Source organism: Pacificimonas flava (assembly GCF_000342165.1).
Lineage (GTDB): Bacteria > Pseudomonadota > Alphaproteobacteria > Sphingomonadales > Sphingomonadaceae > Pacificimonas > Pacificimonas flava.
This window is the reverse complement of record NZ_AMRV01000005.1, coordinates 115,175-171,435: the sequence shown is the minus strand read 5'-3', so window position 1 is coordinate 171,435 and position 56,261 is coordinate 115,175. Positions and strand designations below refer to the sequence as shown.

The window sequence follows — 56,261 nt, the reverse complement described above, 5'->3', positions numbered from 1 at the left end:
GCATCGCGGCGCTACGCTTCGATTTCACCGGCCTTGGCGGTAGCGACGGCGATTTCGGCAATTCGGGTTTCCCGAGCGATGTCGAGGACGTCGTTGCCGCCGCCAGGTGGATGGCGGAGCGTTTCGACCTGCCGCTGCTCCTGATCGGGCACAGCCTGGGCGGGGCGGCGGTCCTTGCCGCCGCCGGACGGGTTCCGGGCTGCCGCGCCGTCGCCACCATCGGCGCGCCGAGCGACGTTCCGCACGTCACCGGCCAGTTGCATGGCGATCTTGCCGCCATTCAGCGCGATGGTCAGGGACCGGTCGAGATCGGCGGACGCCCGTTCCGCATCAGCGCGACCTTCATCGCCGAAACCAAAGCCAGCGACCTGCTGCCCGCCGTAGAGGCACTGCGAATGCCGCTCCTGTTCCTGCATGCGCCGCGCGATGAGATCGTCGCAATCGATCATGCGCGAAAGCTGTTCGTGGCGGCAAAGCATCCGAAAAGCTTCGTCAGCCTGGACGATGCCGATCATCTGATGACGCGCGAGACCGACGCCCACTATGCCGCCGACATTATTTCGGCCTGGGCGCGCCGCTACCTGCCGCCTCGCCTGTCGGAGGCACCGAAGGACGGCGTGCTCGTCACATCCGGTCACGGCAAGTTCGGGACACAAGTGGCGACACCCAGCCACGCGTTCGTCGCCGACGAACCGAAACGCGTCGGCGGCGACGATCTGGGTCCGACGCCTTACGACCTGCTACTCGCCGGGCTCGGCGCCTGCACGTCTATGACGCTGAAGCTTTATGCCGAACGGGAGAACATTCCGCTTGGCGATATCGAGGTGCTGCTGCGTCACGAACGCGACCATGCGGAGGATGCCGGTCACCCGGTAGAGCCGGACGCGCAGATACAGGCGATTTATCGAAGCATACGCCTCAGCGGCGAGGCGCTGACGGGAGAGGACCGCGCGCGGCTTCTGAAAATCGCCGACCGCTGCCCCGTTCACAAAACCCTGACCGGGCATCTTCACATCCATACGACGGTTGCGGAGGAAAAGGCGGGATCGTCCGGTTGAGGTGCGCCTAGCTGCCGAGCGCAAAGGTCACCGGCACCAGTACCCAGGCCGCAACCGGTTTTCCGGCCTGGCGCGCCGGCAGGAAGTTCCATTTGCGCACGGTCTTGCGCGCAGCCTCGTCCAGCCGTTCGAAGCCGGAACTCTCCTCGATCTCGAGCGCACCTGCCCGGCCGTCCTCGGACACCAGAACGCGCAGGATCACGATGCCCTGTTCGCGGTTCCGGCGGGACATGTACGGATACTTCGGACCGGGATTGCCAAGCTGATCGGCCGAGAAGTCCGGCGGCGTCACCGGAACGGGCGCTGCCTTCGGACCGGGTGGCGCAGGCGCCGGCTCCGCTGCGACGGAGGCCAGAACGGGCGTCGCGACCGCGCGCAAGGGCGCCGCGATCGGTGCCGTTCGGGGCAGATCTATCTTCACATCGGGCGGCGGCGCCAGCAAGAGATCGGGGGGCGGCATGTCGAGCACGAGTTCTTCCGGCTGCGGCACCGTCTCCGGCGCGGGGGCGGCGGAGGGATCGGGCTCAACGATAAATGTTTCCAACGTCACCGTCGGCGGCGGCGCGACGGGAATGGCACCGAGGACGATTCCAGCCGCCACACCCGCAATGTGCACACCTGCAAGCAGCCCGATCAGCGGCCAATTCAGCCCGCGTCGTTCGCCGAGGAAACCGGTTGGGATCATTGCCTTTCTCTCTCCGGCGACGCTCATCGAAATATTGTTACTGCAAGTCAAGTGCAGGACCTGCCGGCAGCGCGGCGCCAAGCGCGGCTGATCACCGCCGCACCGCTGCATGAAATGAGGCGCGCGGCGAGATTGTGACGATCGGCGAAGGCCAGCCCGGCCTCCTGCCCCAGCACAAGGAGCGTGGTGGCAAGAGCGTCGGCCTGCATGCACGACCCGTGCAGAACCGCCGCGCCGGCCAGCTCGTCATCCAGCGGCGCTCCTGTCAGGGGCGACAGGCTGTGGTGCCAGCTGCGGCCGGCGGCGCTGCGCCGCCGCTCCCAATGTCCCGAGCTTGCCACGGCCCCTTCGCACAGGCCGATGCGAACGGACGCGCCCGTTTCTCGCGGCGCGCGTGCAAGGTCCACCCACCAGGGCTGGCCACCCGGCTTCACACCGCGTGCGGCGACCTCCCCGCCGATCTCGATCATCGCGCTGCGTATGCCGAGATCTTGCAGACGGCGCATCGCCGCGTCGACCGCGTAGCCCTTGGCGATCCCGGAAAGGTCGAGGCGCAGCCCGCCGGGCTGCCGCAGCAGGCAGCCGGCCGCGTCGAAGCGCAAGGCCCGCCAGTCGAATGTTCGAAGGACCGGCTGCGGCAGCGTACGCGGAGCCGGCGATGCCCCGAACCCCCAGCTGTCGCTGACGGCGCCGAGCGCTGGATCGAACGCGCCCCCGCTCGCGCGCGCCACGGCAAGCGCGCATCCGATCACCGCTGCGAAGTGCGCGGAGAGAGGCACCCACGTCCCCGCCGCGGCCGCGTTGAAGCGACTGAGTTCGGAGACCGGATTCCACTGGCTCATGGCCATGTCGATATCTGCGCAGACCGAAACGATCGCAGCGCGAAGCGCGGCCGCGCCCGGGCCGTCCGCATCCTCGACGACAGCGGCAAGGCGCCACTCGGTGGCGAACGCCTGACCCGCCAGGCGGATTATGCCGCCCGCCGGCCGCCGCAGCACGGAGGCCTGAAAGGGTGGGATCACCACCTCCGGGGCGGCCGCAAGGCTCAAAGCGGCAGGACCTCAAGCACCGCGGAGTAACTCGCGCGGCGCACATCGATCCGGGGGTCGACCGGGGTGCCAGCATCCGCTGCCGCCTCAAAATACCAGAAGCCCGGCGCATCCGCGGTAAAGGAGACGATGCCGTCCTGATCCGCCGTCAGCATCTGCACCCTCGCATCGTCGCGGTAGCGGGTGCCGCCCGGCACGATCTCCACCTCCAGACCGGCTGCCGGCTCGCCGTTCAGCAGAAAGCGGAACTGCGCTTCCTCGCCGACGACGAGGTCATTCGGATGGCTGACCGGAACCATTTCCAGCCCCTCACCGATCGGCTGCAGCGCAGTGTCGTTCGGCGCGCCAAGCGTTGCAAAGGTTTCGATTCGCGCATCGGTGCGGGATACGCGCACATCCTGCGCCTCTGCCGGAATCGCGCCGTCGAGATCGGCGGTGGTCCCGCGCCAGCGCTTCTCCTCACCGTTCAGCGTGTACCGTGCCATGATCTGATCGCGGCGCAGCGCGATGCGATAGGTGCCCGCCATCTGGAGGGATACGTCGAAGACGCTGCGATATTCGCCGGACCCGATGACGTTCGGCGCAACCGCCCGACCGTCCGGCCCCGTAATCTCCAGTCCGCTGAGTGGCAGGGCATTGTGTTCGAACAGGAACAGGCCGTTCGAGGATGCGGCATCGACGGTCACGGTTTCGCTGTCGCCGGACAGGACCGTGGCGGACGGCAGCAGCCAGCGGCGGTGCGCATCGGCCGGAACAGCCATGAGCAGCGTAATCGCGGGCGCGGCGGCGCCAAGGGTCATGAGGAAGGTCTTCAGTCGCATAGGGTGGTTCCTTGTGCTTTGGCGGACGGGATCAGGGTTTCAGGGTCAGGCGAACGCCGCCCAATTCGGACTTGCCGTCCGCAGACAGGGTCTCGCCGCGCCGTGGCGGCCAGACGAACGGGATGGTCACCGTCTCGCGTCCACCGACCTCTCTGGCGGCCTCCACCACGAGCCTGTACGTTCCGGGTTTCAGCGTGCGGAGCGGTTGGCGGTCGCCGCGATGTTCTGCGCTATGCGTGCCCGGAGCTTTCGTCGGACCGCTGACCCCGTCGACGGGCATGTCCAGCGAACGTCCGGACCGGCGCCACCAGGTACGAAGGTCGGCCAGCCACTTCTCGCCCTCCTCTCGCGCCATGCCGGTATCGTACCAGACGCTGAGGTTCGCGGCGGTCCTTCGCGCATCGTCCTCGATCCACATGGCAACATAGGGCCTGTGATATTCCGCGACCGAAAGGCGCGGAATTTCGACCGAGACCTCCAGACCGGCCGCCGCCGCGGGCACAGCGGCGAGACTGCCGATGGCGGTGAAAAAGACGGATTTCATGACGGACGCTCCCTCCCTTTTAGGAATGCACGAAAACGAGAAGAAGGACGGTGGGGGCAATCACGCCCAGGCCGACGATCGGCCATGTCGACGGCCGATTCTTCGCGTGCAGCTGCAATAGGAAGAAGCCGGTGATGCAGAAGATCAGACACGCCGCCGAGAAGATGTCGAGGAACCAGCGCCATGCCGCTCCCGTGTCGCGCCCCTTGTGAAGATCGTTCAGCCAAGCGACCGTGCCGCGATCGGTGCGCTCGTAAAAGACCGCACCATCGGCAAGATCGACCGCCAGCCAGCCGTCGCCGCCGGGTTGCGGCAAGGGCACGTACAGCTCCTCCTCACTCCATTCAGGCGCCCGGCCCGCCAGAGTCACCGACAACTCGCTCTGCGCCCAGCCGCGAAACGGAGCCGGCAGCACGGCCGCGCCGTTTGCGGCCGCAAGCCGGCGCAGAAGCATCGGGGGCAAGACGGATTCCTGTGTCGTGACGACCGGTTCGGCTTCGATCTCGCCCGCGTGGTTCAAGGTGATCCCCGTCGCCGCGAACAGCAGCATCCCGACAAGGCACACCGCACTCGACATCCAGTGCCAGCTATGAAGCTGCTTCACCCAGAACGGGGAGAGGCGCCGTCGCCGCGTGCGTGCGGTTTGGGGCCGGTTAGGGGTCCGCGCATCCATGATCAGACACGCCCCGGCAAAACGACGAGCAGCGCCAGGATCAGAAGCAGGACCGAAACGGCTGCGGCTGCAAGCGGCAAGGCGCGCGGCCTGTAGGTCAGCATCAAGAGTACGCCGGTCGCAGCAACGGTCAGGACGCCGAACCATTCCGTCAGCGCTATCCCTTCATTCGGGAGGAGGGCGAAGGGCAGCGGCGACAGAAGAAGAAGTCCCCAACCCGCTGGAGCGCTGAAGCGGCCGAACGCGCCGAGGCGGCGAACCGTCATCTGCTGCCGGTGCCGGCCCATCGAGAAGGCGAGCGCAAAGAAGGCGAGGAACGACAGGCAAAGTGAAATCGGCACCGCGCTACTCCGCCGCCTGCGCCGTATAGGCGGACGCCGCAGGCATGAGCGGCGGCTGTGAGGCAATGGCGCGAGGCCGGTGGAGGGCCACCCTTCTGGCAGCCTGTAGCAGACAGATGCCGGTGACCAGCGCGACGATATCGAACCCGGCATAGATCCAGTTGCCGGATACCAGCGTATTCCCGAGATGCGCGCGGGTCGTAATCGCATTCAAGACCGGGATGCCGGCGAACAACAGTCCGCCCAGCGACAGCTGCTCGATCCAGGCGCGCTTCAGGGGGCGGATCAGCGGGTGCAGCAGACACAGGCACCAGACGGCGAAGAAGGCGCGAATCTCCCATTCGCCGCGCCCTGCAAGCCCGGTCGGAAGCAGGCGATTGGCCCAGAAATAGGCAGCCACCGCGATGAACAGGCCGGCGACGCCGGCGACGTTCATGTGATCGACGAACCGATGCCCGCGGCCCGGCGGGGCACCGCGCAGACGCTGCGCCCGTTTTACCGACCACAGGATGAGGCCGCTGCCGACCATGATCGTACCGCCGACACCGGTCAGGAAGAACAGCCAGCGGAGGGTCGGTGCGGCGAACCGCGCGCGGTGCAGACTGCCGAGCGCGGTATCGACACGCGCGGTCAGCGTCTCCGGCAGGTCTTCCTCGCTCTCCAGGCGTTCACCGGTCCGTCCGCCGAACCGCATCTTGACGGCACCCAGCCCGCCGCTGCCGCTGTGCTGGATCAGCTTGTCGTTCCAGGTCGGCAGCAGCTCGACCATCGCCCCGGGTCGGCCCGGATCGGTTATGGTGATCCGGCTGACCGGCTGGCCCCACAGCTTTTCGGCCTCCGCAAGCATCGGCACGAGCGGCGCGAGCGCAGCCCCGCCGGCGACATCGCTGGCAGCGCGGTTCTGAAGCGATTCGATGTGCGCCGCTTCGAGCGCGCGTGCCGCCCCCCGCTCGCCGCGCCGGTCCTCGCCGCCGGCGAACCGCTCCGTTAGCGGCAGCAGGGTGGAGGCGAACAGCAGCAGGCCGGAAAAGGTGATCATGATGTGGAAGGGCAGCGACAGGACGGCCGTGGCGTTGTGCGCATCGAGCCAGCTGCGCTGCCCCTTCGCCGGCCGGAACGTGAAGAAGTCCTTGAAGATCTTCTTGTGGGTGATGATGCCGCTGATGATCGCGACGAACATCGCCATCGTCGCAAGGCCGACGATCCAGCGCGCCCATTCGCGGGGCAATGCGTAGAGTTCGAAATGGAAGCGATAGAGAAAGTTGCCGCCGGCCGTTTTTCGCGGCGTCAGCACGGCGCCCGTCGAAGCATCGAGGATCAGGCTTTCGCCGCCGCCCCGCCGGCCACCGCCGCGGCCGCCCCTGCCACCCCGCTCTTCGCCCCTTTTTACGTCGAGGCTCTGGCGGTCCTGCCATGATATCGAAACCGTATTGCTGCGCGGCGTCGGCAGACCGATGCGCCAGCTCCCGGCGTCGGGCGCGCGCTGCTGCAGCGCCGCGACAGCCAGCTCTGCGGCCTGGGGAGACGGCACAGAGCCTGCGAGTTCAGGCTGCATCCACGCCGTCACCTCCTGCCGAAAATAGGCGATCGTGCCGGTCAGGAAGACGGCGAAAAGCAGCCAGCCGAGCACAAGGCCGGCCCATCCATGTAGCCACGACATGCTCTGGCGCAGGCTGCCCTCCCCGGTCACGAGCGTAGCGCGAGAAGGATTGCGAGAAGCGCGGCGGAGACAATGACCGGAATTCCGATGCCGGCCCATGCCCGGGCGGCGCTTTGCGCGGAAAAGGCCCAGATGATCGCGGCGGTGAAGATCAGGAAGCCGGTCATCTGCGCCAGCGTGACGGCGTCCCGCCCAGGAAGCGGCAGCGCAAAGGCCAGCGCGGCCGCCCCGAGAGAGGCGGCCGCGTAGCTGCCGAGCACTCCCGCGGCGATCCGGGACAGAAGAGCGGTACGCGTTGGCCGCATCAGAACGTCATTTCCGCCTGCAGGAACGCGCGCCGCTCATTGCCCCAGACGATCGTGCCGCTGTTGAAGTAGCGCCGGCGGTCATAATAGACCTCGTCAAAGACGTTCTTCAGCTGCGCACTCAGCTTGAACTGTCCGCCAGCCAGCGGCCGCGTGTAGTAGAGGCCGGTGTCGACGAGAACGTAGGACGGGTTCCAGTCGGTTTCGCCCGCATCGTTGAAGCCGTTGTTCACACGGTCGTAGAGTTTCGCGCCGGCCCCGAAGCCAAGCGTCCCGCCATCGTCCCAGCGGAAAATATCGAACCGGTTCCACAGCGTCAGGCTGTGCTCGGGAACGTAGGGAAGCTGCTTTCCGACGTTCGCTTCGTCATTCGAGCGCACGATGGTGGCATCGAGGTACGAATAACCGAGCGACGCGGACCACCAGGGCGCCAGCACGCCGCTGACGGAAATTTCGAAGCCGTCAGATCGCTGAAGCCCATCGAGAAGATTGTAGCAATAGAGCGGATCGCCCGGCGTGATCACGTTGGTATCGCACGTATCGGGATTGGCCGCCCGCGCGACATTCTCTCGCTCCAGCCGGAACAGTGCAATCTGCACGATGCCCTGCTCGTCGAAGATATCCCGCTTGAAGCCGATTTCGTATTGCCTGCCGCGTTCCGGATCGAGGAGCAGCTCGCCATTTTCGTCGTTCAGGGTCAGGCTGCCTTGCGGCTGGAAGCTCTCGCCATAGCTTGCATAGATTGTCGAACTGGCGCCGATGTCCTGCATGATGGCGAAGCGGGGCGACCAGGCCTCCACATCGCTGCGCGTATCCTCGCCGCGCTCCATCGTGCGCCAGTCGTCTATCGTGCCGCGACCGAGATTTTCGTACCGCGACCAGCCGATCGCCGCCATCAGGCGGGTGGTGCCGTTCGGCAGCGTAATCAGGTCCTGAACGTAGAGATTATAATCCCGCCGCTTGTCCCAGGGTACGGCGAACACCGCCTCGTCCAGCAGGAACGCACCCTCCCAGTCGCTGTAAACCGGATCGACGATATTGAGGTCGGGCGGCGTCAGGGAGCGCGGCTCGCCCTCACAGTCGTCCGAGGTCGTGCTCTGCCCGAACAGGCAGGACAAATAGCTGGGAATGTAGGAGGAGCGCGACCGGGTCTGCCCGTAGCCGCCACCGACCAGCCATTCGTGCGTCAGGCCGAACGTGTCGAATTCGCCTGATATGTCGAGGCCGACGGAAAGGTTCTCGATCTCTGTTTCCGGCGAACTGTTGCGGCCCATGCTGACATAGCGCGGCACGTTTCCGTTCTCGTCGGCCGTGGTCGGCGTGCCGCCGCGCCCGCCGCCGACGATCCGCGTATTCTGATACCATTGATCGGACCGCTGGAAGTTGGCGTAGGCGTTCACCTTCAGCGTCTCCGAAGGCTTCCATTCCGCATCCCAGATAAAGGTGTGCGTGGTCCGCACGGCACGGTCATCGAGGTTGCCCCAATAGAAATCGCGCGGAATGGGGAAAAATTCGCCCGTTTCACTATCGAGCTTGTTGTTCTCCTGCTCCGGGACGGATTCGAAATCGTAATATTCGTAGGTGAACGTCGTCGAAAATGCCTCCGACGGCTTCCAGGTCAGAGCGGCGAGCGCGCTGACGGGGTTCGAGAAGATGTGGTTCTGGTCGTCTTCGTACCGCGAGTAATTGCCCACGGCGCGGTAGAGGAGCGTGCCGTCCTCGGTAATCGGCCCGGTGAGGTCGATGGAGCCGCCATAACTGCCCTGGCTGTCCGTGTTCGCCTGCACCTGATAGCGCGCGAAATCCTTTGGCCGCTTGTAAACGTAGTTCACCACGCCGCCCGGCTGCGCCGCACCGTAATAGAGCGCGGCCGGCCCGCGCAGCAGCTCCACGCGCTCCAGATTGTCGGCAGCCCGGTTCTGCGAACCGAGACCATAGGCGCGCTGGCCGTTGATGAGCGTCTGGCCCGCGCCGCCGAGCTCGAAACCGCGCACGTTGATCGAGCGCGAGATGCCCTGGCCGATGTCCGCATTGGTGCTGGTCGTCGTCACGCCGGCGAAGTTCTCCAGCGTTTCAAAAATGTTGATGTCCGCCCGCTCGTCGATCAATTCCTCGGTCGCCTGATTGATCGTAAAGGGGGTGCGCCGAAGCGGAAGGTTCAGCTTCGTCGCGATGGACGAGGGCGCCGGCGCATAGGTTTCTTCCGGCTCGATCGCCGTTTCCGTGACGGTCACACCCTGCAACCGGACGGCATTGGCCCGGTTCGCCTGCGGTCCCGAGGCGGCGGATGCGGGCGGCCCTGCCGCGCGGCGCAGCACAATCCGTCCGCCCGCCGTAATTGCGTAATAGAGGCTCGTGCCTGCCAGAAGCCGATCGAGTCCGTCCCGCGCCGTCATGGCTCCGGAAAGTGCGGGCGCCGTTTCTCCGTCCACCAGCGCCGGATTCAGCACCATGTCCAGGCCCGCCGCCTCACTGAGTTGCAGCAGCGAACTTGCAAGGTCGCCCGCCGGAATCGCGAATTGCACCGTCCGATCAGCAACCTCGGCCTGCGCTGCGGCGGGTCCGGCCAAAGCCATGCCGGATATCGCTGCCGGCATGGCAGCCGACCGCAAGAACACACAGATGAGCCCGGCGTGCCGGGCCTTCCTCGATCCAATCACCGAAATCCCCCGAAACCTTAATAATGCGAATGCTTCGCAGTCTTGTTTCAAAGGGTATGACGCTGCCGCCCCGGAATCCGGTAAGCCGACCGAAAATTTTTTAGAAAATTATGGTTCCGGCGATCGGCAGGGTGCGCACGCGCAGGCCGTATTCCGCCGCCACGGCATCGACGGCCTGCTCCGACCGGCGCGCGTCGAAAACGGCACTGACTTGCCGCCCCCCGCCAGCGCCCGGCATCAGCGTGACCGGCTGGTAGGAATACCGCGCAAGGAGTTCCGCAGCCTGCTCCAGCGTCAGCCGATCGACGATGATCCGGCTTTGCTGCCAGGCGGAGGCGAGCGCTGACGAGGATCCATGCTCCTCAAGCGTCCCGTCCCGCACGCGCACGGCCTCTCCTGGGTTCAATATACGCGGCGTGCCCTTCGCGGAATCCACCTTGATGGCGATTTGATGCTCGATGGCCGTAATGTCGGTCATGCCGCCGAGTGTATTAACATTGAAACGGGTCCCGAGGGCCTGCACACTCGTATCGCCCACCTGTACCAGAAACGGGCGCGCCTCATTCGGCCCGACAGCGGTCGGCGCGAAATGCGCCTGCCCCCTCAACAGGACGAGACGCCGTTCGGAGCCGGAATAGGCGACCTTGATGGCGGTCCGGTGATCCAGAAGAACCTCGCTGCCGTCGGCCAGACGGACGGCTTCGGTCTCTCCCGCCGTGCGGTAGTCCGCCGTCATGCGAAGCGAGACAGCCGGATAGATCAGGATGGCGAGACAAGTCGCAATGGCAGCCGCCGCCACCACACCGGGATGCAGCCGCCAATAGGGGGCGCGTTCGTCCAGGTCATCTTCCCGAGAGGGTGCCGCGAACGCCCCCTCGTCAAGCAGGGCCCACGCCTCCCGCGCGCGTTCGAATGCGCTGCGGTGGTCTGCCCCCCGGCGAAGCCAATCGGCGAGAGCGGCATGGGCATCGAAGTCCTCCGCCTGACTACGAACCACCCAGTCGGCTGCCTGCTCCTCGATTTCCGTGTCGGACTGCAAACGGTCCTCGCCTAATTTTCTTTCCTCAGGGGTAAGACGTTTGGCGCATTCGGTCCGGTAATGGAATCCTCACCATACCTGAGGGCCGCCGCCGCGGCCTTCACGGCGCGGGCAAGGTGTTTCTGGACGGAACTTTCGGAAATCCCCAGGATGTCTGCCGCTCGGCGATAGGATTTCCCCTCCAGCCGGACCATGCGGACGATCTCCTGCGTCAAGGGCGGCTGCGCGGCGATCGCGCGCTGGACGCAGCGCAAACGCTCGCGGGCCAGAAGCGCGTCTTCCGCGTTCGGAGTGTCATCGCACAGCCCGAAATGCGCCGCCTCGACCGGCTCGAACCGGCCCCGACGCGCCAATTGGCGTTCCCGGTCGGTCGCCAGATTGGCTGCCATTCGGTAAAGATAGGCCCGCCGGTTGGCCACACCGGGCGCACCGCCGCGTTCGGCGAGCCGCACGAACAGTTCCTGCACAAGGTCGGCCGCCGCTCCGCGATCCCGCAAGCGACGCAGCAGGAACGTGAACAGTTCCTCATGGTGCAGTTCGTATATATCTGCGACCGAGTCCAATGCGCGCCCCCGATGTCTCCTCCACACCGGGTAGCTCTAATGCGAACCACTCGCAACATATATATGGCAGGTGCAGTCCCCAGTCGGCCCGCAGCTTTGAAGATTGAGTCACGATCGTCTGGGAACGAGGGCGCGTGTGGGTCGCCTCACCCATACTCGTCCTGGTCGTTCCCGTGCCGCCGCTCTCCTGCAGTTCAAGGCGGATGCCGCAGGAGAGCGAATGGGATCTCCGGATCAGGCGCTCCGCTTCTGTCCGGCGTGGCGCCCCTCGGCGAATTCCTCGACGATCTTGCTGCAGAAGGCCGGAAGGTCGTCAGGATTGCGGCTGGTGACGAGGCCCTTGTCCACGATCACTTCGCTATCCGTCCAACTTCCGCCGGCATTGCGGATATCTGTCTTCAGCGTCGGAAAGGAGGTCAGGGTTCGTCCGTTGAGAACATCCGCCTCCACGAGCGTCCAGGGTCCGTGACAGATGGCGCCGACGGGTTTTCCCTGCTCGAAGAAATCGCGAACGAAGGCGACCGTCTTCTCGTTTCCCCGCAACTTGTCGGCACCGACAGTGCCGCCAGGGATCACAAGCCCGTCGAAATCGCTGGCGGACACTGCATCGACGGTCTTGTCGATCGTGTAAGTCGATCCTGCATCGAGATCGTTGTTCACGGTCTGCGCCTCACCCGATTCGAAGCTGACGACCGTCACCGTGCCGCCCGCCTTTTCCACCGCTTCGCGCGGCTTCACGAATTCCGGTTCTTCCGTACCGCGCGGCGCCACGAGGATCGCGATTGTCTTGCCGTCCAGGGTCATACGTCCATACTCCTTGCAGGGATTGAGAAGCCGAGGCCGAGGGCACCGGCACGCAAGGTCATGAACGGATGAGGCGCGCGGCAGTTGCGAGCGATCCGCCGCCAAAATCAGATCGTGCCGGCAGCCTGCAATGCTTCGCCGAACGCGTCCGCGCGGCTGCGAACATCGGATGCCGACATACCGGGCTTGTAAAGTGCAGATCCGAGCCCGAATCCGGAGGCGCCCGCACGCAGCCAGGGTTCGCAATTGTCCGGGCCGATGCCGCCGACCGGCAGTACACGCAGATCCTTGGGCAGCACGGCGCGCATCGCCTTCAGAACGGCCGGAGAGGCGCCCTCCGCCGGGAACAGCTTCAATGCGCTCGCCCCTGCTTTAACCGCAGCGAAGGCCTCGCTGGGGGTGGCAATGCCGGGAATGGACACCAAGCTGCGCCGTGCGGTCTCCGCAACGACGTCCGCATCGTAATTGGGGGAGATAATCAGCTGTCCGCCGACATCCTCGATCCCGGCGACCTGCGATGCATCGAGGACCGTACCGGCGCCGACGAGAACGGGACTGCCCGAAAAGCGCTTCGCCAGCCGCTCGATGGAAACGAAAGGCTGCGGCGAATTCAGGGGCACCTCGATCAGGCGAAAGCCGCCGTCGACGAGAGCGTCGCCAATCGCCTCGACCTCGTCGGGGCGAACACCGCGAAGGATCGCTACCAGCGGAAACGCGTCCATGGCGGCGTAGAAATCGTCGATCATGCTCATACCCATAGCTTTCTAATGGCTGTGATACCGGCCACGAAGGCTTCGTGACTGTCGATCAGGACCGCACTGCCGCCAAGCGCCTCGATAGCAGCGCGGTAAAGGCCGCCCAGTGCCGGGTCGGACAGGATAAAGACGGTTTCACCGGGGCTTTCCTCCAGCCGGACGGACACGTCGCTGCCGAGAAGAATGCCGCTGCAAAAGGACGCCGCATCGGCCTCCGGCAGATCACCGAGCACACTCGCGGCGCGCACGGAAAACAGCGAGGCGGCGACATCACGGCGTGCGCCTTCGTGCACACCCCGTACGAAGGCCGCATCGGGCGTGACCTCCGACCCCAGGAACGCCGATAGCACGCTGCCGCCGCGAAGAAGCGCGAACAGTTCGCCCGTAATTGCCGTCGTGAAGCTCGCTATCTTGCCGCCGCGCATCATCGCCCATTTGCAGTGCGTGCCGGGCTGGCAGAGGAGACTGTCGGGCAGGACCATGCCGCTCACCGCCGCGCCGAGAAGCTGCACCTCCTCTCCGCGCATCACATCGGCGCGCGCACCGGACGCGCCCTCACCGCGTATGGATACCCCCGGAACAATGGCGATGCGGCCCTCCATCCGGCGAATATTCGCCACCAGGTCGGGAAGGCCGGCGGGCGCCGCCGCATAGGGAACGTCGCACCAGCCGATCGTCGACCCGGCCATGCCGGCAATCAGCACCGGCAGGTCGCCAAAGCGCCTGCGATCGGCCGCGATGATCGCGGCATAATCGGTTGGGGCGAGAACCTTCACTCCGCGATCGTCACGTTCGGTGGCGACGACCTTGCCGCCCTCGATGCGGTAGACGCGCCGGTTGGTGGTTCCCCAATCGATCGCAAGAAAGGCATCTTCGCCTGTCCCGCCCGTGCCGGAATTTTCAGCCATAAGGTTTCTTTCCGTCACCCCGTTACCACCATGTCGCATAAAGTGCGATGAGGACCAGGATGACGCCAAGGCTCGCCAGGTTGAAGCTGCGGGACGTGGCGTAGGTGACGCCCGCCGTCTCGATACGGTTCGCCTCCGCCCCGGCCGGCCGCATCAGCGACGCCATGACGGCGAGGCCGAGACTGATGAAGAACACGATCAGCATGCGGTCCATGAACGGCACGGCGTTCAGCGGCACCAGCGCCGGCAGCGTTCCCGACCAGTCGAACCACATCAGGAACGACAGGACGACGGAGGCGATCGCCGCCGTGATCGCCCCGGCTTCGCTGGCACGCTTCCAGAACAGGCCCAGCATGAAGATGACCGTGATGCCCGGCGTGAAGAAGCCGGAGAACTCCTGGATGAACTGGAACGCCTGGTCGGCGCCGCCCAGAAGCGGTTTTGCCGCGATGATGCCGATCAGGATGGAAACGCAGGCCGTGATCCGGCCGACGAAGACCAGATGGCGTTCATCGGATTTCTTGCCGGTATCGTCTTCCGCCTCCGTCTGCTTGCCGCGATATTTGGCGTACAGATCGAGAGTGAAGATCGTTGCGATGGAATTGATCTTGGATGCCATGGACGCAATGATCGCAGCGATCAACGCCGCGAAAACGAGGCCGAGAAGTCCGGGCGGAAGCAGCCGCATCATCGTCGGGAACGCCGCATCGGGTCTGTCGAGATCGGGCGCCAGCAGCACCGCGGCAATCCCCGGCAGAACAATGACGAGCGGCATCAGCAGCTTCAGAAAGGACGCGAAGACGATACCCTTCTGCGCTTCCGGAAGATCCTTCGCGGCCAGGGCGCGCTGGATGATGTACTGGTTGAAGCCCCAGTATGACAGGTTGGCGATCCACATGCCGCCGACAAGGACGGAGATGCCGGGCAGATCGCTGTAGAACGGATTGTCCGGCGAAAGGATCATGTCGAACTTTTCCGGCGCGCGCCGTGTCAGTTCCGCGAACCCGCCGACGATCCCCGCATCGCCGCCAATCTCCGACAAGGTCAGCGCGGACACCGTCAGACCGCCCAGAACCAGCAGCGTGACCTGCACGATGTCGGTCAGCGCGACGGCCTTGAGGCCACCGCGAAGCTGATAGAGCAGCGCGAACAGCCCGAGGACGATCAGCGCCAGGGTCTGATCGATGCCGGCGATCTGCGTCACGGCGATGGAACCGAGCCACAGGATCGAGGTCAGATTGACGAAGATGTAGAGCGCCAGCCAGAATATGGCCATCAGGGTGCGAATGCCGTCGCCATAACGCTGTTCCAGGAACTGCGGCATGGTGTAGATTTCGTTCCTGAGGAAGATGGGAAGGAAGAACTTGCCCACGATCAACAGGGTAAGAGCGCCCATCCACTCGTAGGACGCGATGGCGAGGCCCACGGCGTAACCCGACCCCGCCATGCCGACGATCTGCTCGGCGGAAATGTTCGCAGCGATCAGGGATGCACCGATGGCCCACCAGGGCAGCGACTTCGACGCCAGGAAATAGTCGGACGTATCCTTTTCGTGGCCCGACTTATCTCGCGAAACCCATTGCGCCAGGCCGAAGATTCCAACGGCGTAGACAAGGATGACGACGATATCGATCGTCGATAACTGCATTTACGGCTCCTCCCCGGGATGAGCATGGTGGAGCCGATCCACGCGCTCCGGTCTTGGTGATTGTCCTATTTATAATATCTAACTGACATGTCTAGCATTGTGCGGACGCGGCGGTTACAGCTTCCAGGCATGCCGGTCGCGGACCGGTGGAGGAACCGACAGGGAGGGGACGGCTTCTGGCGCTCGCTCAACAATTTGGCCGCAATCTGACATACGGCCTGCTCGACCTTTTGGGCCGGGAAATCGTAACCGGCCGTTTTCGCGACACACCGTTTCCGACGGAAGCGGAGCTTGCGAAACAGCATGGCGTCAGCCGCTCCGTCACGCGCGAGGCCGTAAAGATGCTGACCGCGAAGGGCCTTCTCAGCGCGCGTCCGCGGCAGGGAACCACGGTGCAGCCCGCCAGCTCATGGAATTTGTTCGATCCCGACGTGCTGCGCTGGCTGCTGGAACGGCAATTCTCGCTCGACCTGCTGCGCCACTTCAACGAACTTCGCGTCGCCATCGAACCGGAGGCGGCTGCGCTGGCCGCGCGATTCGGAGATAAGGAGGACCTCGCCGCCATTGCGGCCGGCCTGGAACGCATGCGCGCGGCGGAACGGGGAGAGGACGACACGCTCGATGCCGACATCGCCTTTCACGATGCCGTCTTGCTGGCTTCGAAGAACCCTTTCTACCTTCAGTTTCGGGGCATCGTCGAAACCGCGCTGAAGACGTCGATCCGCTTTACCAACCGGATCAAGGGACGGACGGCCAGCATTTCCGATCACGCCGCCGTGGAGCGCGCCATCGCCGCGCACGACGTGGAGGGTGCGCGCAGCGCCATGCGGCATGTCATCGGCGAGGTTCTGGTCCTCATCCACTCCGCCGAAAAGGAAGAGGGACATCTGAGCTGATTGCGCCGCCCGGTGGGCGGCGGAAACCAAAGACCGGCCCCGGCGCGCGTCAATGGCTGTCGCGCGGCAAACCTCGCTGCTGTGCGATCCGCTGGAAGGAGACGGCATCCTCCAGCACTGCGCCCGTGTCGAACTGGCCGGTCAGGCCGCGCTGGATTTCCTGCCAGGGTGTCTGCGAGCGGGGCGTGAAGCCGGCCATGGCCTTTTCGACCTCCTCACCGCGCCGGCCCCATTCGTCCGCCTCGACCAGCGCATCGACCCGGTGTTGCCGCAAATCGATGCGAATCCGGTCCCCGGTGCGCAGCCGGGCGAGGCCACCCTGCGCCGCGGCTTCGGGCGCTGCGTTCAAGATGCTGGGTGAGCCGCTGGTACCGGACTGCCGGCCGTCACCGATACAGGGAAGCGCGGTGATGCCCTTCTCGATCAGATAGGACGGCGGACGCATGTTCACGACCTCCGCGCCGCCCGGATAGCCGATCGGCCCCGCGCCGCGCATGACGAGGATGGTATCGATATCGATCCCGAGCGCCGGATCGTCGATGCGGCCGTGATAATCCTCCGGCCCATCAAAGACGACGGCCCGCCCCTCGAACGCGTCCGGATCGTCCGGATTGCTGAGATAGGCCCTGCGAAACGCATCGGAAATGACGCTGCGCTTCATGACCGCGCTGTCGAACAGATTGCCGCTGAGGACCGTAAGTCCCGCAGCCTCGAGAAGCGGGCGCGAGAACGGCCGGATGACATCCTCATTCTCGATCGGCGCCTCTGCGACATTCTCTGCGGCAGTCCGTCCGTTGACGGTCAGCGCGCCCTCTTCCAGCAATCCTGCGCGCAGGAGTTCGCCCATGACGGCCGGGACGCCGCCGGCGCGGTAATAATCCTCACCGAGATACTCGCCGGCCGGCTGCAGGTTGACGAGCAGCGGCACATCCGCACCGTACTCCTCCCAATCCGACAAGGACAGTTCGACGCCCATGTGCCGGGCAATGGCATTCAGATGAATGGGCGCGTTCGTCGAGCCGCCAATGGCCGAATTGACGCGTATCGCATTCAGGAAGGCCGCGCGCGTCATGACGTCGGACGGTTTGCGATCAGCCTTCACCATCTCGACGATCTGCCGCCCGGTCTCCCATGCACATTGCTGACGGTCGCGGTACGGCGCAGGGATGGCGGCCGAACCGGGCAGCGACATGCCGAGCGCCTCCGTCAGGGAATTCATCGTCGTCGCCGTGCCCATGGTGTTGCAATAGCCGGTGGACGGCGCCGAGGAGGCTACGAGCTCGACAAACCCCTTATAGTCGATTTCGCCCGCGGCCAGCATTTCCCGCGCGCGCCAGACGATCGTGCCGGAACCGGTCCGCCGCCCCTTGTACCAGCCATTCAGCATCGGCCCCACGGAAAGCGCGATGGCGGGAATGTTCACTGTCGCGGCGGCCATCAGGGCGGAGGGGGTGGTCTTGTCGCAGCCGATGGTCAGCACCGCCCCGTCGAGCGGATAGCCGTAGAGGGTCTCGACCAGGCTGAGATAGGCGAGATTCCGGTCCAGACCCGCCGTGGGGCGCTTGCCCGTTTCCTGGATCGGATGGACGGGAAATTCGATCGGAATGCCCCCCGCCTCGCGAATGCCGTCCTTCACGCGCTCGGCAAGAACGATGTGATGGCGGTTGCAGGGCACCAGATCGCTGCCGGTCTGGGCTATGCCGATGATCGGCCGGCCGGACTGAAGCTCCTCTAGGCTGAGGCCGTAGTTCAGATAGCGTTCGACGTAGAGCGCGGTCATGTCAGGGTTCTCGGGATTGTCGAACCAGGCCCGCGATCGCAGTCCACCCTGCTTGCTATCCTGGCGATTACCCATGATTCGGCCCTTTGCGCTCTTCCAACTCACATTTTCGGCCCATAGACCGCCAATCCTTGATAACGATACTGGCCGCAGCTAGAAACATATAAATATTATAAAAGAACCTTTGTGAAATGGGAGGTATGATGAGCGAGGCATCCGCGCGGCCGATCCGGCTGGGCCTGGTGGGCATAGGAAAGATCGCCCGCGATCAGCATATACCGGCGATCAACGCCTCCCCGGATTTCGAACTCGCCGCGACGGCCAGCCGTTCCGCTTCGGTGGACGGCGTTCCCGGCTACCGAACGATCGAGGAGATGCTGGCCGCAGGACACGACCTCGATGCGGTGTCGTTCTGCACGCCGCCGGTCGGCCGGCACGATCTTGTGTCCCCTGCCATCGCCGCGGGCTTGGCGGTGATGATCGAGAAGCCGCCCGCCGCCACCCTGTCGGAGGCACGGGCGATGACCCGCGCCGCAGAAATTGCGGGGATCCCCTTCTACACCAGTTGGCATTCGCGTGCGGCACGGCATGTCGAGGATGCCCGCTCATGGTGTGCCGAACGGCAGGTTTCACGCATTCATGTCGAGTGGCGCGAAGACATTCGCCAATGGCACCCCGGACAGGAATGGATTCTGGAGGCCGGGGGTTTCGGTGTCTTCGATCCGGGCATCAACGCGCTCTCGATCTTGACCGCCATCCTGCCGAAGAGCGTAGTTCTGTCTGCTGCGACGCTGGACGTGCCAAGGGGACGCGGCGCGCCCATAGCGGCGACATTGCAGGGAACGAGCGGCGACGCGGCTTTCTCCGCCGATTTCGATTTCCTGCAAACGGGCGAACAGACCTGGTCCATCCATCTGGAAGATGCCGCCGGCGAAACCCTGTCACTCATCGAGGGGGCCGGAGCCATGACGCTGGGCGGAGAGAGACAGCCGGCTTCGGAAGATTCAGGAGAATATCCGCATCTCTACGCGCATTTCGCGACCTTGGTGCGCGAAGGTCGTTCCGACGTCGACCTGTCGCCGCTGGAACTGGTCGCCGATGCGTTTCTGCTTGGTGAGCACCGCGCGACCGAACCCTTCTCCTTTTGAGGAGAGGGCGCCGGGCCGGACGCTCATGTATCTTGCGCGCCCGGCGCCTTCCTGTCTTGAAGATCGGGTGCCCTCTGTCCCGCCCCCATCTGCATCGAGCCTGTCGCCCTGCATCGGTGTCTGCGCTCTCGACAAGGAGCGGCACATTTGTACCGGGTGCGGCAGAACGCTGGCGGAGATTGCCGGTTGGTCCACGATGGACGATGCCGAGCGGCAGGTCATCATGCGCCGACTGAACGAAACGCGTGCGGAGTGGGACACGTGATCCGCCTCTATCTTGGCGGCGCACGCTCCGGAAAGAGTCGGCACGCGCTCGAAGCCGCCACGGCAGGCGAGGCCCCTCATATCTTCGTCGCGACCGCCCAGCCGTTCGATGCGGAAATGGAAGAGCGCATCGTCCGTCACCGGCAGGAACGCGGCGCGGAGTGGCAGACGATAGAAGCGCCGCTCGGCCTTGCCCCCGTTCTGACGCAGGCGCAGTCCGGTACGATCCTTGTCGACTGCTGCACCTTGTGGCTGTCCAACCTGATGTTGGCGGAACACAAGGTTGAGGCCGAGGTCGATACGCTGGTCGCGGCGCTGACCTGCTGCCCGGCGAATGTCCATCTCGTCTCCAACGAGGTGGGCAGCGGCATCGTACCCAACCATCCGCTCGGCCGGCGGTTTCGCGACGAACAGGGGCGGTTGAACCAACGTCTCGCCGGGCTGGCGGATCGCGTGGACCTGATCATTGCCGGCTTGCCGCTCAAACTGAAGGGCTGAGCGCGGCCTGCAAGCGCGCCAGCGCGTTGGCATCTCCCGGCAGACCGATACGCAAATGATAGGGATCGTTGTCAAAGCGGCGCACCGCGATCCCTTTTTCCGCAAGCTGGGTCCACACCGCCAGAGCATCGTCCGCGCGGACGTAGCGGAAGAGCAGCGTTCCGCCCCTGTCGACAAGGCCGGCTCGGTTCAGGACCAGCCGCAGTTCATCGCTTTCGCGCCGAACCTGCGCGGCTGTGCGGCGCAGCCACCCGGTATCGCCATAGGCTTGCTGCCCGGTTCGCAGCGCGGCGCCGGACACGGCCCAATGCCCGAGAAGCGCATCGAGCCGGCGCAGCACCTTCGCCTCGGCAAGAACGCTGCCTAGACGAAGACCCGGCAGGCCATAGGTCTTCCCGAAGGACCGCAGGATGATCAGCCCCGGTGCCCCTGCCCGCCCCGCGACGCTGATGTCCGGGGACAGATCGGCATAGGCCTCATCGACGATCAGCGTGCCGCCACGCTCCATCAGCGCAGCGTGCGCCGCCGCGACCTCCGCACGTGTGCAGACCCGCCCGTCCGGATTGTTCGGATTGACGATGACCACGATCGACGCGTCATCCGCTTTTGCCATCTCAAGCGGATCATCGTGCAGCGACAGCCGTGCGCCCGCGCTGCGCCAAGCGTGCTCGTGATCGGCATAGCTTGGCCGCCGCACCGCGACACGCCGCTCGCGCAGGATGTACGGCAGAAGGCGGATGACGAGTTCGGTTCCCGGCACGGCACGGCACGCGTCCGCCGCGCAGCCAAAGCGTGCAGCCATCGCCGCCTCACAGGACGTACGCAGCATCTGTTCCGGCAAAACGCGATCATATGCATGGGTGGAAGGGCCATGGGGATACGCATGCGGGTTGATGCCCGTCGACAGGTCGATCCACGGCTGCGGCGCATGGGGGAAAGCCTGCCGCATCAGATCGATCCGGCCGCCATGGGCGGTATGCGGGTCCTCGCTCATCGAACCGCCAGACCCGCCACCAGCAGCCCTGCCGCCGCAAGACCCACGGCCCGGCGATAGATGCCGAGCGCCCTGTCGATATCGGCCATCGATGCCGGTTGCCCCGCCGCGTTGAGCCAGGGATCGTCACTCGGCCCCTCCGGATAATGACGGGGACCCGACAACACGATTCCGAGCGCATGAGCCATCGCCGCTTCGGGCCAACCGGCATTCGGCGAACGGTGCGCCGCCGCCTCCCGGCGCAGCCGCCCCACGGGAGGCATCTGTCCGGCGGCGGCTGCGATCAGTAGCGCCGTCAGACGCGCCGGAATCCAGTTCGCGGCGTCGTCGAGGCGTGCAGCGACCTTCCCATACGCCTCGTAGCGCGCACTGCGATGTCCGATCATCGAGTCGAGCGTATTCACAGCCTTGTACGCGGCGAGCCCCGGCAGGCCGAAAAGCGCGCCCCAGAACAGCGGCGCCAAGACCCCGTCGGAGGCATTCTCCGCCAAGCTCTCGATTGCCGCGCGCGCAGCGGCGGCCTCGTCCATATGGTCGGTATGCCGCCCGACGATGCGGCCGACACGGTGGCGCGCGGCGGAAAGGCCGTCGTTCCTATAGGCGGATGCGACCGCCGCAACGTGTCCGTGCAGCGATCGCGCCGCAAGCAGGCTCGCGGCAAGGATTGCCCCCGCTGCGGTGCCGCGCCAACCGCATGGCAGCGCGCCCTGAACGACAAAACCTGCGGCCGCCGCGAGGAATACGAGCGCAGCCGTACAAGCATCGCCCAGAAGAATGCGCGTGAGGCGCGAGGAAGCCGCGCGGTTCGTGCTGCGCTCGACACGCCCGGCCAAAGCACCGAACGCGCGCACGGGGTGCAGCGGCGTTCGTCCGAGCCGGTCGGAAAGGCCGGTGGCGACTTCCAGCGCCAGACCCCCCAGCATCAGAAGCGGCAAATTCATCGCACCGATGCCGCAAGCGCCAAAAGGGCATCGATGTCCAGCGCCGCTTCCATGCCGTCCGCCAGATCGTCGAGCGCCTGCTCCACCGACTGTTCATAGTCGGCAGCCGACGCGGTGCCGCTTCGGATACTTTCCAGCCACTGCCGGCGAAAGGCATCGCTTGCGAACAGGCCATGCATATAGGTGCCGAGTATACGGCCGCCGGCCGCCACCGACCCGTCGAGCCGGCCATCGTCGAATCGCAGAAGCGGCGCGGACAATGCCGGACCGTGCGAGCGGCCGGTATGGATCTCGTATCCCGCAACCCGCGCGCCGGCGCCCGGCATTCCCTCCGTCCGGCCCTGAACGGAGCGGACGATCTTTTTCGGCAGCATCTCCGTTTCCATGTCGAACAGGCCGAGGCCGATCGCGCTGCTCACGCTGCCATCGGAGCCTGTGGGATCCCGTACGGAGCCGCCCATCATCTGAAAACCGCCGCATAGACCCAGCAAATGTCCGCCCGCAAGGACGTGCGCATGGATATCGTGGTGCCAACCCTCCGCCGTCAGCATGGCAAGATCGCCCACCGTCGACTTCGTACCACACAGGATAATGGCGTCCGCGCTGCGCGGCAGCGGTCGTCCGGGCGGCACGAAATCCACTCGGACGCCGGGTTCGGCGCGCAGGGGATCGAGGTCGTCGAAATTGCTGATGCGGGAGAGCAGCGGTACCGCAACGTGCAGGCGGTCATCCGGCGCCGGCCGCCGCTCCAGCACCACGGCATCCTCGGCCGGCAGGCGCGCCGCCGACCCCAGCCAGGGCACCACACCGAAACACCGCCAGCCGGTGCGATGCTCGATCGTGCGCACGCCCGCATCGAACAGGGCGGGGTCACCCCGGAACCGGTTGATCAGGAAGCCCGCTATGCGCGATGCATCCTCCGCCTCCAGCACTGCCTGCGTTCCCACCAGCGAGGCAATGACGCCGCCGCGGTCGATGTCGGCGACCAGGCAGACGGGAACGCCTGCCGCCTGCGCAAAGCCCATATTCGCAATATCGCCCTGACGCAGATTGACTTCGGCGGGACTTCCCGCCCCCTCAACCAGGATCAGGTCGTGCCGCTCTGACAGGGCGCGAAAGGCCCTCAGCACTTCCGGCAGAAGCGTTCCTCGGCGCGCCATATAGGCGGCGGCCTCGTCTCGGCCCCGCGCGCGGCCATGCAGGACCAGCTGCGCGCGGCGGTCGCTTTCCGGTTTCAGAAGGACCGGGTTCATCTCCACCGTCGGCGGAATGCCGGCGGCCCGCGCCTGCAAGGCCTGGGCCCGGCCGATCTCGCCCCCGCCCGGGCATGCCGCCGCGTTGTTCGACATGTTTTGCGGCTTGAAGGGCGCCACGGATACGCCGCGCCGCCGCGCGAGCCGGCAGAGGCCCGCGACCATCAGCGACTTGCCGACGTCCGACCCGGTGCCCTGCAGCATCAGGGCGCGCGTCACGCGGCGGGTCCGGCGATCTCGACGGACACGTCTCCACTCGCGCCCACTGCAACGTCCGCCTCGACGACGAACACCGACCGCAGCCGCTCGGCGGTCATCGTGTCCGCCGGCGTTCCGTCGGCGACGATGTGCCCTTCGCTCATCCAGATCAGCCGATCCGCATAGCGCGCGGCCAGCGTCAGGTCGTGAACGACCGCCAGGACCGCTCGTCCCGCTCCGGTGGCATTCGCGAACAGCTGCATCACCTCGTGCTGATACCGCACGTCGAGCGCGGCGGCGGGTTCGTCCGCGACAATCAACGGCGCCTCCGTCGCCATCGCCCGCGCCAGATGCACGCGCGCAAGCTCGCCGCCGGACAAAGTGTCGGCCGACCGGTGCAGAAGGGGCTGCAAGCGGCAGGCGGCGACAGCCTTCTCGACGGCGATGGCATCATCGCCGGCCAACCGCCCCGGCCCTCCGCCATAGGCAAAGCGGCCGAGCGCGACGAGATCGATCACAGGCTGCGGCCAGGCGAGCGGCCGGCTTTGCGGCAGATAAGCCGCGCGCAGCGCGCGCTGGCGCATAGAAAGGCGCTGCACGTCCTCGCCCGCTAGCCGGGCGGTTCCCGTATCCGGTTTCAACAACCCGAGGGCGAGGCGGATCAGCGTCGTCTTGCCCGACCCGTTTGGGCCGATCAGCATGGTGAAACTGCCGGGCTGCAAAGCAAAGCTTGCGTCCGTCACCAGAGCGCGGCCACCGGCGCTGTAGCCAAGGCCCTCTACGTGCAGTGCACTCATGCGATCAACCTGCGCCGCGCCGCGATCCAGATGAAGACCGGCGCGCCGAGAAGGGAGGCGACCACACCCAGCTTCAGTTCGCTGTCCGTCGGCAGCACCCGTACGCCGATGTCCGCAGCCATCAGGATCAGCGCGCCGAGAAGCGCCGCCGGTAGCAACACCTTTGCCGGGTCGTGTCGTACCAGCGGCCGGACAAGGTGCGGGGCGACGATCCCCACGAAACCGATGGAGCCCGCCAGGGCCACCGATGCGCCCGTGGCAAGGCCAGCACCGAGGATGATCAGCACTCGCTGTCGCCGCAGGTTGAGACCGAGACCCTCGGCCGCCTCCTCTCCCAAGGTCAGCGCCGACAGGCCGCGCCGCGCGCCGAAAAGAAGCGCACCGCCCGCAATCAGGAACGGTGCGGCGAACAGCAGATCCTGCGCGCTGCGATTGGCGACGGTGCCCAGCATCCAGTTCACCATGTCGGCGAGCGAGAACGGATTGGGCGCCAGATTCATCAGCAGCGCCATCAACGCCGCCGAAAAGCTGGACAGGCCCACGCCAATCAGGATCAGCGTCACCACCGAACGCGTGCGCAGCGCCGCTGCCGCGACGATGCCCGTCGCGGCGAGCGCACCGAACGTCGCGGCCAACGGCAGGGTCAACGGCCCGGCGACGGCAAGTCCGAAATACAGCGTCGCGCTCGCGAACAGGGCCGCCGAGGCGGAGACGCCGAGAACGCCGGGCTCCGCCAAGGGATTGCGCAACAGTCCTTGCAGACCGGCCCCGCTGAGGCCGAGTGCGGCGCCGACCAGACCGGCGGCTAGGACGCGGGGCAGACGGATCTGCCAGATCACGATGCGATCGCCTGCGCTTCCGCCCCCGAACAGCGCAAGCAGCGCCCGGTCGAGCGGGAGCGATACGGATCCAAGGGTCAGAGCAAGCAGGAGCACCAGTGCCAGCGCCGCCACCAGCGCCATGTTCAAGCCACCCTCCCGCAACTGGCCAGGCAAGCCCGTCATACCGGCGCGCCCCGCGCGGCGGCCAGCGCCTCGACCGCATCGATCAGGAACCAGCCGCCGCAGGATGTCCACGCCCCCTCAAGCGGCACGACCGGCAATTCGGCGAGCTGGGCGCGGGCGACCGGGTGACGCGCCGCGCTCCAATTGTCGACATGGTTCGTCGCGCTTTCGAAAAAGGCCGCAGCCACAACGTCCGGCCGGTCATAGGCCAGCCGCTCGAGCGGCAATGGGTTCCAGCCGGCGCGCGTCTGGAAATTCCGGTAGCCGGCCGCCTCAATCATGTCGTTGACCAGCGTTCCCGGGCCAGAGGTCACGCCCGCCGGAGTCATATAAAGCAGTTCCGGTTCCGCGCCGGACGGGGCCTTTGCTATTCTCCCGATCCGTCGACCGACTGCGTCGGACAAGGCCTTCGCTTCTCGCGCTTTCCCCAGCGCGGCGCCGATCCGGCGCACCTCCGCCCGCACCTCCGAGATGTCGGTGGGAAAGCCGACCTGAAGCACCGGAACGCCGGCCCGTTCCAGTGCGTCCGCGATGCCGGGCTCGCCGCCATAGGAGCGCACCACCAGATCGGGCTGCAGGATCAGGATATCCGCCGTTCGCGGTCGCACCTGCGGCAGCCCCTTCGCGCGTGCCCGCATGTAGGAAAAGCGCGCGTCCGCATCGGGGGACACGGCGGCGATCTCCTGCCGGTCCGCGAAGCGCAGTACATACTGGTCCGCGCAGTAATCCAGGCTCACGATGCGGCGCGGCTCCGTCCCGCCGGCCGGGCCATTGCCTGCCCCGCCGGGCGAACAGGCGGCAACAAGGACTGAAAGACCCAGGGTCAGAAGCGCGCGCCGCATCGGATCAGATCACCAGACGAACGCCGCCAAGAAAGGTCTGCGGCGCGGCGCCATAGCGGAAAACGGTTTCATATTCCGCGTCGAACAGGTTTTCCGCACGGCCGTAAAGCTCCACCCCCTTCGCGACGGGAACGGACGCGCGCAGATCGACCGTCACATAGCCATCGAGCGCGCGGCTGTTGGAGGCGTTGTCGAAACTGTCGCCCACCTGCACGACCGTCCCGCCGAATGCGATGCCCGATGGCAGACGATAGTCGGCGAGCAGGCTGACCTTGTGCTTTGGCTGACGGGCGAGGACGTTGCCCGTCGCTTCATCCTGCGTATCGATGAAGGAATAGTTCGCGGAGAGGTCGAAGCCTGCCGCCGGCCGTAGCGCAAGGCCGACCTCAACGCCGTCCGCATTCGTGCGTGCGATGTTGCCATAGGTCCCGTTCGGGCGGTCCGTGCAAATCGGGTCAGAATTCTGAAAGCAGGATACGAAGGCGATCTGGTTTTCGGCATCGCGGCGGAAATAGGTGACGCCCACTTCCGCGAGGCCGCCGACCAGGCGCTGCGTAACGCCCACGTCCCAGCTGTCCGACTGTTCCGGCTGCAACGCCTCATTGCCATATTCGCTGTAGAGCTGATAGAGCGCCGGCGCCTTGAAGCCCTCCCCAAAGCTACCGCGGATCGTCGTCGAACCGGCATTCGGCGTATAGGCTCCGCTGACCGCGAACACCGTGTTGCCGCCGAAGGTCTCGTGATGATCGTAGCGCACGCCGCCGGTCAGCGACAGGCCGGCCAGCGGCGTCAGGTTCACCTGGCCATAGATGCTGTCGATACCGACCTCCGCCGTCGCGGCCGGGCCGCCATAGCTGGAGCTGCGAAATTCGGAGGTCTCGGTTTCCGCGCCGAAGACCAGCTCGGCATGATCCGCCGCCTCGAAAACGCCCTGATATTCGAACCGCCGATTCTCGCCGTTCGCATCGAACGTCTCCACGTCGCTATTGCCCGACCGGTCGATATTCTGACGGTCGATATTGGTATAGGCAAAACCGATCCGGTTGCGGAAACGGCCGTCCATCAACGATGCGTTCAGCCCGCCATAGCCGACGAAATCGGTCCGCTCGGAAATCTCGTCCGTGTCGGCGAGTGCGAAGTCGGGGGCGGGAAACCCGTCCACCTCCGTCTCGCCGTCGGCATAGAAACCGCGCAGATCCAGCGAGATGGTGTCGGTCAGATAGACATCTACCTTGCCGTTCGCGCCCCAGCTTTCGAAACCGTCGGGCTCGATACCGCCACGCGCGCGGCTGAATGCGGAGATGCCGTCGGTGCGCAAATAATTGCCGCCCGCGCTGACGGCCACGGGGCCGAAACGCTGAGAGACATTGCCGACCAGTTGCGCCGTGTCCCGTTCGCCATATTCGGCGCGGGCGAAGGCCGCAAGGTCCTCGGTCGGTTCGCGCGTCAGCAGGTTGATGACACCGCCGATCGCCTGGCTACCGTACAGCACCGACTGCGATCCGCGCACGACCTCGACGCGGGCGATGTTGCCGGTCAGCAGCGATCCGAAGTTAAAGCCCCCACCGGGAGAGGCCGGATCGTTCAGCTTGACGCCGTCGATCAGGACGACGGTCTGGTCGCTGTTCGCGCCGCGAATGCTGACAGAGGTGCTGGTGCCAATCCCGCCATTGCTGTTGAAGGTGAGCCCCGGCACGGTGCGCAGAAGGTCGAGGACCTCCGTCGGCTGCCGCTCGATAATCGCCTTTTCGCCGATGATGCTGACGGACTCGCCGACGTCGGACAGGCGGCGCTGCGTGCGGTTCGCAGTGACCACGATGGTATCGTCGTCCTGTGCGCCCGCCTCGACCAGATTGGGGGACTGCGCCGCTGCGACACCGGGTACGCAAAGGACGGCGCCGATGGCGGCGCCATAAAGGATGATGGGCTTCATGTTCGTCTTGTTCCAAAGCACAGACGGGCCGCGCGTCCGGGCGCGACCGGGATTTGACAGTGTGGCCGGCCGGACGGGCGACGCGGCCAAAAGCGCGGCCGCAGCACAAATCCGACCCCGAAACGAGCCATTCTTGCTGTCGTTACTTTGGGAAACGTTTCGCTTCCTGTCCGCATGGGCTGGACCCGGCCCCCGGACGAACGACGCGACGGCAGGTCTCCTGGCTCGCCGATCATCGCTCGCTAGACCCGTCTTCCCAGCCGCGCATGAACGCGCTGCCAGTGACATTTCCGGTCCGGAACTTCCGGCTTACAGTTGCGGGCACAGCGCCGGTTTCGCACCGACTTCCCTTTTCACCGCCGTCCATCGGACAGAGGCACCGTCTGCGGCCGCCTTTGGCGCGGCGCGGCGCGGCTTGTCAATCGCCGAGCGCGAATGCGCCGCATCGCCGGTTAGAAATCGATGCCTTGCTGAGCGCGGATGCCGGCGTGAAAGGGATGCTTCACTTCGCGCATCTCGGTCACGCCGTCCGCGGCATCCATCAGTTCGGGCTTCGCGTCCCGACCGGTCAGGATTACCGCCGTATCCGCGCGCGCCTCTAGCGCCGCCAGAACGTCCGTCACGGAAAGATAGTCATAGCGAAGCGCGATGTTGATTTCGTCGAGGACGATCAGCGCGAAATCACCGCTTTCGATCAGCGTTCTCGCCTTTGCCAGCGCGGCCCTTGCTGCCGCGATATCCCTGTCACGGTCCTGTGTGTCCCAGGTGAAACCGTCCCCCATGACGTGCCATTCCAGAAGGTCTGGAAAGCGCGTGAAGAATTGCTTTTCCCCGGTTTTCCACTTCCCCTTGATGAACTGTACGACCGCGACGCGCTGCCCCCAGCCAAGCGCGCGGGCGATGACGCCGAACGCGCTCGTCGACTTGCCCTTGCCATCACCGGTATGGACGAGAACCAGGCCGCGCTCGGGGTCGGTCAGCGTCCGGCGCTTCTCGCGCTGCGCCGCCTGCAGCTTTTCCATCTCGGCCTTGTGCCCGGCATTCTGTGCGGCTTCGGTCATTCCAATGTCTCCTCCAGACGCAGCGCCTCGCAGAAGCCGAGCCGCGTCTCAAGCGCGTCCACCCGGCCGACGGCGCGAAGCGCGGCGCGTACGACCCCCAGATGCGTCACGACGAGACTGTCGCCCGCCCGGCCCTGAACGTCCCGAATGAAATCCGAAACGCGTGCGCCCAGCATGGCCACGCTTTCGCCGCGATGCGGCCGTGCGCCCTCGACATCCGCCGCCCATTCATCGATTTCCGAACGGGGAATTTCGGTCCAGGGCCGCCCCTCCCAACGCCCGAAATCCATCTCCGCCAGCCTGACATCGACGATCGGACTCTGGCCCAAATGCCGGCCGAGCGGGAGGGCGAGGTCCTGGCACCGCGACAGCGGACTCGTCAGGATGCGCGCCGGTTTGCCGAGCGAGGCCGCAAGGGACGCCAACTCGGCCGCGCCCACGGGTTCCGCCGCGACGTCAAATTGCCCATAGCAAAGCCCCGCCGCATCCCGGATCGGCGCATGGCGCAGAAAGATCAGAGCCATGCCAGCAGCGCCAGATACGCTCCCACTTCGGAAATCTGCTGCACGGCGCCCAGACAATCGCCTGTATATCCCCCCAGCCGGCGCTCGAACGCGGCACGTGCCAGAATATGGCCGGCGGTGAGGCCCAGCATCAACGCGCCCACAAGCGGCAGGCTTGTATGAAGCGCGAACCCGGTCAGGATCACGATGCCAATCAGCGCAGCCGTCGCCAATCCGCTCATGTTCATACTGTCCGCAACGGGTTTCGCCGTCCCGTCGCTGCGGACGTAGCGCGACGTGGCGATGACGATCAGGGCGGACAGGCGCGACAACCCGTGCACGGCGATCAGCGCAGCCAAGGCGAGCGCGGCCGGCAACTGCGCCAAGGCTGCGACCTTCAGCGCCAACACGATGAACAGCGCCGCAGCGCCGAACGTGCCAAGCCGGCTGTCGCGCATAATTTCAAGAGCACGGGCCGGCGATGATGCCCCCATCCCGTCGAACAGATCGGCCAGCCCATCCTCATGAAAGGCACCGGTCAGGAGCAGGGTCGCAGCAGTCGCGAGCAGCGCGCCGACAACGCCTCCGCCGATTGCCAGCCCGCCGGCAAACCCGGCAGCGGCAACTGCGCCGATCAGGATCCCCACAAGGGGATAATAGCGCGCGGAGGCCGTGGCCATGTCAGAATCGTGGGCCAGGAGTGGCACGGGCACGCGCGTCAGGAACATGACCGCCGCGAGGAAACGGGCAAGTTCCCTTTTCAGAAGGTCGGCTGACATTCGTCAGCGGCGCTCCGTCACGCCGGCATCGGCAAAGCTCGCCATGCGGAAGATCGCCGCCGCCGCCCTCACTGTCGGCCAAGCCAGAAGAGCGCCCGTCCCCTCGCCCAGCCGCATGTCGAAATCGAAGAGAGGTCGCGCGCTGACATGATCGAGCAGGGCACCGTGCCCGCGCTCGGCAGAGCGGTGGGACCAGATCAGTGCGCGGTCGACCCGGGGCTCCAGCGCGCGCGCCAGCAGGGCCGCCGCGCCGGCGATAAAGCCATCGACGATGACGATCCGCCGCTTCCGGGCTGCACCGAGCATCGCCCCGGCCATGGTGCCGATCTCGAAGCCTCCCACCTCCGCCAGCGCCGCGCGAGGGGACAGACGACCGGTACGCGCCGCAGCCCTTTCCAGAATGACGGTCTTTCGCATCAGGGCCTCATCGTCGAGCCCGGTTCCCCGGCCGGCTAGAACAGCGACGGGGATGCCGGTCAATTTATGCGCGAGCAGCGTCGCGGACGAGGTATTGGCGATGCCCATTTCCCCGAAGCATACGGCATCCGCATCGATAGCGGCTCCGTACCGAAGGCCATTATCCAAAGCCGCCTCAGCGTCCGCCGCCGCCATCGCAGGCCCGTGCAAACTGTTCGCCGTTCCCGCACCCAGCCGCAGCGAAACGAGGCCGGGCCTCCCGTCCGGCTCCGTACGAACACCGCAGTCGACGACGGTTACGGGAACGTCCATGCTCTGCGCGATCACGTTCGCCGCTGCGCCGCCGGCAAGGAAGTTTGCGACCATCTGCCCGGTCACATCCTGCGGGAAGGCAGAGACGCCGGCAGCTGCAATCCCGTGATCGGCAGCAAAAATCGTCAGCGCCGCGCGCTTCATTTTGGGGACCAGCCTTCCCTGCAGCGCCGCGATCTGCGCCGCGAGCGCTTCCAGACGACCAAGCGACCCCTGCGGCTTCGTCTTGCCGTCGAGCGCCGCTGCGATTTGCGCTGCGGACGGTTCGCCGGCCTGCGCGGCATCCTGCATTCTGGCCCCTTCTGGATCTCGGTTCGCAGCTGCCCGCTAGCAGACCGGGGCCCGGCAGTGCCATGCCCTTTGCGGTTTGTTCGCTAGCGGCTTGCCCTGCTGCGCGTCCGCCCTAGTGTGCGCGGCATGACGATGATCCGCCGTTTCGCCTTCGCCGCCGCGCTTCTTGCCGGCACAGCCCACCCCGCTCTTGCCGAGATGGATATTGACCCCGCCCAGCTTGAACAGACTGTCGGGACGCTGGCTTCCGATACGTTCGAGGGCCGCGCGCCGGGAACCGCAGGCGAAGACCGCACGCTCGGTTATCTGATCGCCAGGTTCGAGGCGCTTGGGCTGGAGCCTGCCGGCCCGGACGGCCAGTGGCTGCAAACGGTACCGCTGCTGCATACGAAACTTGGCAAGGGCAGCATGGCCTTTGCAACGCCGACGGGGACCATGCCCGCCACCCAGGCAGAGGAGATTTACGTCTCCACCATCCGTCCCGACGACGTCGCGCGCGTGGAAAATGCGCCCGTCGTCTTCGTCGGCTACGGCGTCAATGCGCCGGAACGCGGCTGGGACGATTTCAAGGGCGCAGACCTTAAGGGAAAGGTCGCCGTGTTCCTGGTAAACGACCCCGATTTTGCGGCGCGGCCCGGTGAGCCGGCGGCCGGCACGTTCGGCGACAAGGCCATGACCTATTACGGGCGCTGGACCTACAAGTTCGAGGAGGCGGCGCGGCAGGGCGCGGTCGCGGCGCTGATCGTTCACCAGACGGACGCGGCCGGCTATGGCTGGAACGTCGTCGAAAGTCCCGGGGGCGAGAACTACGACATTGAGCGCGCGCCGGATGAACTGACCAGCCTCGCGCTGCAGGGCTGGATTGCCGGCGATGCGGCAACGCAGCTCTTCAGTGCCGCCGGGCTGGACCTGGCGGCATTGAAGGAAGCGGCCCGCTCCCCCGACTTCCACCCCGTCCCGCTCGAGGGCGTGACCTTCAACGCATCCGTGCCGGTGCAGCATGAGCAGGTCGACAGTCACAATGTCCTCGCCCGTATTCCGGGGACCGCCCACCCGGATCAGGTCATCATGTACGGCGCGCATTGGGACGCCTATGGCGAGGGCAAGCCGGACGAGCACGGACATATCTACCGCGCGGGCGCGAACGACGATGCGCTCGGCATCGCCGGCATGCTGGAAATCGCCCGCAACATGCAGGCCGGCCCGCCGCTGGAGCGCAGCGTGATCTTCGCCGCTTGGACGGCAGAGGAACGCGGCCTTCTAGGTTCGGAATATTATGCGGCAAATCCGGTCTTTCCGCTCGAAAAGACCGTGGCCAATCTCGACATCGATATCCTGCAGACCGCCGGCGCCGCGAGCGACGTGATTTTGGTCGGCGAGGGGCAGAACACGCTGGAAGACCGTATGGCCACAGTGGCCGCGACGCAGGGGCGCACGGTGACGCCGGAAAGCCTGCCGCAGAACGGTTTGTTCTACCGGGCCGACCATTTCTCGTTCGCCAAGCGCGGGGTGCCGGTCATGCTGCTGATGGGGATTGCCGGTGCTGCCGACCTGAAGGACGGCGGGCGTAAGGCCGGACAGGCCTGGATCGATGACTATACCGGAAATTGCTATCATCAGGCATGCGACCGTCTCAGCGAGGATTGGGACCTGACCGGCGCTATCCAGGATATTGCGCTGATCGGCACGATCGGCGCCGACCTTGCCGGCTCCGGCGACTGGCCGACCTGGAAGGACGGCTCGGAGTTCAAGGCGCGGCGCGAGGAAAGCGCCGCCGCCCGGCAATAAGCGGGCCTTGTCAGTCGGCAGGGTCCGCGATCATGTCGGCGTTCGCCGCCTGTCGCCGGTCCCGCTCCTCGAGCGCGCGCAGATTGGCCTCGTGGCTGGTGCGATCGATTTTGTAGAACAGCAGGCAGGCCGCGCCGGCAACGTAGAGAAAGACCAGCATCGGCACGTAGATGAGCGCAAGGTCCTGCGCGACCCCCGCCTCCAGCGTGGCGGGATCGGTTCCCGGCTCCAGCCCGACAGCGGCAACGAGAAGACCGGCCGCGAAGACGCCGATGCCCGACACCGCCTTCTGCATGAAGGTGTTCGCGGCATAGAACAGCCCCTCCGTACGGCGACCGGTCGAGAGCTGGCTTTCCTCGACCACATCGCCGACCATCGCATGCACCAGGATCGCCGAACTGACGCCGCAGGCGGAGTAGATGGAGACGAGCGTGAACAGGGCCGGAATCAGGTAGGGGCTGTCATTCGAGAAGAACAGGCCGCTGAGGCGCAGCACATAGGGCATGGCGCCGACGAAGACGGCAATCACAGTCAATCCCAGGGCGGCGTTGCGTTTGCCGAAGCGCCGCGACGCCCACGGCGCCAGAAACAGGCCGAGAAAGGCCCCCATCAGGGAATCGAGCGCAAGAATCGCCAGCTCGTTCGAATTGAGGCGCCACAAATAGGTTCCGAAGTACAGGATCAGCGCGCCCGTCATGCCGATGGCGGTATATTTCAGCATGCCGAAGCCCAGAATGGCGAGAAAGCCGCGATGCGAGAAGCTTTCCCGCATCTGCGCAAGGTTTCGGCGCATCCCCACCCGCTCCCGAACGGGCTGCGGCCTGAAATATTTGACGCGGTGAAGCGTGCCGAAGCTCGACACGAGGATCGAAGCCAGCATCAGCGCCGCGCCCGTAATTGCGAACGTCCAGTAGCCGGCGGGATTGAGCTGCCCGACCGGGAAGGCCTCCGTCGGTTTCAGAAAGACGAGGAGAGTCAGAAAGGAAATGCCAACGCCGCCCAGGTAGCCGAAGAAATAGCGGAAGCTGGCGATGGAGGTCCGCTCGTCATATTCGCTGGTCAGTTCGGGCGCGAGCGCACTGCTCGGGATTTCATAGAAGGTGATGAAGGTTCGCACCGCGCAGCCAACGACGAGAATGTAGAAGAACATCTGCACGTCATTCAGCCCGGCCGGCGGCAGAAAGAGAAACAGCAAGCTACCGGCGGCGGGGATGGCCGATGCGAACATCAGCGGGTGGCGCCTGCCCCAGCGTGTGCGGAGATTGTCCGACAACTGCCCCACCAGCGGATCGGAGATCGCGTCCACGACCAGCGCGACGAGAATGGCGAGCGATACGAGTTCGGCGCGAACGCCGATCACCTGGTTATAGTAGACGAGCAGGAAGGTGCGAAAGGCAACGTCCTTGATGCCGTAGCCGATGGAGCCGGCGCCGTAGAACAATTTGGTCGAGAGTTTGATGGGCGGCGGCGTATCGGCAGCAGCGGTGCCAATGGCGATCATAGCGGACCCCTCCCTAAGGCGCGTGGGAAGCCTGTGGCGCCGTCAGGTTGCCGCGCTGCCTTCCCAGGATATGGGCGGACCGGACGGCATGGGTCCGGTCTCATGGTTTCCCTTCAGGTTATCTGGACGGCGCGGTTTGGGAACCGGCAGAAATGACAGTCCCTAGCGCGCCGCCGCCGCTCATGATTTTGTCCGTCGGCGGGCAAAGATGTTCAGTGCCTCGACCCCGGCGGAGAAGGCCATGGCCGTGTAGATATATCCTTTCGGCACATGCACGCCGAAGCCGTCCGCGATGAGCACCGAGCCGATCATCAGCAGGAAGCCGAGTGCCAGCATGACCACGGTCGGATTGGCATTGATGAAGTTCGCCAGGGGGTCGGCGGCCAGCAGCATGACAAGGACGGCGGCGATCACCGCGATGACCATGATCGGCAGGTATTCCGTCATGCCGACCGCCGTGAGGATGGAATCGATGGAAAACACCATGTCGAGGAGCAGAATCTGAAAGATGGCCGCGCCGAAGCCGATGGCCGCTTTTCCGCTCTCGAACATGTCGTCCTTCGGACCGGGATCGACATTGTGATGAATTTCCTTTGTCGCCTTCCAGACAAGGAAAAGCCCACCCGCAATCAGGATGATGTCACGCCAGGACAGCTGCGTTTCGAACGTGGGTTCGCCGTGCGGGCCCGGCGGGCCGCTGAAACCGAGGTCGACCACCGGCGCCGTCAGTCCCACCAGCCAGGCGATAACCGACAGAAGCGCGAGGCGCATGATGAGGGCGAGACCGATTCCCAGCCGCCGCGCCTTTTGCCGCTGCGCCTCCGGCAGCTTGTTGGACAGGATCGAGATGAAGATCAGATTATCGATCCCCAGCACGATTTCCATGACGACAAGTGTCGCCAGCGCTGCCCACGCGGCAGGATCGCTCGTCCAGTTCAGCCAGTCCATCTTCGTTCGCCCATCCCTTTCTTCTTACGCCGTTCCGCCCCAACGATCCTTATAGACGGTGACAACCGTTCTGGAATGCGCGCTGGTTCCCGCCGCGATAGGAACTCAAGGCATGCCGCGCGGTTTATGATGGTGGGGCGCAGGGTGCTGGACACGCAGGATTCGTGGGTCGGCATCAAGGTACGAGAGTGACAAGGAAGGGGGAGGGCGCCATTCCGCTCGAAATCGCCTATTGCGGCCCCGCCCCGCTGCCCGGGGATTGGCTGGCGCGCTGGAACGTCGACCCGGTGCTGCTGACGGTGCTTGCCCTCTGCGCGCTCTGGGCATTTCGTCTGCCCGGGCGCGCCAGATTCTCTGCATTTTCCGCCCTCACCGTACTGACGATCGTCTTCGTGTCTCCGCTTTGCGCCTTGTCGAGCGCACTCTTCTCCGCGCGCAGCGTTCACCATATTCTGCTGGTGACCGTCGCCGCTCCGCTGCTGGCCGCTGCGCTTCCAAAGCGCGACCCGAGGGACGGACAGACATCGAACGGAGCGGCTCTCCCCTTCGCCCTCTCCACCCTTGTCCTATGGGCGTGGCACCTTCCCGGTTTTTATACCGCGGCGCTGGAAAGCACGCCGCTTTACTGGGTGATGCAGGCGTCGTTGTTCGGCACGGCACTCTGGTTCTGGCGATCCGTTCTGCATGCACGCGCGAGCATGCCCCTTGCCGCCCTGACGCTTGCCGCCGCCGCGGGGCAGATGGGCCTTCTCGGTGCAATTCTGACCTTCGCGCCGGAGCCGCTTTATCCGCATCATTGGCTTGCGCCGCTCACGTACGGCCTGTCGCCGCTTGAAGATCAGCAGCTTGCCGGCCTGATCATGTGGGTGCCGGCCATGCTGCCCTATGCCGCCGCCGCGATGCTGATCGCGCGGCGGGCGTGGCCGCAAGAGAGTCTTTCGCAGGCCGGCACCGCCGCCACCGGCTTGCAATGACGATTTTCATAGCCTTCATGAAGGGGATGCATATCTCCGCGGTCCTGTTCTGGGCGGCGGGCCTTCTGGCGCTGCCGATCCTTCTGGCACAGCATCACCGCGAGGAGACGCAGGAGGAATATACGCGGGCTCGCCGCTTCTCGCATTACGGCTATACCCATGTGGTCACGCCGGCAGCGGTCGTGGCCGTCGGGGCGGGCATGGCGCTGATTTTCCTGCGGGAGGTCTTCGTACCGTGGATGTTCGCCAAACTCGCGCTCGTCGCGCTACTGGCAGCGCTTCACGTTCATGTGGGAACCATCGTGGTTCGCATGGGCGAACGATCCGGGCGCAGCGACGCCCCCTCGCCCATCCTGCCGCTTGGCGTCGGCGCCGTACTGTTGACGGCGATCCTGCTGCTCGTCCTTGTAAAGCCGCTTATTCCGGACACGGTTGCGCCCGAATGGCTGATGATACCGCAGAACCGTCAATTGCCGGTGGACGAGGTGCCGACTTGATAATCGAACACCAGCTTGCCGCCATGCCATCCCGCAAAGAGAGCCATGCCGGCGGAGAGGGCCGACAGCATCAATCCCCATGGCAGCAGCGCCTTCTCGTACCCGTACAAACGAAAACCCCAGTTCGCGCCCAGGATGGACAGGAGCGTCATGGCGACCACGAAATGCGTCCAGCTTGCCGCTCGGGCACGGATGCCCGGTACGCTCAAAAGCTCTACGGTGCCGGAAACACCGGCGGCCAGCCCCATCAGGAACGCCATGCCGGCACCCCAAATGGCCGCACGTGCCCAAAACAGGTCGCCCGTCCACCAATAGAACAGATCGGCCCCGAACGCACAGCCGGTCAGACCGATCGGAAAGGCGACGAGCATGGCATGGATAGGATGTCCGGCTACCGCGATCTTGGACTCCGCGCGGTCGAACTTCGGATTGCTGCTGATCGGATCGACCAGCTGATCCTCCTTGTCTTCCGCGCTCGCCATCGCCGTCCCTTCCTGAATAAAGTCGCACTGCCAACGCTTGTCGGCGGATTTCTTTCAACCGCCTGCACGGGCGATCTGTCCGCACTCGATCCGGCGGGACCGGCTGCACGTGCAATTTCCTCTATCTGGTGGGTCATGCTCGCAGGGTCCACCGCGATCCTGCTGCTGGTTTGCGGTCTGATCGCATTCGCTTTTCTCAAGCGCCGGCCGGCATCCCCGGCGAAACGCGTCTGGATCGTCGGCGCGGGCCTCGTCTTTCCCATCACGGTCCTGACCGCCCTTCTCGCCTACGGCCTTGTGATCGGTGAGAGGCTGCTGCCACGGCAAAGCTCGGACCTTGTCCGCGTATCGGCGGAAAGCAGCCAGTGGCGCTGGGTGTTCGGATATGATGGGGGCGGGCGCCGCACCTATGATGCGCTCCACATCCCCGCAGGCCGCCCGGTCGACGTGGTGCTGACGACAGCCGACGTTATCCATGCCTTCTGGGTGCCAAGGCTGGGCGGCAAGATGGACGCGGTTCCCGGGCGCCAGAACGTGCTGCGCATCGAGGCGGACAGGCCGGGAATCTATGCCGGCGTGTGCGCGGAATATTGCGGCATCGGCCACGCCCGTCATGGATTTCGGGTCGTCGCGCACGACGCGGCCGGGTGGCAGGCCTTTTCGGCGGGGGACAGGCCGTGAACGCGCTTCGCCGCCACAGGGACCTTGCGCGAATTTGGGACTCGCCTCCCGGCTGGCGCGGCGCGCTTGCGTCGGTCAATCACAGCCAGCTTGGCATTCGGCTGATCCTGACCGCGTTCATCTTCTTTCTGATCGGCGGAATTCTGGCCATGCTGATCCGGGCGCAGTTGGCCACTCCGGGCAGCGCCTTTGCCGGTCCGGACGTCTATAACCAACTGTTCACGATGCACGGCAGCATCATGATGTTCCTGTTCGCAATTCCCATGTTCGAGGGGTTCGCGATCTACATGCTGCCAAAGATGCTGGGGTCGCGGGACTTCGCCTTTCCGCGCATAACCGCCTATGGCTGGTGGTGTTACCTGTTCGGCGGCAGCCTTCTCATCATCGCCATGCTGGCCGGCCTTGCGCCCGATTCCGGCTGGTTCATGTATACGCCGCTGTCATCCAAGCCCTATTCGCCGGGCATCAATTCCGACTTCTGGCTGCTCGGCATCACCTTCGTGGAGATTTCCGCGATCGTCACGGCGGTCGACATCGTCGTGTCCATCCTGAAGGTGCGCGCGCCGGGCATGTCGCTCGACAAGATGCCGCTCTTTGCATGGTACATGCTTGTGACGGCGGGCATGATGCTGATTGGCTTTCCGCCGCTCATCCTCGGCTCGGTCCTTCTGGAACTGGAGCGTGCCTTTGGCTGGCCCTTCTTCGATGCCGCGCGCGGCGGCGACTCCCTTCTGTGGCAGCACCTGTTCTGGCTGTTCGGGCATCCGGAGGTCTACATCATCTTCTTGCCGGCTGCCGGCGTCATTTCGACCATCCTGCCCGTCATGGCGCGCACGAAGATCCTGGGTTACGGCTGGATCGTCGGCGCGATCCTCGCGCTCGGTTTTCTCAGCTTCGGACTGTGGGTCCACCACATGTTCACGGTCGGCATTCCGCACATGGCGCTCGCCTTCTTCTCCGCCGCGTCGACACTGGTGGCGATCCCGACTGCGGTGCAGATCTTCGCGTGGATCGGCACGCTGTGGAGCGGGCGTCCGCAGTTGCGCATGCCGATGCTCTATCTGATCGGGTTCTTCGTGACCTTCGTCATGGGCGGACTGACCGGCGTCATGGTCGCGGTCGTGCCGTTCGACTGGCAGGCGCATGACAGCGCCTTCGTCACGGCGCATCTGCATTACGTACTTGTCGGCGGCTTTGTTTTTCCGATGTTCGCGGCGGCCTATTACTGGCTGGCCCATTTCACGGGCCGTCAGCGGCAGTACCGGCTGGGAACGCTGGCGTTCTGGTTGATCTTCGTCGGCTTCAACATGACGTTCTTCCTGATGCATCTTGTCGGCCTGCTGGGCCAGCCGCGCCGCATCGACACCTATCCCGAAGGAATCGGCTGGACGTTCTACAACCTCCTCTCCTCCGTCGGCAGCTTCGTCCTCGCCTTCGGCATCGCGCTGTTCGTGATCGATATCTCGCTGCAATTCTTCCATGCGCCCAGAAGCCGCCGCAATCCCTGGCGCGCCGGGACCCTGGAATGGGGCATGAGCCTGCCGCCGCCCAGCTACAATATCGGCAGCATTCCGCACGTCGAAAGCCGCGACCCGCTGGAGGACGATCCGCGCCTCGCCCACCGCCTCGCCGCCGGTAAGGGCTATCTTTCCGAACCGAGGCGCGGCTGGCGCGAGACCATGGCGGTCGACATCGTCACCGGCCGCGCGGATCACATTCTGGTCGTTCCCGGCAACACCATGCTGCCGATCGTCACGGCGCTCGTCACCGGCGCGTTCTTCGTGCTCATGCTACTCAAGTTCTACTGGCTGACGCCCCTACCCCTGGCCGGGATGGCATGGCTCGGCTGGCGCTGGGCGGCGGCGCTGGGCCGCAAGGAAGATGTCGGCCCGCTGCCCATTCGCGGCGAGGAAACCGCGCTGACCCATGCGGAAGTGGAGGATCCGCCGGGCTGGTGGGGCAGCGCCTTCCTGCTTGCCGCCGACGCGACGTTCTTCGGAGCCCTGCTCTTCGGTTATGCCTATCTGTGGACCATCGCACCGAACTGGCCGCCGCCGCGCCTGATGGAGGCCTCGCTGCTGACGCTCGGCCTCGGCCTCCTCGGCGCGGGTGTCGCAAGCGCTGCGCGCCACCGGCCCGCCGCGCAGCGAGAGGGGCTGGGGCTTGCCGGCACTGCCGCGATGCTGATTGCGCTGACCCTGAGTGCGTTTTTCGCGCCGCCGCCAACGGAGCATGCCTATAATGCCGCTCTCGGCGTCATGTTCGGCTATGCGGGATTCCATGTCTTCGTTGCGCTGCTTGCCCAGCTGTTCGTCCTGCGTCGCCGCCGCGCTGGCTATCATTCGGCCGCGAGGCGGGCGGAGCCGCGCATTGCGCAGCTCTGGACCGACTATGCCGCCGGTGTCACAGCGATCGTGCTGACGGCAAGCCATGTTCCGGCGCTGATGGCATGAACATGATCGTTCGCCTGTTGGCCGGGCTCACGCTCTGGGCTGCCGCATTCAGTCTGATCTATGCGATGGAGGGCGCAGCCTGCGCGCTGGAATGGCACCAGCTGTCCTTTGGCCCGCTGAACGCCGCGCGTACGCTTCTCGTCGGCCTGTGGATACTCTCGCTCCTCGCGCTGGCCTACCTGTCGTGGAGTTTTTGGCCCCGCGCCAGGATGGGCGGCACGCTGGACCGCGTCGCGTTCGGGGCCGCGCTGGCCGGCCTTGCCGCCGCGGCTTATACCGGCATGCCGACGGCGACGCTCAGCCTCTGCCTATAGGTTAGAACCACATGCGAATGCCGGCGACCAAATTGGTCGCGCTGGCATCCTCACCTTCTGCGCGGGCATAGTCCGCGCTTCCGCCCACCCGCCATTCCTGCTCGATACCCACATAGGGCGCGAATTCGCGGGCGAATTCATAACGGAGCCTTAGCCCCAGTTCCGCCCGGTCCAGTCCCGCGCCGATACCCAGTTCCGGCACATCCTGCGCCGCCAGTTCGACCTCTGCGCGCGGCTGCAGGATCAGGCGCTGCGTGATGCGCTGATCCAGTTCCGCCTCCAGCCGCGCGGTCAGATCGCCCCGGTCCGACAGAAACGCGGCAAAGTCCAGTTCGAACAAATAGGGGGCCAGCCCCTGTACGCCGAGGACGCCATAGGTTCTGTCGCGCGGGGCGAAATCCTGCCGCACACCCGCCTGCAGGTCGAACCACGGACCGATTGCGTGGCTCCACAGCCCCTGAATGTCCGCGCCCTCGATGTCCTCGCCGAAGGCGCCCTCACCCTCGGACTTGAACCAGAACCGGTTGAGGTCGCCGCCATAATAGCCCTGCACATCCCACAAATAGCCATCCGCGCCGTCGCGCAGACGATATTCGGCGCGGTCCGCCATGACCCAGAAATAGCGCTGGCCGCCCTGCTCCCGGAGCAGGCGTTCGCGAGACGCGCTCATGGCGTCCGCGCCCCAGATCCTGTCGGCGGCCCGCGCCGGTCCGCTGCCGGCCGGTGGATCGGCGGTCACCGACGGATGCCCCCTCTCGCTGTGGTCCACTGCTTCGTGCCCCATGGCACCATGGTCCATCTGTACCGGGTTCGGCGCCGAACCGTGCCCTTCGTGCTGCGCCAATGCGGGCGCTGTCAGCAGGGCGGCGGCCAGAATGGCGGATTTCATGCGCCCTCTCCCTGCGGAAAGGCGACGCTGACGACCTGAAACATGCCGGCATGCATGTGATAGAGAAGATGGCAGTGAAAGGCCCAGTCCCCCGGCTCGTTCGCCGTCAGGTCGAACGTCGCGCTGCCGCCGGGCTGTACGATGACCGTATGCTTCAGCGGCTGGTCCGCCGCGTCCGCACCGTTCACCAGCTCAAAGAAATGGCCGTGCAGGTGGATGGGGTGGGCCATCATCGTGTCGTTGACCAGCTTTACGCGCACCCGCTCGTCATGGGCGAAGCGGATCGGACTGTCGCTGACGGCCGCGAATTTCTGACCGTCGAAGGACCACATGTAGCGTTCCATGTTGCCGGTCAGATGAATTTCCATCTCCCGCGTCGGGGGGCGTACCGGGTTGCGCGCGAGTGCGCGCAGCATCCGGTAATTCAGCGTGCGGTGCGGAACCGTCGCCAAGCCGATACCGGGATCGCCCATGCGGTCGACGGGGTTCATCGAAACCATGTCGATCCCCGGTCCTACCTTCACGGTGTCCGGCAAGAGGTCCGTATCGCGCATGTCCATGCCGTTCATGGACGCAGAGGCCGGCGCTTGATCACTATGCCCCATGGCCGCATGGCTGCCGCCCCCGTGGTCCATGGCCGGGTGATCCATGGCGGTGTGGTCCGTCGCATCCCCCGCCATGGCGCCATGGCCCATCGCCCCATGGTCCATGCCCTGCGCCGCGCCATGGTTCATGCCTTGGGACGCGCCATGGTTCATGCCTTGGGACGCGCCATGCTCCATACCGTGCGCCGAGCCGTGGTTCATGCCCATGTCGGCCATGGTCAGGAGCGGCGGAGAGCGCAGTGCCGGAACGTCGGCGCGCGCACCAGGCGCGCTCACGAGGGACGCCACCGCCATGCCTGACCGGTCCATGCTTTCCGCGGCGATGGTATAGGCAGCCGCGCCGCGCGGTTCGACGATGACATCATAGGTTTCCGCCACGCCGATCTGCAGCTCATCCACCTCCACGGGCCGCACATTCTGCCCATCGGCCGCAACGACGGTCATCACCAGACCGGGTATCCGGACGTTGAAGAACGTCATGGCGCTGCCGTTGATCAGGCGCAGCCGAACACGCTCGCCGGGACGAAAAGCATATTCCAGGCCGTCCGCCGGGCCGTGGCCGTTCGCCAGATAGGTATATTCCGCGCCCGTCACGTCCAGAATATCCGTCGGCATCATGCGCATTTTCGCCCACATGCGCCGCTCTTCGGCAGTCAGCGGGTAATCGTCGGTCCAGCTGCGCTGCTGATAATTGAAATAGCCCTCCCCCTTCTTCAGCTTCGCCATGAGCCGGTGCGGGTGATGCGGGGTGAATTCCGACAGCAGGAGGACATAGTCGCGGTCCGCCTCCACAGGATCGGGATCGTCCGGTTCGATGATGATCGGCCCATAATGACCCGTTTGTTCCTGCAACCCGGAATGACTGTGCCACCAGTAGGTGCCGGCCTGCCGAACGGGGAATTCGTAGCGGAACGTCTCGCCCGGGGCGATGCCGGGAAAGCTCACCCCCGGCACGCCGTCATATTGAAACGGAACCAGCAGACCATGCCAATGGATGGAGCTGTCCTCATCCAATGTATTGGTGACGTTCAGCCGAACCGTCTGCCCCTGTTTCAGACGCACCAGCGGCCCCGGCACGCTGCCGTTCACCGCAACCGCGGAGCCCTGACGCCGGCCGACCCGCCGTGTGCCGCGGGCGATGGTCAGGTCGATGTCCTCTCCCGACACGGCGTCGAAGCCGCTGCGTATCTCGCGCGCCTGGACGTCTCCGCCATGCGCCCAGGAGGGGGCGGAAAGACCCGCGAGACCCAGCGCCGCTGCGCCGCCGAGAGCCTGCCGCCGACTGATCATGGAAATCCCGGTCACACCAACCATACCCTTGAAAAATACCCTGCGGGGGTACTACATAAACACCCCTACAGGGTATGACAATGGAGCGGGACATGGCCGATGAGGCACAAGCGCGCAGCAAGGCGAAGGTGAACCGTTTCAACCGTATTGCCGGGCAGGTGCGAGGTATCGCGCAAATGGTCGAGGACGACCGTTATTGCATCGACATCCTGACGCAGATTCAGGCTGTTCGCGCCGCCCTGTCGCGCGCCGAGAGCGAAGTGCTGAAGGATCACGCAGCCTGCTGCGTCTCGGATGCCATTCGCTCTGGCAACGAAGACGAGCAGCGCACGAAGTTCAACGAGCTGATTGCGCTGTTTGAAAAAGCGAAGCGGTAACGTCCGCAACGAAGGAGGATACCATGGCGACACGCCAAAAGACCGCAACTGTCTACCGTATGGTCATGCCGCAGCATGTTTGCCCGTTCGGCCTGAAAACCGTCGACCTGCTCCGCCGTCAGGGCTTTGCCGTGGACGATCATCATCTGACGACGCGGGAGGAAACCGACGCCTTCAAGGAAAACCACGACGTGCCGACCACGCCGCAGACCTTTATCGGGGGTCGGCGCATCGGCGGCTATGACGATCTGCGGGAATATTTCGGGAAAAGCCGGAGCCAGAAGAAGGAGGGTGAGACCAGCTATCAGCCGGTCATAGCGATCTTTTCCGTCGCCGCGCTAATGGCGCTCGCGGTCAGCTGGGCAGCGCTGGGGCAGATATTCACCGTCCGCGCCGCCGAATGGTTCATCGCCATCTCCATGTGCTTTCTGGCCGTTCAGAAGCTGCAGGACGTGCGCAGCTTCTCGACCATGTTCCTGAACTACGACCTCCTGGCGCGGCGCTGGGTTCGCTATGGTTTCATCTATCCCTTTGCGGAGGGGCTGGCCGGCATCCTGATGATCGCGGGCGCACTGCACTTCATATCGGTGCCCGTGGCGCTGTTCATCGGCACGGTGGGCGCGATCAGCGTCTTCAAGGCGGTCTATATCGACAAGCGCGAGTTGAAATGCGCATGCGTCGGCGGCGGCTCGAACGTGCCGCTCGGCTTCGTCTCGCTGACCGAGAACCTGATGATGGTGGCGATGGCGATCTGGATGTGGATCAAATAGCCTTCTCATATTCACGCCATGTGCGAGCGCGGGGGCGCGAAAAATCCAAGACGCGGCACCGTGAAGCGGGTGAAGGATTTTCTCGCCCGGCGGATCCCGCATTGCCCGCGCGTTCGCCAGCTGTGATAGACAGTCGGTAGAGAGCGCCGGCCGGTCCCGGTCGAACGTGGACCTTTTTCGAAGCGGATCGCCAATGCATCACAACGCCCCCCTGATCGCCATGATCGTCGCCGGTATCGTCGGCGCGTTCTTCATGGGGGCGCTCGCGCACAAGCTTAAGGTGTCGCCGATTGCCGGGTACCTTCTTGCCGGCGTCCTCGTGGGACCCTTCACGCCGGGCTATGTGGCGGACATGGGGCTGGCCAACCAGCTCGCCGAGCTTGGCGTCATCCTTCTGATGTTCGGCGTCGGCCTTCACTTCTCTCTGCGCGACCTTCTTGCGGTCAAGAACATCGCCATTCCGGGAGCGGTGGCACAGATCGCATCTGCCACTCTCCTCGGCATGGGCCTTTCATGGGTCATGGGATGGAGCCTGGCCGGCGGCTTCGTGTTCGGCCTCGCGCTTTCCGTGGCCAGCACGGTCGTGCTGCTCAGGGCGCTTCAGGCCCGCAATCTTGTCGAAACGGAACGCGGCCGCATCGCCGTTGGATGGCTGATCGTGGAGGATCTGGTCATGGTTCTGGCGCTGGTCCTGTTGCCACCGCTTGCCGGCATTCTGAACGGAACCGCGGGGGGTGCGGGATCCTCGGAGATTTGGGTCGCTATTGCGATAACCGTGCTGAAGGTCGCGGCGTTCTTCGCCGTCATGCTGCTGATCGGCCGTCGCGTGATCCCGGCGTCTCTGCATTGGGTGGCCCACACAGGCTCGCGTGAACTGTTCCGTCTCGCCGTCCTCGCCATCGCCCTCGGCGTCGCGTTCGGGGCAGCATTCGTCTTCGATGTCTCGTTCGCTCTCGGCGCGTTCTTCGCCGGCATGATCCTTGGCGAAACGCCGCTCAGTCGCCGCGCGGCCGAGGAGACGCTTCCGCTTCGGGACGCTTTCGCGGTGCTCTTCTTCGTGTCCGTCGGAATGCTGTTCAATCCCGCGGTGCTGCTGGAGCAGCCGCTGCCACTTCTCGCCACCGTCGCGATCATCGTGGTTGGCAAGTCGCTCGCCGCGTTCTTCATCGTCCGCGCATTTGGCCACTCGACGGGCAAAGCCCTGACCATCGCTGCCAGCCTTGCGCAGATCGGCGAATTTTCCTTTATCCTTGCTGCGCTGGGAACGGGTTTGGGCCTTCTTCCTGCCGAGGGGCGGGACCTCATCCTCGCCGGCGCGATCATCTCGATCTTCGTCAATCCGTTCATTTTCGCAGCGATCATGCGCCGGCCCGAAGTCAGGGCGGCCGCCAATGCGGAAGCGGATGCCGAAGCGGACGCTGGCGAAGCGGCGCCGGAACGCCACGTAATCATGGTCGGCTACGGCCGCGTCGGCAGCCTGGTCGCCCAGCAGCTCAAATCGGACAAAATTCCCTTTGTTATCGTCGAGGATCAGTCCGACACGGCGGAACAGGCCGAAAGGGACGGCTTCGAGGTGCTGCGCGCGAACGCGCTCGATCCCGGCATTCTGCAATCCGCCGGCATCGACCGTGCCGAAACCTTGTTGATCGCGATCCCGGAAGGGTTCGAGGCAGGGGCAATCTTCGTACGTGCCCGTGAACTGAACCCCGGGGTTCGGGCCATCGCCCGGGCGCACTCGGATGCCGAGGTCGATCATCTGACACAGTTGCAGGTCCCCGATATCGTCATGGGGGAACGCGAGATCGCCGTGCGGATCATCCACCTTCTTGGCGCGGCGCCCCGGCCGCCCGCCGCTAGCGCCCCCGTGTAATCCGGCGCGCGCCCTCAGGGTTGAAACGGCCCCCCGTGCAGGGCAATTGGTGCGCGGCCGTCAGGCTGGCGCCGCCCTGTCCCAAGCACTGGAATTTCCCATTCTCGATTTGATCGGCATCGATTTCGCCGGGCGTCCCTGGCTTGAATCCATCATTGCCATCGCTCTGCTGCTGATGGCGGCGTTGGTGGGCAACTGGATTGCGAAGCGGGTTGTCCTGCAACTCTTCCGCCGCATCCTGCGCCAAACACCCATTGCCGAAGAGGCGGATGGGCTGACAAACATCGCCCGCCGTCTCTCCAACCTTGTCCCCGCCATCATCGTCGGCGCAGGAATCGACCTGGTGCCGCATGTGCCGGGGGAGGTGATCGCAGTCGTCACGAATCTCGCCGAGGCGTTCATGGTACTCACCATCGCCCGAGCGCTGGGTGCCACATTCGATTTCGCAGAGGACCTCTATCAGCGCCGCCCCAAGGCGGGGATGCGGCCCATCAAGGGGTTCGTGCAGGTCGGCAAGATCGGCATCTACTTCATCGCTGTCATATTGATGGTGGCGGCAATTATCGACGAATCCCCGCTCATCCTGTTTTCCGGCCTCGGCGCGCTCGCCGCCATCCTGCTTCTCGTTTTCAAGGACACGATCCTGTCGCTGGTCGCCTCAGTGCAGCTCAGCACCAATGACATGATCCGCGTCGGCGACTGGATCACCATGGAAAATTACGGCGCGGACGGCGACGTTGTGGACATCGCACTCCACACGGTGAAGGTCCAGAATTTCGACAAGACGATCACCACCATTCCCACTCACGCCTTGATCAGCGACAGCTTTCGCAACTGGCGCGGCATGCAGGAAAGCGGCGGGCGCCGCATCAAGCGGCAACTGATGATCGATCAGAACAGTATCCGCTTCCTCACCGGCGACGAAATTGCCGATGCACGGCGGTTTACGCTTCTAATTCCCTATATCGACAGGAAGGAAGAAGAGATCGCCGACTGGAATGAAAGCCGGCTCGGCCCAAAGGAACAGCCCGTCAATGCGCGGCGACAAACCAATATCGGCCTGATGCGCGCCTATATCGAGGCTTATCTGCGCAGCGATCGGCGGATCTCGGACATCCATTCCCTGATGGTCCGTCAGCTCGCCTCAGGGGCCGATGGACTGCCGCTTGAAATCTATTGCTTTACCGACACCACGGACTGGGCGACGTATGAGGGGATTCAGGCGGACATCTTTGATCATCTGATCGCGATTCTGCCGGAATTCGGTCTGCGCTTGTTTCAAAAGCCCAGCGGCCTCGACCTGGCGGGCGCGATGCGTGGATCCTCCAAGGAAGCGGTGACGGTCTGACGCCCCCGCGTCTGCCTATTGATCTCATAGCCTTCCTCTCCGCCGCTGGTGCTCGACGCTTGCGCCTATCTGCCGGCAGCGGAGGTCGGGTCAGGGCCGCGCCGACACTCATCTTCACCGGCAGCGAACGCGCCCCGCGAGGATATGCGAACCGCGCATAGCGACTAACGCCGGTCAAGAAGACGCGAGACGCCCCAGATCAGAAGGCCGCCCAGCGCGAGCGCGGCACCCACCCACCCTGTCGATGTCCAACCGTAGCCCGCCGCGATTGCCAGCCCTCCCGCCCAAGGACCCAGGGCATTGGCGGTGTTGAAGGCGCTGTGGTTCAGGGCGGCGGCAAGGGTCTGCGCCTCCCCCGCCACATCCATCAGCCGCGTTTGCAGCACGGTTCCCAGACCGCCGCCCATGCCGATCAGGACGACGATCAGGCAGATCGACCATAGGTCCTGCGCCGCCCAGCCATAGAAAAGCAGTGCCACGGCGCTGAAGGCCAGCGTGATGCCTGCCGTTGTCATGACGGCCCTGTCAGCGCCCCATGCGCAAAGCAGCGTCCCGATGGTCATGCCGATGCCGAACAAGGCCAGCGCCAGGGGGACCATGTCCCCGGATACTCCCGTGACCTCAGTCAGGGTCGAGGCAAGATAGGTGTAGACGCAAAACAGACCGCCGAACCCGATAGCGCCCGTCCCAAGGGTCAGCCACACCTGCAGCTTCTTCAACGCCCCAAGTTCGCGCATCGGGCTGGCCTGGGTGTCCGCCGCAATGGCCGGCGCGAAGCGCAGAAGCATGATCATCGTCAGAACCGCCAATGCGGCCACGATGACGAACGCCCAGCGCCACCCCAAAGCCTGCCCGATCGCGTTCGCCAGCGGAACGCCGATGATCGTCGCGAAGGTCAGCCCCAGCATCATTCTGGCAATGGCGCGGGCGCGTTGGCCTGGCGGCACGATCCGCGCTGCCACGAGCGCCCCGACCCCGAAGAAGGCACCGTGCGGAAGGCCGCTCAAGAAACGGAATATCAGCATCCAGCCCAGTGTCGGCGCGGCGGCGGACGCGGCATTGCCGAGCGCGAACATCGCCATCAGTCCGATCAGCAGCGCTTTCTTCGGCAGCCTCGCACCCAGCGCGGCGATGATCGGCGCGCCGACGACGACCCCCAGCGCGTAGACGCTGATCACATGGCCAGCCGCCGGTTCGTCGATGGCAAATGCCGCCGCGATCTGCGGAACGAGGCTCATGGCCGCGAACTCCGTCGTGCCGATGGCAAACCCGCCCAGGGAAAGCGACAGCAACGCAAGACTCGTTCGTTGCCCACCGTCGACGGACGAGGCTCCGGAAGCGGCAAGTCCGCTCATTGGACCCTCCCGCGCGCGAGAACCAGAATGACGGCGGTAACCGAGAATTTTAATGGCATATCAGGAACTTCTAAAAGCTAGGAGCAGGCGCTGCCGCACCCTTCATTCGGAACGTGCAGGCCGCCAAAGGCGCCGACGAAGGGCCGCTATCTCGCACCCCGCTCCTGCCGCATTGCCGAAATCGGCCGCCAAAGTCATTCGCCAACCCGTTCACCTTCCTTTCCGGAAATGCAAAGCGTCGGCGCAGCGGCGCAGAAATTGCGGCTATAACCGCCATTTATGGCTGGTCGGCCGGACGTAACATTGCGCTCTCAAGAAGGTCTGCGATGATCTGCCGAAGATTTCGACAAACGGGGAACCATGATCAAGACGCCCTATCTGCTGTACCTTGGATCGGCGACGGACGAGCTCAGCATCAAGACCTCACGCGGCCTCGCCATGTTCAGACCGGATGGCTGCGTGGGTGAATTCCGGCATGATGACTGCCCTCTTACCCTCGGCCTTCCGCGGCTCGGCTTCTCGGACGCTGCGAAAGCCGGGGCGAAAACTCTTGTGCTGGGTGTGGCCAATGCGGGCGGCCGCATGGGCGCGGAACTGATCGCCGATGCGGCGGCTGCGATGGAAGCGGGACTCGACCTCGCCTCGGGGCTTCACAGCCGGCTGAAGGCGGAACCGATGCTGGTGGAAACGGCGCAGCGAACCGGTCGCACACTGCATGATATCCGCGATCCCCGACCTGATCTTCCCATCGGAACGGGCCTTCGCCGGGCGGGCAAACGCCTGCTGACCGTCGGAACGGACTGCTCTGTCGGAAAGATGGTCACCACGCTCTGTCTGGAGCAGGAGATGCGGCGGCGGGGGGTCCGCGCCGATTTTCGCGCAACCGGCCAGACGGGCATTTTGATCGCGGGATCGGGCGTGCCCCTGGATGCCGTGATCGCGGATTTCATTTCGGGTGCGATCGAGCAATTGTCGCCGGACCGGCACGACGGCGGCTGGGACCTCATCGAGGGGCAAGGATCGCTGTTTCACCCCTCCTTTGCCGGCGTCTCGACAGGCCTCTTGCACGGCAGCCAGCCCGACGCGCTCGTTCTCTGCCATGAGCCGAACCGGCCGCATATGCGGGGTCTGCCGCATTACAGCCTGCCCAGTATCGCGGACACGCTTGCGGAGAACCTGCGGGTTGCCAGGCTGACCAATGCCGATGTTCAGGCCGTCGGCGTGGCCCTCAATACCTCGAAGATGGAAGAGCGTGCCGCCAGGCAAGCGTGCGATGCCGCAAGCGACGAAACGAACCTTCCCTGCACGGACCCCTTCCGCTTCGGTGCGGGCCCTATCGCCGATCGGTTGCAGGCCGTCTTCACGGAAGCCGCCCATGCCTCGATCGCTTGACGCCCGGCACGAGCGGTTCGATCTGAACGCGCCGTTCCGCATTTCCCGCGGCGTCAAGACCGCCATTGATGTCGTCACCGTCACGATCACCGAGGGCAGTCACGCCGGTCACGGCGAAGGCGTGCCCTATCCGCGCTACGGCGAATCCGTGGAGGCTTCGCTGGAGCAGGTCCACGCCGTTCGCAGCGCGATCGAAGGAGGAGCGGACCGGCTCCAACTCCTCGAACTGATGCCCGCCGGCGCCGCCCGCAATGCCGTCGACTGCGCCCTTTGGGACCTCCAGGCCCGGCGCAGCGGCATCAGTGTTGCAGAGGCGACGGGCCTGACACAGAGGCGCCCGATCGCAACGGCGATGACGGTCAGCCTCGATACGGCGCCCAACATGGCGCGGGCAGCGGCCCATCTGAAGGATGTTCCGCTTCTGAAGGTGAAAGTGGACGAACGCGATCCCCTCACGCAGATTCGCGCGGTCCGCAGCGAAGCACCCAAGCCTCGCCTGATCGTCGATCCGAACGAAAGCTGGACGCTGGATCTGGTGGAGCGTCTCCAGACCGATCTCGCCACCCTGGGTGTAGACCTGCTGGAACAACCGCTGCCTGCGAATGCTGACGAAGGCCTTGCAGGTTTAAGATCGGCGGTGCCCATTGCCGCCGACGAATCCGCCCATGTCGCCGGCGACGTGGAGAGGCTCGCAAATCGCTATCAGTTCGTGAATCTGAAGCTCGACAAGACCGGCGGTCTGACCGCCGCCCTGGCCTTCGCCGATGCCGCGGAGGCCGCCGGGCTTGGTCTGATGACGGGCTGCATGGTTTCCACGTCACTTTCCATTGCCCCCGCGCTTCTCCTCGCGCAGCGCTGTACCTTTGCCGATCTGGACGGACCAGTCTGGCTCAAGCGTGATCGGCCGGGCGGAATTCGTGAGGAGAACGGCCGTCTTCATGCCCCTGAACGCGGGTTCTGGGGCGACCTATAACCTTTCATTATAGCACCCCGCCTTGCAGCAGCGCCTGCTTCGCGCGGCCAAACTTGCAGCTCCTTAGATCTCCAACGATCGCAACCCGCTCATGCGCGGGGAGGCTGTCTGCGGTAGCTTAGGGCCTCTGCGATATGAACGCGGCCGATGCCATCCGTGGCGGCGAGATCGGCGATGGTGCGGGCGACCTTCAGCATGCGGTGGTAGGAGCGTGCCGTCAGTTTCAGACGCTCGGCCGCCTCCCGCAGCAGGGCCTGCCCCGCCTCGTCAAGCTGCGCGGCTTCCTCCAGCACCCGTCCGTCTGCCTCTGCATTCGTACGCGCGGCCGTACGCGCGTAACGGTGCGACTGACGTTCGCGGGCCGCAGCGATCCGCGCTGCCACCTCCCGACTTCCCTCGGCAGGAGGTGGCAGCGAAAGATCCGCTGCACTGACCGGTTCGACCTCGACGTGCAGATCGATGCGATCGAGGAGGGGGCCCGACAGTTTGGCCTGGTAATCGGCGGCGCAGCGAGGCGCGCGGGCACAAGCGAGCGCGGGATCGCCGAGATGACCGCAGCGGCAGGGGTTCATGGCCGCGATCAGCTGGACGCGCGCGGGGTAGGTGACGTGCAGCGCGGCCCTGGCAACCGACACTTCCCCCGTTTCGAGCGGCTGTCGTAGCGAATCGAGAACGCGCCGGTCAAATTCCGGCAGCTCGTCGAGAAAGAGAACGCCCAGATGCGCCAGGCTGACCTCTCCGGGGCGAGCCTTTTGTCCGCCGCCGACAAGCGCGGGCATGGAGGCGGAATGGTGCGGCGCGCGGAAGGGACGCTGGCGTATCAGCCGCCCTGCTTCCAATGTCCCCGCCACGGACGCGACCATCGACACCTCCAACGCTTCGGCGGGCGCAAGCTCCGGCAGAAGCCCGGGCAGCGTCGCGGCAAGCAGAGACTTGCCCGCGCCCGGCGGTCCGGACATCAGGAGATTGTGCCCACCGGCGGCGGCAATTTCCAGCGCCCGCTTTGCGGTTTCCTGGCCCTTGACCTCGGCAAGGTCGGGCGCCGGCATCATCTCGGCGGCGGCCGCGGGCTGAGGCGGCGACAGGATCTGCGTGCCCTTGAAATGATTGAGGAGTTCGAGAAGGCCCGGCGCCGCCAGCACATCGATGCGTCCCGCCCAGGCCGCCTCCCCGCCCTGTGCCGCCGGACAGATCAGGCCGAGATCGTTCGTGGACGCGTGCAATGCGGCCAGAAGGACGCCGGGCACATTGGCCACCCGCCCGTCCAGAGACAATTCGCCGACAATCAGATATTCCGAAAGCTGCTCCGCATCGACGATTCCCATGGCCGCCAGCAGCCCCAGCGCGATCGGCAGATCGTAATGCGAGCCCTCCTTCGGCAGGTCGGCCGGTGACAGGTTGACGGTGATGCGCTGGAAGGGGAGCGCCAGTCCTATACCCGACAGCGCCGCGCGGACGCGCTCCTGCGATTCCGCCACGGCCTTGTCGGCCAATCCGACGATGGTGAACTTCCCCTGCCCCTTGGCGATCTGCACCTGCACATCGACGGTTCGGGCCTCCAGACCCAGAAACGCCACGGTCGTGACGTGCGCGACCATGCGCCTCTCCCCCTACCCAAAACGGCCTTGTCCCTGCGGATCAGCGGGTTAACGGCCATGCGGCGCCTCTGTCCATGAAGAATTCATACCGAGCATTGAAAAGGGCATGTCCGTTCCCCTCATTGGACCCACGATGACATCCGATTCGCCCGCACTGCCGCGGCCCTCTCCGCGCCGGCCGCGTCCTCTCTGGCGGCGCTGGAGCGAATTCATCCTGGGACTTCTGCTGATGATTCTCGCGCCGCTTGTCGGCGGCCCCCTGCTTCCCGGTCCGTTCGGGTTTCTGGGCTTTGCGCTTGGCCTGGCGCTCGTCCTGCGCAGCTCGCTGCGCGCGAAACGCCACTATGCGCGCTTCAAGCGGCGCTGGCCCCATTGGGCGGGCTGGACTGAATGGGGATTAAGACGCGGCCCCCGACCTGCGCTTTCGAAGGCGGCGAAGCATGACCGGCAACAGCGCAAGCAGGCCGAGTCCCAAGATCGGCAGCAGAACGGCAGGGTCCGAGAGAATGCCGCCTAATCTGATCGATTCGCCCCGTGCGATCACTGCCCCTGCCCCGGCCCCGATGGAGGCGTAAACGAAGGTTCCCGGAACGATGCCGATGGCCGTTGCAAGAACGTAGGGCGTCGTCCGCATACCAAACAGGCCGGCCGCGATATTCACCAGGAAGAACGGAAAGGCCGGGACGAGTCGAAGGAACAGGAGATAGTTGAACGCATCGCGCTCGAATCCGTCGCGCAGGCGTTGAACAGCCGGACCCGCCCTGCGGACCAGCATGTCGGCGAAGGCGGTGCGCGCTGCCAGGAAGACAATGAGCGCACCCGTCGTGGCGCCGACGACGGTCAGCCCGCCGCCCAGCCACGTTCCGAACAGCAGCCCCGCCGCAATCGTCAAACTGGCGGCCCCCGGAACGCTGATCGCCACCAGCGCCGCATAAAGGGCTACAAAGCCCGTTGCTGCGAGAAAGCGGTTTTCGCCAACCAGCGTGCGCAATTCCTCATACTGGGCAGAAAGGGTGTCGAGACCGACATAACGCCCACCGCCAAGCAGGAAGAACGCCGCCAGTCCGATCACCAGCCCGCCAATCGGCAAAAACCGCGAAAAGCCTCCTTTTCGCTTGGCAGACGACGGGCCGGGTGTCTCGGCTGCGGGGGTCTTGTCGGGCATTCGGCCTTCTAGCCTGCTCGTATCGACCCGTCACGTCGGCCCACGAAGGGCCGTACAGGGGGCGTTCGGCGTTTGACATTTTTCGCCCTTCCGCCTATGTGCGCCGCCGAACGTGGCCGCTCGGCCCCCGTGTCTTGGAAGGACGCGGCGGACGATCGCGGCCCCTATTTGTTTGCATAGAGCCTAAGGTAGACTTCCATGAAGCGCACGTTTCAGCCCTCCAATCTCGTCCGTAAGCGGCGTCATGGTTTTCGCGCACGCATGGCGACGCAGTCGGGTCGCCAGGTGCTGGCACGCCGCCGCGCCAAGGGCCGCAAGAAGCTCTCGGCCTAAACGCTGGAGCGCCTGAAAAAGCGGCGCGATTTCCTGGCAGCGAACCGCGGGGCGCGCGCTGCCACGGATGGCTTCGTTCTGCTGGTTCACCCGCGCGGTGACGGGCGCGATACGGTTCGCGTCGGATATACCGTGACGAAGAAGATCGGCGGTGCCGTCGTACGGAACCGCCTGAAACGACGGCTTCGCGCTCTGGCGGCGGAAGTCGTTCCGGCCCGCGCCCCAGCAGGTTCCGATATCGTTCTGATCGGGCGCGGGGGCGGCCTGACCGCGAATTTTTCCGTGCTGAGGCAGGATCTTGAGAAGGCCTTCGGCCGCGCGGCGAGGCGGCGCGGGGCCGCGCCGCAAAGATAAGTCCGATGCGCGCGATCCTTCTTGTCGTCATCCGCTTGTGGCAGCGGTTCGTATCGCCGCTTTACGGCCCGACATGCCGCTTCCAGCCGACGTGCAGCGCTTATGCAGCGGAGGCTGTCCAGCGGCACGGCGCAGTGAAGGGTGGCTTTCTGGCCGTGCGGCGGATACTGCGCTGCCACCCGCTCGGATCGTCCGGCTATGATCCGGTGCCACCTGCCGTCCAGCCGACACCGAAAGATCAAGCCCCCGGGGGACAGAGTTCGTGAGCAACGAGAACAAAAACCTGCTGATCGCCATGGTTCTCTCCATGGCCGTGCTGTTTGGCTGGACCCTGATTTCGGAAACCTTCTTTCCGACATCGCAGGAACCGTCGAGCACGTTCGTCGATGGACAGCAGGTGGCCCTTCCGGACGATGAGGCCGGGCCGGGTACCGACAGCGTCCCCGCCATTCGCGAGCGGACCGAGGTGCTGGTCGAGACGCCGCGCGTGATGATCGATGCGCCGGCGCTCTCCGGCTCCATCAATCTGACCGGCGCGCGTATCGACGATCTGCTGCTGAAGCGCCATCACGAAACGCTGGCGGCGGACAGCGATATCCGTCTGTTCTCCCCGCGCGGGGCACCGGATGCCTATTTCGCGCAGATCGGCTGGACCGGTGAGGGCGACCTGCCGGGTCAGGACACGCGTTGGCAGGCGAGCGCGGAAACGCTGACGGCCGATTCGCCCTTGACCCTGTCCTGGACGAACGATGCGGGCGTCCGTTTCCTGATCGAGATCGCCGTCGACGACAATTATCTGTTTACCGTGCGCCAGCGCATCGAGAACCGCGGCACGTCCGCCGTCGTGGCGCGTCCCTATGGCCTGATCGCGCGTGAGGGC

Annotated in this window: 56 protein-coding genes and 1 riboswitch (2 of these 57 running past the window's edge); of the genes, 21 read left to right on the top strand and 35 right to left on the bottom strand. The window is 65.2% G+C overall.

What is annotated here, in order from left to right; translation table 11 throughout:
• Positions 1-1,058 carry the 3' portion of a bifunctional alpha/beta hydrolase/OsmC family protein gene (locus tag C725_RS09245; RefSeq protein ID WP_008602251.1) on the top strand. Its footprint begins 169 nt before the window's first position, so 1,058 of the gene's 1,227 nt are visible here — the last part of the coding sequence; its start codon lies off the left edge, out of view; the stop codon is at positions 1,056-1,058.
• Between the two features lie 7 nt (positions 1,059-1,065).
• Here C725_RS09245 and C725_RS16705 read toward each other — a convergent pair whose 3' ends face one another.
• The 15 genes from C725_RS16705 to C725_RS09170 form a co-directional block, all read right to left on the bottom strand.
• Positions 1,066-1,743 (bottom strand): energy transducer TonB, encoded by a 678-nt coding sequence (locus C725_RS16705; RefSeq protein ID WP_051051290.1) that lies wholly within the window; start codon positions 1,741-1,743, stop codon positions 1,066-1,068.
• Between the two features lie 47 nt (positions 1,744-1,790).
• Positions 1,791-2,792 (bottom strand): FAD:protein FMN transferase, encoded by a 1,002-nt coding sequence (locus C725_RS09235; protein ID WP_008602247.1) that lies wholly within the window; start codon positions 2,790-2,792, stop codon positions 1,791-1,793.
• Positions 2,789-3,613, bottom strand: coding sequence for a DUF4198 domain-containing protein (locus C725_RS09230; protein WP_038282601.1), 825 nt, complete (start codon positions 3,611-3,613; stop codon positions 2,789-2,791). Before C725_RS09230 ends, C725_RS09235 begins: the two co-directional genes overlap by 4 nt.
• Positions 3,614-3,644: 31 nt before the next feature.
• A complete protein-coding gene (locus tag C725_RS09225) occupies positions 3,645-4,157 on the bottom strand; it encodes a DUF2271 domain-containing protein (protein WP_008602243.1) in 513 nt (170 codons plus the stop codon).
• A 19-nt stretch (positions 4,158-4,176) separates the two neighbouring features.
• Positions 4,177-4,830, bottom strand: coding sequence for a PepSY-associated TM helix domain-containing protein (locus C725_RS09220; RefSeq protein ID WP_078056228.1), 654 nt, complete (start codon positions 4,828-4,830; stop codon positions 4,177-4,179).
• Between the two features lie 2 nt (positions 4,831-4,832).
• Complete coding sequence (locus C725_RS09215) at positions 4,833-5,171, bottom strand: DUF3325 domain-containing protein (RefSeq protein WP_008602238.1); 339 nt, start codon at positions 5,169-5,171, stop codon at positions 4,833-4,835.
• A gap of 4 nt (positions 5,172-5,175) precedes the next feature.
• On the bottom strand, positions 5,176-6,831 hold the full coding sequence (locus C725_RS09210) for a PepSY-associated TM helix domain-containing protein (protein WP_078056234.1): 1,656 nt from the start codon (positions 6,829-6,831) through the stop codon (positions 5,176-5,178).
• Between the two features lie 26 nt (positions 6,832-6,857).
• The gene (locus C725_RS09205; protein ID WP_008602233.1) at positions 6,858-7,136 is read right to left on the bottom strand and encodes a hypothetical protein; all 279 of its coding nucleotides are present in this window, start codon (positions 7,134-7,136) and stop codon (positions 6,858-6,860) included.
• Positions 7,136-9,712 (bottom strand): TonB-dependent siderophore receptor, encoded by a 2,577-nt coding sequence (locus C725_RS09200; protein WP_051051287.1) that lies wholly within the window; start codon positions 9,710-9,712, stop codon positions 7,136-7,138. The genes C725_RS09205 and C725_RS09200 overlap by 1 nt, the downstream gene beginning before the upstream one ends.
• A 184-nt stretch (positions 9,713-9,896) precedes the next feature.
• A complete protein-coding gene (locus C725_RS15390; protein WP_008602226.1) occupies positions 9,897-10,835 on the bottom strand; it encodes a FecR family protein in 939 nt (312 codons plus the stop codon).
• A gap of 11 nt (positions 10,836-10,846) precedes the next feature.
• A complete protein-coding gene (locus C725_RS09190; RefSeq protein WP_008602224.1) occupies positions 10,847-11,398 on the bottom strand; it encodes an RNA polymerase sigma factor in 552 nt (183 codons plus the stop codon).
• Positions 11,399-11,632: 234 nt separating this feature from the next.
• Positions 11,633-12,202, bottom strand: coding sequence for a type 1 glutamine amidotransferase domain-containing protein (locus C725_RS09185; RefSeq protein ID WP_008602222.1), 570 nt, complete (start codon positions 12,200-12,202; stop codon positions 11,633-11,635).
• Between the two features lie 107 nt (positions 12,203-12,309).
• Entirely contained in the window at positions 12,310-12,954 is a 645-nt protein-coding gene (locus C725_RS09180; RefSeq protein WP_008602219.1) for a 2-dehydro-3-deoxy-6-phosphogalactonate aldolase, read from the bottom strand.
• Positions 12,951-13,865: a 2-dehydro-3-deoxygalactonokinase gene (locus C725_RS09175; RefSeq protein ID WP_008602217.1), complete on the bottom strand. Its 915-nt coding sequence runs from the start codon at positions 13,863-13,865 to the stop codon at positions 12,951-12,953. The genes C725_RS09180 and C725_RS09175 overlap by 4 nt, the downstream gene beginning before the upstream one ends.
• 22 nt (positions 13,866-13,887) lie before the next feature.
• Entirely contained in the window at positions 13,888-15,513 is a 1,626-nt protein-coding gene (locus tag C725_RS09170; RefSeq protein WP_008602215.1) for a sodium/sugar symporter, read from the bottom strand.
• A 146-nt stretch (positions 15,514-15,659) separates the two neighbouring features.
• On the opposite strand from C725_RS09170, the gene C725_RS09165 reads away from it, so the two are divergent.
• Positions 15,660-16,409 (top strand): FadR/GntR family transcriptional regulator, encoded by a 750-nt coding sequence (locus C725_RS09165; protein WP_008602213.1) that lies wholly within the window; start codon positions 15,660-15,662, stop codon positions 16,407-16,409.
• Between the two features lie 49 nt (positions 16,410-16,458).
• On the opposite strand, the gene C725_RS09160 is transcribed toward C725_RS09165, so the two are convergent.
• Positions 16,459-18,264, bottom strand: coding sequence for an IlvD/Edd family dehydratase (locus tag C725_RS09160; RefSeq protein WP_008602210.1), 1,806 nt, complete (start codon positions 18,262-18,264; stop codon positions 16,459-16,461).
• Between the two features lie 128 nt (positions 18,265-18,392).
• Between C725_RS09160 and C725_RS09155 the strand changes: the two genes are divergently transcribed.
• The 3 genes from C725_RS09155 (at position 18,393) to cobU (ending at position 20,099) form a co-directional block, all read left to right on the top strand.
• Positions 18,393-19,337 (top strand): Gfo/Idh/MocA family protein, encoded by a 945-nt coding sequence (locus tag C725_RS09155; protein WP_008602208.1) that lies wholly within the window; start codon positions 18,393-18,395, stop codon positions 19,335-19,337.
• A gap of 67 nt (positions 19,338-19,404) precedes the next feature.
• The gene (locus C725_RS09150; protein WP_008602205.1) at positions 19,405-19,602 is read left to right on the top strand and encodes a DUF1289 domain-containing protein; all 198 of its coding nucleotides are present in this window, start codon (positions 19,405-19,407) and stop codon (positions 19,600-19,602) included.
• Positions 19,599-20,099 (top strand): bifunctional adenosylcobinamide kinase/adenosylcobinamide-phosphate guanylyltransferase, encoded by a 501-nt coding sequence (cobU, locus tag C725_RS09145; protein ID WP_008602203.1) that lies wholly within the window; start codon positions 19,599-19,601, stop codon positions 20,097-20,099. Before C725_RS09150 ends, cobU begins: the two co-directional genes overlap by 4 nt.
• Here the strand turns inward: cobU and cobD are convergent.
• The 11 genes from cobD to cobT all read right to left on the bottom strand — a co-directional run bounded on the left by cobD (position 20,083) and on the right by cobT (position 31,424).
• Positions 20,083-21,093, bottom strand: a complete 1,011-nt coding sequence (gene cobD, locus C725_RS09140; RefSeq protein WP_008602200.1) for a threonine-phosphate decarboxylase CobD — start codon at positions 21,091-21,093, stop codon at positions 20,083-20,085. The genes cobU and cobD overlap by 17 nt on opposite strands.
• On the bottom strand, positions 21,090-22,034 hold the full coding sequence (gene cbiB, locus C725_RS09135) for an adenosylcobinamide-phosphate synthase CbiB (protein WP_008602198.1): 945 nt from the start codon (positions 22,032-22,034) through the stop codon (positions 21,090-21,092). The genes cobD and cbiB overlap by 4 nt, the downstream gene beginning before the upstream one ends.
• Complete coding sequence (locus tag C725_RS09130; protein WP_008602195.1) at positions 22,031-23,491, bottom strand: cobyric acid synthase; 1,461 nt, start codon at positions 23,489-23,491, stop codon at positions 22,031-22,033. Before C725_RS09130 ends, cbiB begins: the two co-directional genes overlap by 4 nt.
• An 11-nt stretch (positions 23,492-23,502) precedes the next feature.
• A complete protein-coding gene (locus C725_RS09125; RefSeq protein ID WP_008602194.1) occupies positions 23,503-24,282 on the bottom strand; it encodes an ABC transporter ATP-binding protein in 780 nt (259 codons plus the stop codon).
• On the bottom strand, positions 24,279-25,286 hold the full coding sequence (locus C725_RS09120; protein WP_243442726.1) for a FecCD family ABC transporter permease: 1,008 nt from the start codon (positions 25,284-25,286) through the stop codon (positions 24,279-24,281). Before C725_RS09120 ends, C725_RS09125 begins: the two co-directional genes overlap by 4 nt.
• Positions 25,283-26,128 carry an ABC transporter substrate-binding protein gene (locus C725_RS09115; protein WP_008602192.1) on the bottom strand — a complete coding sequence of 282 codons (846 nt, stop codon included), beginning with the start codon at positions 26,126-26,128 and terminating at the stop codon, positions 25,283-25,285. The genes C725_RS09120 and C725_RS09115 overlap by 4 nt, the downstream gene beginning before the upstream one ends.
• Before the next feature lie 4 nt (positions 26,129-26,132).
• Positions 26,133-28,061 carry a TonB-dependent receptor plug domain-containing protein gene (locus C725_RS09110; RefSeq protein WP_038282685.1) on the bottom strand — a complete coding sequence of 643 codons (1,929 nt, stop codon included), beginning with the start codon at positions 28,059-28,061 and terminating at the stop codon, positions 26,133-26,135.
• 194 nt (positions 28,062-28,255) lie between these two features.
• A riboswitch (cobalamin riboswitch) is annotated at positions 28,256-28,460 on the bottom strand.
• A gap of 53 nt (positions 28,461-28,513) precedes the next feature.
• Positions 28,514-29,122 carry a cob(I)yrinic acid a,c-diamide adenosyltransferase gene (cobO, locus tag C725_RS09105; RefSeq protein ID WP_008602188.1) on the bottom strand — a complete coding sequence of 203 codons (609 nt, stop codon included), beginning with the start codon at positions 29,120-29,122 and terminating at the stop codon, positions 28,514-28,516.
• Positions 29,119-29,646, bottom strand: a complete 528-nt coding sequence (locus tag C725_RS09100; protein WP_008602186.1) for a histidine phosphatase family protein — start codon at positions 29,644-29,646, stop codon at positions 29,119-29,121. The genes cobO and C725_RS09100 overlap by 4 nt, the downstream gene beginning before the upstream one ends.
• A complete protein-coding gene (gene cobS / locus C725_RS09095; RefSeq protein WP_008602184.1) occupies positions 29,637-30,404 on the bottom strand; it encodes an adenosylcobinamide-GDP ribazoletransferase in 768 nt (255 codons plus the stop codon). Before cobS ends, C725_RS09100 begins: the two co-directional genes overlap by 10 nt.
• A 3-nt stretch (positions 30,405-30,407) precedes the next feature.
• A complete protein-coding gene (cobT, locus tag C725_RS09090) occupies positions 30,408-31,424 on the bottom strand; it encodes a nicotinate-nucleotide--dimethylbenzimidazole phosphoribosyltransferase (RefSeq protein WP_008602181.1) in 1,017 nt (338 codons plus the stop codon).
• A gap of 126 nt (positions 31,425-31,550) precedes the next feature.
• Here cobT and C725_RS09085 point away from each other — a divergent pair, with 126 nt between their 5' ends.
• The gene (locus tag C725_RS09085) at positions 31,551-33,212 is read left to right on the top strand and encodes a M28 family metallopeptidase (protein WP_038282679.1); all 1,662 of its coding nucleotides are present in this window, start codon (positions 31,551-31,553) and stop codon (positions 33,210-33,212) included.
• A gap of 10 nt (positions 33,213-33,222) precedes the next feature.
• Here the strand turns inward: C725_RS09085 and C725_RS09080 are convergent, their stop codons facing one another.
• Entirely contained in the window at positions 33,223-34,713 is a 1,491-nt protein-coding gene (locus C725_RS09080) for an MFS transporter (RefSeq protein ID WP_008602177.1), read from the bottom strand.
• Positions 34,714-34,893: 180 nt separating this feature from the next.
• Entirely contained in the window at positions 34,894-35,661 is a 768-nt protein-coding gene (locus C725_RS09075) for a TerC family protein (protein WP_008602172.1), read from the bottom strand.
• 188 nt (positions 35,662-35,849) lie between these two features.
• On the opposite strand from C725_RS09075, the gene C725_RS09070 reads away from it, so the two are divergent.
• Entirely contained in the window at positions 35,850-36,635 is a 786-nt protein-coding gene (locus tag C725_RS09070; RefSeq protein WP_008602164.1) for a cytochrome c oxidase assembly protein, read from the top strand.
• A complete protein-coding gene (locus C725_RS09065) occupies positions 36,632-37,132 on the top strand; it encodes a CopD family protein (RefSeq protein WP_008602162.1) in 501 nt (166 codons plus the stop codon). The genes C725_RS09070 and C725_RS09065 overlap by 4 nt, the downstream gene beginning before the upstream one ends.
• Here the strand turns inward: C725_RS09065 and C725_RS09060 are convergent.
• The gene (locus C725_RS09060) at positions 37,102-37,614 is read right to left on the bottom strand and encodes a DUF2231 domain-containing protein (RefSeq protein ID WP_008602160.1); all 513 of its coding nucleotides are present in this window, start codon (positions 37,612-37,614) and stop codon (positions 37,102-37,104) included. The two genes, C725_RS09065 and C725_RS09060, sit on opposite strands and share 31 nt — an antisense overlap.
• Before the next feature lie 12 nt (positions 37,615-37,626).
• On the opposite strand from C725_RS09060, the gene coxB reads away from it, so the two are divergent.
• From coxB to C725_RS09045, 3 genes are read left to right on the top strand one after another with little or no spacing between them, the layout of a single operon-like run.
• Positions 37,627-38,295, top strand: coding sequence for a cytochrome c oxidase subunit II (coxB, locus tag C725_RS09055; protein WP_420804922.1), 669 nt, complete (start codon positions 37,627-37,629; stop codon positions 38,293-38,295).
• A complete protein-coding gene (ctaD, locus tag C725_RS09050) occupies positions 38,292-40,748 on the top strand; it encodes a cytochrome c oxidase subunit I (RefSeq protein ID WP_008602157.1) in 2,457 nt (818 codons plus the stop codon). The genes coxB and ctaD overlap by 4 nt, the downstream gene beginning before the upstream one ends.
• Positions 40,745-41,062 carry a hypothetical protein gene (locus C725_RS09045; RefSeq protein ID WP_008602155.1) on the top strand — a complete coding sequence of 106 codons (318 nt, stop codon included), beginning with the start codon at positions 40,745-40,747 and terminating at the stop codon, positions 41,060-41,062. The genes ctaD and C725_RS09045 overlap by 4 nt, the downstream gene beginning before the upstream one ends.
• A gap of 1 nt (position 41,063) precedes the next feature.
• Here C725_RS09045 and C725_RS09040 read toward each other — a convergent pair whose 3' ends face one another.
• Positions 41,064-41,951, bottom strand: a complete 888-nt coding sequence (locus C725_RS09040) for a copper resistance protein B (protein ID WP_008602153.1) — start codon at positions 41,949-41,951, stop codon at positions 41,064-41,066.
• Positions 41,948-43,870 carry a copper resistance system multicopper oxidase gene (locus tag C725_RS09035; protein WP_008602151.1) on the bottom strand — a complete coding sequence of 641 codons (1,923 nt, stop codon included), beginning with the start codon at positions 43,868-43,870 and terminating at the stop codon, positions 41,948-41,950. The genes C725_RS09040 and C725_RS09035 overlap by 4 nt, the downstream gene beginning before the upstream one ends.
• 68 nt (positions 43,871-43,938) lie before the next feature.
• Here C725_RS09035 and C725_RS09030 point away from each other — a divergent pair, with 68 nt between their 5' ends.
• From C725_RS09030 to C725_RS09015, 4 genes are all read left to right on the top strand, one after another.
• Complete coding sequence (locus C725_RS09030) at positions 43,939-44,223, top strand: metal-sensitive transcriptional regulator (RefSeq protein ID WP_038282671.1); 285 nt, start codon at positions 43,939-43,941, stop codon at positions 44,221-44,223.
• Positions 44,224-44,246: 23 nt separating this feature from the next.
• Complete coding sequence (locus C725_RS09025; protein ID WP_008602146.1) at positions 44,247-44,993, top strand: MauE/DoxX family redox-associated membrane protein; 747 nt, start codon at positions 44,247-44,249, stop codon at positions 44,991-44,993.
• 193 nt (positions 44,994-45,186) lie between these two features.
• On the top strand, positions 45,187-46,863 hold the full coding sequence (ybaL, locus tag C725_RS09020) for a YbaL family putative K(+) efflux transporter (protein WP_008602144.1): 1,677 nt from the start codon (positions 45,187-45,189) through the stop codon (positions 46,861-46,863).
• A 49-nt stretch (positions 46,864-46,912) separates the two neighbouring features.
• On the top strand, positions 46,913-48,211 hold the full coding sequence (locus tag C725_RS09015) for a mechanosensitive ion channel family protein (protein ID WP_008602142.1): 1,299 nt from the start codon (positions 46,913-46,915) through the stop codon (positions 48,209-48,211).
• A gap of 164 nt (positions 48,212-48,375) precedes the next feature.
• Here C725_RS09015 and C725_RS09010 read toward each other — a convergent pair whose 3' ends face one another.
• Positions 48,376-49,566 (bottom strand): MFS transporter, encoded by a 1,191-nt coding sequence (locus C725_RS09010; protein ID WP_008602140.1) that lies wholly within the window; start codon positions 49,564-49,566, stop codon positions 48,376-48,378.
• A gap of 360 nt (positions 49,567-49,926) precedes the next feature.
• Between C725_RS09010 and dgcN the strand changes: the two genes are divergently transcribed.
• Together dgcN and dgcA are read left to right on the top strand one after the other, a co-directional pair.
• Positions 49,927-50,958 (top strand): N-acetyltransferase DgcN, encoded by a 1,032-nt coding sequence (gene dgcN / locus C725_RS09005; RefSeq protein WP_008602137.1) that lies wholly within the window; start codon positions 49,927-49,929, stop codon positions 50,956-50,958.
• The gene (dgcA, locus tag C725_RS09000; protein WP_008602136.1) at positions 50,942-51,931 is read left to right on the top strand and encodes an N-acetyl-D-Glu racemase DgcA; all 990 of its coding nucleotides are present in this window, start codon (positions 50,942-50,944) and stop codon (positions 51,929-51,931) included. The genes dgcN and dgcA overlap by 17 nt, the downstream gene beginning before the upstream one ends.
• A gap of 89 nt (positions 51,932-52,020) precedes the next feature.
• Here dgcA and C725_RS08995 read toward each other — a convergent pair whose 3' ends face one another.
• Positions 52,021-53,529 carry a YifB family Mg chelatase-like AAA ATPase gene (locus C725_RS08995; RefSeq protein ID WP_008602134.1) on the bottom strand — a complete coding sequence of 503 codons (1,509 nt, stop codon included), beginning with the start codon at positions 53,527-53,529 and terminating at the stop codon, positions 52,021-52,023.
• 397 nt (positions 53,530-53,926) lie between these two features.
• On the bottom strand, positions 53,927-54,694 hold the full coding sequence (locus C725_RS08990) for a TVP38/TMEM64 family protein (RefSeq protein WP_008602132.1): 768 nt from the start codon (positions 54,692-54,694) through the stop codon (positions 53,927-53,929).
• A 198-nt stretch (positions 54,695-54,892) separates the two neighbouring features.
• On the opposite strand from C725_RS08990, the gene rpmH reads away from it, so the two are divergent.
• The 4 genes in view from rpmH to yidC are tightly spaced (at most 5 nt apart) and all read left to right on the top strand, a layout consistent with a single transcriptional unit that may run on beyond the window.
• Positions 54,893-55,027 carry a 50S ribosomal protein L34 gene (gene rpmH, locus C725_RS15800; protein ID WP_008602130.1) on the top strand — a complete coding sequence of 45 codons (135 nt, stop codon included), beginning with the start codon at positions 54,893-54,895 and terminating at the stop codon, positions 55,025-55,027.
• Positions 55,028-55,030: 3 nt separating this feature from the next.
• The gene (gene rnpA, locus C725_RS15795; protein ID WP_207790987.1) at positions 55,031-55,381 is read left to right on the top strand and encodes a ribonuclease P protein component; all 351 of its coding nucleotides are present in this window, start codon (positions 55,031-55,033) and stop codon (positions 55,379-55,381) included.
• Between the two features lie 5 nt (positions 55,382-55,386).
• Positions 55,387-55,647 (top strand): membrane protein insertion efficiency factor YidD, encoded by a 261-nt coding sequence (gene yidD / locus C725_RS08980; RefSeq protein WP_008602126.1) that lies wholly within the window; start codon positions 55,387-55,389, stop codon positions 55,645-55,647.
• A protein-coding gene (gene yidC, locus C725_RS08975) for a membrane protein insertase YidC (protein WP_008602124.1) crosses the window boundary here: on the top strand, positions 55,644-56,261 show its 5' end (the start). Its footprint extends 1,098 nt past the window's final position; only the first 618 of its 1,716 coding nucleotides appear in the window; it begins with the start codon at positions 55,644-55,646; its stop codon lies off the right edge, out of view. Before yidD ends, yidC begins: the two co-directional genes overlap by 4 nt.

Excerpts from the sequence above, each read along its gene's own strand:
- C725_RS09010 (WP_008602140.1), bottom strand. The coding sequence starts at position 49,566 with ATGAGCGGACTTGCCGCTTCCGGAGCCTCGTCCGTCGACGGTGGGCAA.
- C725_RS09075 (WP_008602172.1), bottom strand. The coding sequence starts at position 35,661 with ATGGACTGGCTGAACTGGACGAGCGATCCTGCCGCGTGGGCAGCGCTG.
- C725_RS09210 (WP_078056234.1), bottom strand. The coding sequence starts at position 6,831 with ATGTCGTGGCTACATGGATGGGCCGGCCTTGTGCTCGGCTGGCTGCTT.
- C725_RS08995 (WP_008602134.1), bottom strand. The coding sequence starts at position 53,529 with ATGGTCGCGCACGTCACGACCGTGGCGTTTCTGGGTCTGGAGGCCCGA.
- rpmH (WP_008602130.1), top strand. The coding sequence starts at position 54,893 with ATGAAGCGCACGTTTCAGCCCTCCAATCTCGTCCGTAAGCGGCGTCAT.
- cbiB (WP_008602198.1), bottom strand. The coding sequence starts at position 22,034 with ATGAATTTGCCGCTTCTGATGCTGGGGGGTCTGGCGCTGGAAGTCGCC.
- C725_RS09085 (WP_038282679.1), top strand. The coding sequence starts at position 31,551 with ATGACGATGATCCGCCGTTTCGCCTTCGCCGCCGCGCTTCTTGCCGGC.
- dgcA (WP_008602136.1), top strand. The coding sequence starts at position 50,942 with ATGCCTCGATCGCTTGACGCCCGGCACGAGCGGTTCGATCTGAACGCG.
- C725_RS09060 (WP_008602160.1), bottom strand. The coding sequence starts at position 37,614 with ATGGCGAGCGCGGAAGACAAGGAGGATCAGCTGGTCGATCCGATCAGC.
- C725_RS09110 (WP_038282685.1), bottom strand. The coding sequence starts at position 28,061 with ATGAAGCCCATCATCCTTTATGGCGCCGCCATCGGCGCCGTCCTTTGC.
- C725_RS09035 (WP_008602151.1), bottom strand. The coding sequence starts at position 43,870 with ATGGTTGGTGTGACCGGGATTTCCATGATCAGTCGGCGGCAGGCTCTC.
- C725_RS09120 (WP_243442726.1), bottom strand. The coding sequence starts at position 25,286 with ATGACGGGCTTGCCTGGCCAGTTGCGGGAGGGTGGCTTGAACATGGCG.
- C725_RS16705 (WP_051051290.1), bottom strand. The coding sequence starts at position 1,743 with ATGATCCCAACCGGTTTCCTCGGCGAACGACGCGGGCTGAATTGGCCG.
- dgcN (WP_008602137.1), top strand. The coding sequence starts at position 49,927 with ATGATCAAGACGCCCTATCTGCTGTACCTTGGATCGGCGACGGACGAG.
- C725_RS09220 (WP_078056228.1), bottom strand. The coding sequence starts at position 4,830 with ATGGATGCGCGGACCCCTAACCGGCCCCAAACCGCACGCACGCGGCGA.
- C725_RS09125 (WP_008602194.1), bottom strand. The coding sequence starts at position 24,282 with ATGAGTGCACTGCACGTAGAGGGCCTTGGCTACAGCGCCGGTGGCCGC.
- C725_RS09100 (WP_008602186.1), bottom strand. The coding sequence starts at position 29,646 with ATGGCTCTGATCTTTCTGCGCCATGCGCCGATCCGGGATGCGGCGGGG.
- cobT (WP_008602181.1), bottom strand. The coding sequence starts at position 31,424 with ATGCAGGATGCCGCGCAGGCCGGCGAACCGTCCGCAGCGCAAATCGCA.
- ybaL (WP_008602144.1), top strand. The coding sequence starts at position 45,187 with ATGCATCACAACGCCCCCCTGATCGCCATGATCGTCGCCGGTATCGTC.
- C725_RS09170 (WP_008602215.1), bottom strand. The coding sequence starts at position 15,513 with ATGCAGTTATCGACGATCGATATCGTCGTCATCCTTGTCTACGCCGTT.
- C725_RS08990 (WP_008602132.1), bottom strand. The coding sequence starts at position 54,694 with ATGCCCGACAAGACCCCCGCAGCCGAGACACCCGGCCCGTCGTCTGCC.
- C725_RS09205 (WP_008602233.1), bottom strand. The coding sequence starts at position 7,136 with ATGCGGCCAACGCGTACCGCTCTTCTGTCCCGGATCGCCGCGGGAGTG.
- C725_RS09200 (WP_051051287.1), bottom strand. The coding sequence starts at position 9,712 with ATGGCTTTGGCCGGACCCGCCGCAGCGCAGGCCGAGGTTGCTGATCGG.
- C725_RS09130 (WP_008602195.1), bottom strand. The coding sequence starts at position 23,491 with ATGCTGCAGGGCACCGGGTCGGACGTCGGCAAGTCGCTGATGGTCGCG.
- C725_RS09045 (WP_008602155.1), top strand. The coding sequence starts at position 40,745 with ATGAACATGATCGTTCGCCTGTTGGCCGGGCTCACGCTCTGGGCTGCC.
- C725_RS09155 (WP_008602208.1), top strand. The coding sequence starts at position 18,393 with ATGAGCGAGGCATCCGCGCGGCCGATCCGGCTGGGCCTGGTGGGCATA.
- C725_RS09160 (WP_008602210.1), bottom strand. The coding sequence starts at position 18,264 with ATGGGTAATCGCCAGGATAGCAAGCAGGGTGGACTGCGATCGCGGGCC.
- cobD (WP_008602200.1), bottom strand. The coding sequence starts at position 21,093 with ATGAGCGAGGACCCGCATACCGCCCATGGCGGCCGGATCGATCTGATG.
- cobS (WP_008602184.1), bottom strand. The coding sequence starts at position 30,404 with ATGTCAGCCGACCTTCTGAAAAGGGAACTTGCCCGTTTCCTCGCGGCG.
- C725_RS09025 (WP_008602146.1), top strand. The coding sequence starts at position 44,247 with ATGGCGACACGCCAAAAGACCGCAACTGTCTACCGTATGGTCATGCCG.
- C725_RS09225 (WP_008602243.1), bottom strand. The coding sequence starts at position 4,157 with ATGAAATCCGTCTTTTTCACCGCCATCGGCAGTCTCGCCGCTGTGCCC.
- C725_RS09185 (WP_008602222.1), bottom strand. The coding sequence starts at position 12,202 with ATGACCCTGGACGGCAAGACAATCGCGATCCTCGTGGCGCCGCGCGGT.
- C725_RS09040 (WP_008602153.1), bottom strand. The coding sequence starts at position 41,951 with ATGAAATCCGCCATTCTGGCCGCCGCCCTGCTGACAGCGCCCGCATTG.
- yidD (WP_008602126.1), top strand. The coding sequence starts at position 55,387 with ATGCGCGCGATCCTTCTTGTCGTCATCCGCTTGTGGCAGCGGTTCGTA.
- C725_RS09230 (WP_038282601.1), bottom strand. The coding sequence starts at position 3,613 with ATGCGACTGAAGACCTTCCTCATGACCCTTGGCGCCGCCGCGCCCGCG.
- C725_RS09030 (WP_038282671.1), top strand. The coding sequence starts at position 43,939 with ATGGCCGATGAGGCACAAGCGCGCAGCAAGGCGAAGGTGAACCGTTTC.
- C725_RS09065 (WP_008602162.1), top strand. The coding sequence starts at position 36,632 with ATGACGATTTTCATAGCCTTCATGAAGGGGATGCATATCTCCGCGGTC.
- C725_RS09080 (WP_008602177.1), bottom strand. The coding sequence starts at position 34,713 with ATGATCGCCATTGGCACCGCTGCTGCCGATACGCCGCCGCCCATCAAA.
- C725_RS09180 (WP_008602219.1), bottom strand. The coding sequence starts at position 12,954 with ATGAGCATGATCGACGATTTCTACGCCGCCATGGACGCGTTTCCGCTG.
- C725_RS09175 (WP_008602217.1), bottom strand. The coding sequence starts at position 13,865 with ATGGCTGAAAATTCCGGCACGGGCGGGACAGGCGAAGATGCCTTTCTT.
- C725_RS09115 (WP_008602192.1), bottom strand. The coding sequence starts at position 26,128 with ATGCGGCGCGCGCTTCTGACCCTGGGTCTTTCAGTCCTTGTTGCCGCC.
- cobO (WP_008602188.1), bottom strand. The coding sequence starts at position 29,122 with ATGACCGAAGCCGCACAGAATGCCGGGCACAAGGCCGAGATGGAAAAG.